Below are 55,850 nucleotides of genomic sequence, written 5' to 3'. Positions count from 1 at the left end.
AGACACCCGTCGACAGTATGATCCCCCCCGACACCAGTTGCATCCAGGGCTCAGCGGCTTCTGCGGTGAACTTCTGACTGATATACATGCCGCCCACGGCGATGAGCCAGACGATGGCGGTGTGAGACAGGGTGGCCGCCAGCCCCAGCATGACCGCCTGCCTGACGGTGCCTTTTACCGCCACAATGAACGCCGCCATCATGGTCTTGGAGTGGCCGGGCTCTAGCCCGTGTAAAGCCCCCAGCAATATCGCACTGGGAATAAAGAACCAGCCATTGCCCTGTTGCAGTAACGCTGCAAAGTCCATTCTCAACCTCTTGAATACCGTTTGAATCGGGTCGAACTATACTCCCCCCTAGTATAGGATGCTACCCCCCAGTATCAGCCGAATGGTACATTCTCCGGGTCGGATACAGTGGTTTTTATGACAGAAGAGGTATGCCATGTCTCATACCCTGCGAGAACAAAAGAAGCTCAATGCACGGGTCAGCAAAATCCAGGGCCAGGTGAATGGCCTGCAAAAAATGCTGCTAGAAGATCATGAATGTCAGCAGGTATTGCAGCAAATTGCCGCCATTCGTGGAGCGGTAAACGGCCTAATGCGGGAAGTGATTAAAGGCCATCTCGCCGAGCATCTGGTGCTTGAAGAAGACCTCAGCAAGCGCGAGGCGGATATGGATGTTGTTCTGAAAATACTTGATTCTTATATGAAATAGTTATTTTCTCAGCCCAGGGAGCAGTGCTGATGAAAAAAGGGGCGGAAGGAAAAGCACCTTGCCGCGTTCTTCCCGCCCCTGTGGTTCACATTACAATACGCGTTTCATCTGGCCGTACTCACCATCGGTGCGCAGCACCACGGTTACATCCGCACTGTTTCTGTTGCGAAAAAACCAGCCATGGTTGCCCTTGAAGGCGGCGGTCAGTTCACCTGTACCACTATGGGGCCTCCATGTGATTGATGATCTGTACACCCGCTGACCAAGGTAATACCGGTTGCCTCTACTGTTGCTCGGCTTCCTGTATTTGCTAACATCGCATTCCCTTTAGAAATCACGATTGGGTTCATTCAAACGGGCGGCATACCATGCGCAATCATCTTTCCCTTACCGCACGCCTGAGCTTGATGTTCAGCCTGACCATGCTGGCTATCTGGGGCTTGGTCAGCTTGGTGTTGATACAGGCGTTGGATCAGCACTTCGCCCGCCAGGACGAGGCCGATCTCAGGGGCAAAATGGTACTGGTGAAAAACCTGCTGGCTACCCAGTTGGACAATGGCCAACCGGACTGGACCAGGCTGGAGTCCAGGTTGCATAGCGCTCTGGCCGGCTATGGCGACCACAGGTTGCAAATCACCACTCCCCAGGGGCGACTGCTGGCGGGCAGTCAGCTATTCCGACCTCCGGCCACAGACGCCAATGCTGGGCCTGTGATTGAAAGCTGGGAAGAAAACGGCATTCACTACCGCAGCATATCTGCTCCTTTTGCTCTGCCGCCCCGGACATCCGTGTCGGAGATGCCGGATACGGTGATGATCCGCGTGGTATTCGACACCCGCTACCACCAGCATTTTATCAATGATATCAAAAACGGCCTGCTTTGGCTGACCGGCGGCATTGCCCTGATCTCAATTTTGCTGGGCTGGATGGCCTCGCGCGCCGGACTCAAGCCCCTGCGTTCTCTGGCCAGGCTGTCCACGCAAGTCACCGCCAACAAGCTGGATCACCGGCTGCCGGTAAGCGGTGCTCCGATCGAGCTGCATGGGCCCATTCACGCCTTTAACAACATGCTGGATCGGCTGGAAGAATCCTTTCAGCGGCTCACCACCTTTTCCTCCGACATTGCCCACGAATTGCGCACCCCGGTGAACGGCCTGCTACTGCAAACCCAGGTGGCACTCAGCCAGACCCGCTCGGACCACGACTACCGGGAAGCTCTCTATGCCAACCTGGAGGCCGCCGAACGATTGAACAGAATGATCAATGAAATGCTGTTTTTGGCCAAATCGGAGCAGGGACAATTAGCCATACAGTGCCAGTCGCTGGATCTGGCGGAAGAAGTGGATGAGTTGATCGAGTTTTTCGAGCCGCTGGCCAGTGAGCGACAGGTGCGGTTGCAACGCCTGGGCCATGCCCGGTTGTGGGGAGACAGGGCCATGCTGCAACGGGCCATCAGCAACCTGCTGACCAATGCCATTCGTTACACCCCGGCACACCAAGAAGTGAGTATTCGTGTAAACGGCGATGACAGCGCCGTGACTGTGGAGGTGGCCAACCCGGGCTCCCCCATTCCTCCCGAGGAATGGCCTCGGCTGTTTGACCGGTTTTACCGGGCGGATCACGCCCGCCAGCAGGTGACCGAAGGATCTGGACTGGGCTTGGCCATCGCCAAGGCCATTGTGACCAGCCACGGAGGCACCCTGTCGGTACACTCCGACGAGCAGGAAACCTGCTTTACCGCCCGTTTTCCTCTTTCCGGCACGGAATGAACGGTAAGCAAATGAGCCCATGCGAGCATATAACCGACAGCATGGGCTGATACATTATTTCAATGGCCAGGTGGGGCTTTATTACAACAATGCGGCTCATGCTTTGCATTATTTTTAATGTTCTCGTCGGTTTGCCGCTGCCAGCCAAGTTTTGTACGACTCCACCAACTATCTTTTAACGCCGCACCATGCTGCTCAATGATGTCGATAATATCATCGATGTTATGAGATGATGCCTCATAAGCAACCTTCAGCTTTTTCGTTTTACTATCCAGCGCCAGCGTGTCAACCCAGTGCTGCGCTTCAATCTCCGCCAGCATGGCATCCATATTGGCCCGACTCATTTCAGTCAGACTCAGGGTATGGGTTGTCAAAAACCCCGGGTTAATCCCTGCTCTATGATTCGCCATACCTAACCCTCCTTTCATTGAAACATGGCTAGAGTCCCTGCCCCCTTAGATCATTCATCCCTGTGCATTTGCTCACGCCGCTGTTCACTTTCATGCATTTGCATCTGGTCCATCATCATCTTCGTCATATCCATATTTTCGTTCATCATGTTCATGCGCTGCTGCAACATATCCATCATGTTGGGCATTGGGAGCTGGTCATCATTACCCTCATGCATCATGTCCATCATCTGCATGCCTTCCTGCATCTGTTCCAGGTGTTCCTGCATCAGAGCCTGACGTTTTTCGGGATCGGTTTCTCCCTGCAATTGCATCATGGTGTCAGCAGCCGATCGCATATGTTCACGCATCGTAATCATCTGCTCATGGTTCATCATCATATCCCCCTGAAAGGGCATATTCTGGCCTTGCTGATGATGGTTATCCTGTTCAGCCATTGCAGGCATTGCGAACAGGGAGGACAGGGTTAAAGCGAAAATTAACTTTTTCATGATATTTCTCCTGATATGAGTAACTGTGTTTCAGTACAAATAACATCGAAACTCTTGTAGCAGTGTAATTACTGTTACCCCTCCAACTACATGTTAATCCTCTGGTTTGTCTTTAGCTTCTCGACGCCCCTGCTCCAACCCCCGACGATAAGCTTCTTCCTTGGTCTCATCGGCACCAGGCTCATGATGGTGATGTTCGCCATGCTTGTGCCCTCTGTGCATAAACAGGTGCATTAATGGACACAGCAAAAAAATAAGATAGGGTAAAAAGATAAACAGGTGCTGTTTATGCTCGACCAACAAGAAGTAAGTGAGTGAAGCAACCACACCTAAAATGAGCCACCCTCTGGGCGTCGACAAGAATGACGGTTTTTTATTCATGGCATACCTCAGCTCAATCACATCGATAACGGCGTTTCAAACCGACAGGTTCGCACCTGACTCCATTGCAGATCTTTCTTTATCCCTCACACCACCAGAAGCCGGCCTCGGTACATTTGCATCTGGCAATGAAAGTCATATTCACCCTCCTGCATCGCCGGCAGTGTGATGTTCTTGACCTTGTTTAATGGCAAGGTCTCGCTGAGCTTCAACGCCGGGAACAAAACCGTCTCGGAGCAGGGGGACGAGTCTTTACGCAAAAAACTCAAGACCACGGATTGATTGGCCGGCACTTGGATGCGCGCCGGCTGATAGGTGCCATTTTCCACCACAATGGTCAGTTCGCTTGCACCCAGGTCGGTTGCCTGGGGTTGATATAGCCAAAACCACCAGACAATCAAGGCAATGAGCAAAACGCCAAGTACGTTAACTAAAATCATTCCCCCTCCTCCTTAGTGCTCCCGGGTTTTGAACAGTCTCAGGCGGTTGGCATTGGTGACCACCGTCAGCGAGGAAAACGCCATGGCGGCCCCCGCAATGACCGGGCTTAGCAGAAGCCCAAAGAAGGGGTACAGCAAACCGGCGGCAACGGGCACACCCGCAATATTGTAAATAAAGGCACCAAACAGGTTTTGTTTGATGTTACGCAATGTCGCCTTGCTCACGGCAATGGCATCGGCCAGACCATGCAGTGAACCACGCATCAGGGTAATGTCGGCACTCTCAATCGCCACATCGGTGCCGGTGCCGATGGCAAACCCCACATTGGCCATCGCCAATGCCGGCGCATCGTTGATGCCGTCACCGGTCATGCCGACCACCTCCCCTTGCATTTGCAGTTCCTGTACTTTTTTGGACTTGTCCTCCGGCAGAACCTCGGCAAAAAATTCCTTGATACCGGCCTTTTCCGCCACAGCCTTGGCCGTGGCACGGTTGTCACCAGTCAGCATGACCACACGAATACCGTTATGTTGCAGACGCTTGATAGCCGCAATGGAGTCTTCCTTGATAGGGTCGGCCACGGCAATGAGTGCCGCCAGCCTGCCATCCACGGCAAAATACATGGGGGTTTTAGCCTCGGCGGCCAGCTGCTGCGCCTTGTCAACGAAGTCATCAAGGGCAACACCCTGATCCTTCATTAACTTTTCGTTGCCAAACAACAGGTTTTTACCCTCGACAACCGCCTCGACACCGTGACCGGCAATGGCGTTGAATCCGGTAACGGCCAAGGGTTTAATACCACGCTCTTTGGCCGACTCGACCACAGCCAAGGCCAGGGGGTGTTCAGAGCCGGATTCCAGGCTGGCAACCTGTTGCAACACCCCGGCCTCGTCAACCCCGTCCACCGTTACAATGTCCGTCACCTTGGGGGCACCCAGGGTAATGGTGCCGGTTTTATCCAGGATCATGGCGGTGATTTTGGAGGAAGTTTGCAGAGCTTCGCCATTGCGGATCAGCACACCCGCCTCTGCGGCCTTGCCAACGCCCACCATCACCGACATGGGCGTGGCCAGACCCAGGGCGCACGGGCAGGCAATAATCAATACCGTGGTCGCCGATACCACCGCAAAGGCCACTGCCGGTTCAGGCCCAAAATTCAGCCAGGCCAACGCACTGACGATGGCAATCATCATGATCACAGGGACAAAATACGCAGCAATCACATCCGCCAGCCGGCCAATGGGCGGCTTGGAGTTCTGGGCCCGTTTTACCATACCGATAATTTGCGCCAGAGCCGTGTCCTTACCGACCCGGGTCGCCTTGAACACAATCGACCCCGTTTTATTGATGGTGCCCGCCACCACCTCATCCTGTTCCGCTTTTTCCACCGGCATGGGCTCTCCGGTCAGCATGGATTCATCAATGGCGGTATGACCTTCAATGACTTCACCGTCTACCGGCACCTTCTCTCCGGGGCGTACTCGAACCAGGTCATGCAACCTGACTTGCTCGATGGGAATATCCATGTCATTGCCATCGCGAATGACACGCGCCGTTTTGGGCTGAAGGCCAATCAAGCGCTTAATGGCTTCTGAAGTGCGCCCCCGCGCTTTCAGCTCCAGTGCCAGCCCCAGATCGATCAGGCCAATAATCATGGCGGTCGCTTCAAAATAAACATGGCGGGCCATGTCGGGTACGACCTGGGGGAAAAACACCACTACCATCGAATACAGCCAGGCTGTGCCCGTGCCCAGGGCAATCAGGGTATCCATGTTGGCAGAATGATTTTTACAGGACTGCCAGGCCCCTACATAAAAATGCTTTCCGGAAAAGAGCATCACTCCCAGTGTCAGCAGGCCAACCAGCAGCCAGGCAATGCGCTCGGTGGTTGTGGTGACGGTCATTTCACCGATAAGCAGCCCATAAATCATCAAGGGCACACCCAGGCCAAGAGCAATGGTCATCTCCAGCATCAGGCGTTTGTAGTAGGCACGGTCGGCTTTTTCTTTTTCCTCCAGGGCGTCGTCATCGCTGTCTGCAGACTGAGTTTGTGCGCCATAGCCGGCCTGCTCTATCGCCTTGATCAGGATGCTGGCGTCGACCGCCCCTTCAACACTGACAGTACGCTGAGCAAAATTCATTTCGGCATGGGTGACACCAGGCACGCTTTGCAAGGCCGCTTCAATTTTTTTGACACAGCCGGCACAGCTGGCTCCTTGAATCAACAGCTCCTGTTGCTGCTCCATGCCATCATGGCAACGTTGCTTTTCAGCATCCGCCTTGCCGTGTTTGTCCTGGTGTCGTACCGCTTTCGCCATGATCTGGTTTCCTTGAAAATGAAAAGGTAAAACCAAGGGTCCGTTTCTTTAGATGTGCAGACTGCTCCTGTGTTCAACATGCAAGGGCTGACGGCACATGGACCTTGCTGAGTGTTCGGCCTGAAATCACCGGCTCAGGCTGCCATCACACAGCCACCATCGGGGCCCTTTCCCGATCATCTAATGCCATTCTGCCGTTGCTGCTCACGCACATAGCCGATAATGTCGCTCACCTCATCGCGACCGATGCCTTCCACCGGCGGCATGTCGCCAAAGCGCCAGTGATGGGCACGCACACCGTTGGCGGCGGCCCGGTAAAAGGCTTCGTCACCATGGTGTGACGGCTCATATACCTTGTGAATAAAGGGTGGCCCCTTTGGGGTGCCTCTGAGGTCAGCACCATGGCAACTGGCGCAATATTCACCGTAAGCGGCCTGTCCCTGCGCCGAAAGTACCCGTTCGTGGGGCATGTCCCCCCACATTTGGCTGCCACCCATCAGAAAATGGCTGGCAATCATGGCCAGTAACACGAGGGCCACGGCCCCGGCCAGCCAGAGCACCCAGCGGGATGAATCCGATGACTTGCTCATTTTTTCCCCTTTTGTTCCAGAGTCTTCAGCCCAGCTTTGCCCATACAAGCAGGCCCGCCTGAAGGCGGGCCTGCTGGTTATTGTACGACCTGAACCTGACCTGTCATGCCGGCTTCCATGTGCCCCGGGATCAAGCAGGCAAAGTCCACGGTGCCGGCTTGATCAAAATGCCACACCAGTCCCCCTTTCTGACCGGGCTTGAGGCTCAGCATATTGGGTTCGGCGTGCTGCATGCCCGGCATTTCACGCATCATGTCGGCATGCTCCTTCAACATGGCCAGGTTGCCCAGCACCAGCTCGTGATTAAGCTTGCCGGCATTTTTTACAAAAAAGCGCACGGTTTCACCCGCCTTTACCTCAATGGCAGCCGGGGTGAAGCGCATGTCATCCCCCATGTCTACTGCTATGGTACGGCTGACCTCGGCCGGCTGACCGGGGCGACCCACCCCGTGCATGCTCTGTTGCATGGAGGCGGCATTATGGCCCTCATGGTGGCCGTGCTCACCGGCGGCCAGCGCCAAGCCGGGCAACAAGGAAAGCATTAAAACGGACAACGTGGTTTTCATTGGTATTGCTCCTGATAAATAAAAAAATGTCTGCAGCTTAAAACCAGAATCTGACCCCGGCTACCCAGCGATGTTCCTGAGTAGCCTCGTCTTCTTCTCTGAGTTGATCAGCGCGATCACCCAGGGCAGCCTGCCATTCCCAGCCCACATAGGGCGCGAACTGCCGAGTTATCTCATAGCGCAATCGGGCACCGGCCACCAGTTCCGACAGCCCCTGGCCCTGACCGCGCTCGGCATCGTTGCTGCCATAAGCGGTGAGTTCAATGGCCGGTTGCAACACCAGCCGCTGGGTCAATAACAGCTCGTATTCCGCCTCCAGTGCCAACGCGGTCTGGCCGTCGTCGCCCAGGTAGGCGGTGGCGTCCAGCTCCAGCCAGTAGGGTGCCAGCCCCGACACACCGGCGGCCAGCCAGCCCTGATCCGGGCCGTGCCCGGTGTCGTAACGTACCCCCAGATCGCTGTTCCAGAACCCGGTCAGGGCATGGCGCCACAGCAGCTCGGTGCTGGCTTCCGCCAGCCTGCCGTGTTCAATGTCGCCTTCCGCCCTCACCACGGCCCGGTCGTAGTCGCGGCCAGCCCAGGCGTTGACCTCGTAAGCCAGTGCCTGGTCATCACCGTTATCCACCCGCTCCAGCCGGTCGGCCAGCACCCCGTAAAACAGATGCTCGTCGGCCAGTTTAAGCTGGCGGGGGCCGGGCAGCGCATAAGGGCCTTCGTCCAGGCTGAAACCGCCGGAGTAAGCATGAGGATCCCGGGCATCGGCCGGCGGCTGCCCGCCCTGCATTTGCATATCGCCGTGGTCCATTTGAGCCAGGACAGGAAAAGCGGTCAGCGCCAACGCGCTCAATACATGTTTCATCATTGCTGCCTGTTTGCTCATGACACCACCACCATGCGGAACATGCCCGCGTCCATATGGAACATCAGATGACAATGCCAGGCCCAGCGGCCAAGGGCATCGGCGGTGACCAGAAAGCTGATGCGTTGGGCCGGCTGCACCGGGATGGTGTGACGGCGGCACAGAAACTCGCCGTCCGGGCTTTCCAGCTCGCTCCACATGCCGTGCAGGTGCATGGGGTGGGTCATCATGGTGTCGTTGTGCAAAATAACGCGTACCCGCTCACCGTAGTTCAGGTGAATGGGCGTGGAACCGCCAAACTCGACGCCGTCCAGCGACCAAGTGTAGCGCTCCATGTTGCCGGTCAGGTGCAGTTCGATTTCCCGCTCGGCCGGACGCGGGTCCATGGGGCCACCAGGAGTACGCAGATCCGCCAGGGTCAGTACCCGCCGGCCGTTATTGCGCAGGCCCACGCCGGGGTCATCGAGGTTGGTGCGCGGCATGTCTACTCGCATATCGACACTGGGGCCATATTCGGTACGGGCATGACGGACTGCCTTGCTGGCCGCCGCCAGACCGCCAGCCATGGCACTGTGGTCCATACCCGCCATGCCGTTCATGGCACTGTGGTCCATGCCCGCCATGCCGTTCATGGCACTGTGGTCCATGCCCGCCATGCCATTCATGGCACCGTGGTCCATGCCCGCCATGCCATTCATGGCACCGTGGTCCATGCCCGCCATGCCATTCATGGCACCGTGGTCCATACTGCCCATCATGTCGGCCATGGTCAGGGCTTGAGGTTCATCCAGTGGCGGCACCGCCGCACTCAGCCCTTCGCGGGTGGCCAGGGTGCCCCGGGCATAACCGGTTCTGTCCATGGCCTGGGCGAACAGGGTATAGGCCTCAGCGGTGGGCTCCACCAGCACATCGTAGGTTTCACCGGGGCCAAAGCGGAATTCATCCACCTCCACCGGCTCTACATTCACGCCGTCGGCCTGCACCACGGTGAGTTTCAGACCGGGAATACGCACATCGTAAAAGGTATTGCCGGCGCCGTTAACAAAGCGCAGCCGTACCCGCTCCCCGGGCTTGAACAGCCCGGTCCAGTTACCGGCAGGCGTGGTGCCATTCATCAGGTAAGTCAGGGTCTCGGAAGACAAGTCCGCCAGATCGCTGGGGCTCATGCGCATTTCATTCCACATTTGCCGCTTTTCCAGCGCAGCCCCCACACCGCCACTGGCCATATCGCGGAAAAAATCCGCCACCGTGGGCTGGTTGAAATTGTAGTAATCGCCCTGATTTTTCAGCTTGCCGAACACCCGCATGGGGTTTTCGTCGGTCCAGTCCGACAACACCACCACATGCTCCCGATCGGCCTTGATTGAATCGGCATCGGCCGGATCCACAATCAGCGCACCGTACATGCCGGTCAGCTCCTGCATGCCCGAGTGGGAGTGATACCAGTAGCTGCCGCTCTGCTCCAGAGTGTAACGGTAGGTAAAGGTTTCGCCGGGCGGAATGCCGGCAAAGCTGATGCCGGGCACGCCGTCCATCTCGAAGGGCAGAATGATGCCGTGCCAGTGAATGGAGGTAGGCTCCTTCAGGCGGTTGGTGACGCGAATGGTAACCGTATCTCCCTCGCGCATGCGTAGTGTGGGGCCTGGAATGGAACCGTTAATAGTGGTGGCCATGCGGGCCTTGCCGGTGAAATTGACCGGGGTTTCATCAATCACCAGATCAAACTCGGTGCCGGACAGCTCGGGTACATGGCCGGTCACGGTAGCCGGCACGGGTGAGCGAGCTGAGGCCAGCATGGGCGCCAACCCCAGCACCACGCCGCCTGCGGCCAGTCCCTGCACAAAGCGCCGCCGAGGCAGATTGAGCGTGTTTTTTGGCTGTGTCATCACATTCCCTAAATTGCCTATCGTCATAGAGACAGCATAGATAGGCGCACCTGAAGCCAACATGACGAGAAGATGACAAAACTGTCATCTTCTGGCGATAAAATCAGCAACCCGCTATAGCGGACTTGAGAACAGAGCGTAAAGTGCGCCATCATCGGGGTAACCAACCTCACGGAACTAACCATGAAACTGCTGCTCATCGAGGACGAAGAAAGCACCGGCAATTACCTGCAAAAGGGCCTGCGCGAGGCGGGCCTGGTTGTAGATCTGGTGCGCAACGGCCTCGATGGCCTGCACCAAGCCTGCGCCGAACCTTACGATCTGGTGGTAGTGGACATAATGCTGCCGGATTTGGACGGCTGGCACATCGTGGCGAGTCTGCGGGAGCAGGGCCGGCAGATGCCAGTACTGTTTTTGACCGCGCGGGACAGTGTGGAAGACAGAGTACGCGGCCTCGAGCTGGGCGCCGATGACTATCTGGTCAAGCCCTTTGCCTTTGCCGAGCTGCTGGCCCGGGTACGTAGCCTGTTGCGCCGGGGTACGCCCCGCCTGGAGGAGCACAGGCTGCAGGTGGCCGATCTGGTACTGGACTTGCCTCGCCGTCAGGTAAGCCGTGCCGAAACTCCGATTCACCTGACCAACAAGGAATTTGCGCTGCTGGAACTGCTGGTACGCCGGCAGGGAGAAGTGCTGCCACGCTCGCTGATTGCGTCCCTGGTGTGGGACATGAATTTTGACAGCGACACCAATGTGATTGATGTATCCATTCGCCGATTGCGAGCCAAAATTGACAACGGCTTTGAGCCCAGGCTGATCCACACGGTGCGGGGCATGGGCTATACCCTCGACACCCACAGGTAACCGATTTCGCCGTCGTAGATACTGGCCACTCTGCATTCAACGCAGGATAGATAAAATTACGTTGCCAGCCTGCCCCGGCTCCTAAGTAAGAGATTGTTTGACCGGCTTTTTTCCTGCTAACAACCCGCCATATACCAGCTCATCTATCAAATCCGCCCACTCCTGCATCATGACTTTACGTTCATCCAGATACTGAGCCTGGTTGTAGCTAGCTCTTATCTTATTACGCTCGGTATGTGCCAACTGGCGCTCTATTAAATCCGAGCGATATCCCATTTAGTTCAGCATGGTAGAGGCAGTGGCCCGAAAGCCGTGAGCCGAAAAGCCAATGCTCCCCTTGCCGCTGAACCCCATGTGCTCCAGGGCTCGGTTCAGGGTGGTTGGGGTCATGCAGGTATCCGGGTTGCGCAGGTTAGGAAACAGCAAAGGACGGCCACCAGTGAAGGTATGCAGCTCTCGCAGTAGCTCAACCGCCTGGCGAAAAAGCGGTATGATGTCGAGCTGACGCATCTTCATTTTTTCTGCCGGGATCCGCCATTCGGCCCGCTCCAGGTCAAACTCTTGCCATTCGGCTTTACGCAGCTCTACGGTGCGCACAAAGGTCAGCAGCATCAGCCGCAGCGCAATCACAGTGGTTCTGTAGCCACCATACTTATCCAGCGCCTTGATGAACTGAACAATTTGCTCTTGGGTAAGGAGTTTACGGTGCTCCACCTTGGGACGGTGAGTCGCGCCCTTCATAGCAGCGGCAGGATCATGGTCGGCTCGCAGGATGGCAACAGCAAAACGATAGATGGCAGAAGACAACTGCCAGGCAGCAGAGCTACAGTTGTACTCGGACGAAAGTCCATCATGTTGATTCGCGCTACATAAGGCTACCGAAGGCATGATGGTGTGATGTGCAAAATAGACCGGTGCTGTTACACTGCAAGGCATGGGGAAAAGCGCCGATTGAGTTCATTTTTCAGCCATTCAGCACAGCGCAAAAAAATAATTTTCAGGGCTTTTGGCAGCGGTAAACCCGGTTAAAAGTGACCATATTTTTAGCTACACCGATAGCTACACCCTGAAATTTAACATCCTGTAACATCAATAAAATCATGACGTTAAGCTCACCGTTAAGATGACGCCAGCTCCACCAATCGATTGGAAAGGCCCCGCAAGGGGCCTTTTTGTTTTTACAAACAAGCACGTAGCTATTTATTAGTACTTTCCGAATAACAACCCAAATCCTGGCTAACTGTCACACCCAGTGTCACACCGAAAGACACATCAGGCAGCAATCTCACTCTGCACCTCTGCTGAAACTCACCCCGCCTTTACATGCCAGTAAAACATGCCCGAGCGCTTTCCCAGTATGGTGGCGGAAACATGCTCGTCGCAGGCCTTGCCGGCCAGGCCATAACAGACATGCAGTGGCAGCAGATGCTCTTCCCGAGGATGGCAGAAACGGGCATGAGGCGCGCTTTCCCAATCAATCAAACGGCTTTGGCGTTCATTCTCATCCATATTCTGGCCAGCGCAGGTGTCTTCCAGCCAGTTTTCAAAGGCCAGGTTGGCGGCACGCATCTCCGGCGTTTGCGGGGCAAAAAACGCCCGCATGTTGTGAAATGAAAAGCCGGAGCCGATCACCAGCAGGTTGTCATAATCCAGCGAACGCAGGGTCCGGCCAATGGCGATGTGCAGTCCGGCGTCCAGGCTGTCAACCAGTGACAACTGCACACAGGGTATGTCCGCCTCCGGGTACATCAGCTGGAGTGGTACAAAAACGCCATGATCAAGCCCCCGCCGCTGATCCGTGCCCGCCGGGATCCCCGCCTTTTCCAGTGCCTGAACAACTTGCTGCGCCAGCCGGGGCTCACCCGGGCAGGGGTAACGCACGGAGTAAGCCTCAGGCGGAAAGCCGTAATAATCGTAAATCAGCTCAGGGCAGGCTCCGGAGGTCACGGTGGGCACCCGAGCCTCCCAGTGGGCGCTGATCACCAGCATGGCCGCTGGCCGAGCCAGCTTGCCGGCAAATACCTTGAGGGTATTTACCATGTCCCGGTGTTCCGGATCTCCCAGCAGTGGCAGCGGGCCGCCGCCATGGGAAATAAAGAGAATATCGGTGGTAGTGCTCATGCTGGCATGCTCCCGCTGGTTGCTGTCATGGTGGGTAATATGGCGGGCTTTCAAAGCTCGCCCGGACCGGCGGGTACAATGCCCCCCGGATTGAGCGCCTTGATGGAGTAATAGCCCGCCTTGATATGATCCAGATTAACGGTAGCGGCAATGTCGTCCAGAGCCAGGAGCCGGTGCATATAGGCATAAAGCTGTGGCATGGCCCGCAGGGTATTGCGGTTGCACTTGAACAGGCCATGGTAGGCCGCATCAAACCGTACCAGGGTCACAAAAAGCCGTATGTCGGCCTCGGTTAGCCGCTCTCCGAAGAGAAAGGCACGGCCGTCGGCCAGGCGGGACTCCAGCTCGTCGAGGGTGGCAAACACCTTGTGGTAGGCCTCTTCATAGGCCACCTGGGTGGTGGCAAAGCCGGCCTGGTAGACGCCGTTATTCAGGTTTCGGTAAAGGTGCTCGTTCAGGCTGTCGATGTCGGCGGCCAAATCCGCCGGATACAGATCCGGGCCCGGACGGCCAAATGCGCTGAAGGCGGTGTTGAACATGCGCAGAATATCCGCCGATTCGTTGTTGACCATGGTGCCGGTCTGCTTGTCCCACAGCACCGGCACGGTGGCGCGACCGCTGAAGTCTGAATCCGCCCGTGTATAGAGTTGATGCAGGTACTGAGCGCCGTTCACCCCATCGTCGCCCGCTCCCGTATGGCCGCCAAACCGCCAGCCCTGCTCGGTCAGACGTGGGTTAACCACGGTCACGTCGATCAGGTCGGTCAGCCGTTTCAGCCGGAGCGCCATCAGGGTACGGCATGCCCAGGGGCAGATATAGGCTACATACAGATGGTAACGCCCGGCCTCGGCCTTGAAACCGCCCTGCCCGGTCCTGCCCGGCGCGCCGTCCGGCGTGATCCAGTTGCGAAACGACGAGGTCTGGCGAATAAAGCGCCCCTGTCCGTCCTGCTTCTGCACCGGTTGCCAGTTTTCTTTCCATTCACCCTTTACCAGCATTGTCTGCTCCTCCTGTCGATGGGCGGGCCTTTCCCCCGCAGCTGCAGGAGGAAGGCCGGACTTTTATACCGATAAGTGCCGGGCCGCCGGCTCAGGCAGCAGACTTGCCCTGGCTCAGTAACGCCAGCACGCGATTGTCCAGCGCGACGTGTCCGGCTCCCTGAATGGCCAGGGCCAGAGTGGCGGCAAACAGTGTAAGTGCGTACTCGTAACCGTTGTTTGACATAAACAGGCCATTGCCAATATGAACGCTGAACGCGGCCACCAGCATGGTAAAGGCCGACACCAGCGCCGCCGGGCGGGTCAGCAGACCCAGTACCAGGGCCAGACCGCCAAAGAATTCGGCGCTGCCGGCCAGCAGGGCCATCAGGTAGCCCGGCGTCAGGCCGATGCTGGCCATCCACTGACCGGTGCCTTCCAGCCCGTAGCCACCAAACCAGCCGAACAGCTTCTGGGCGCCGTAAGCCGCCAGGATCACGCCCACCGGCACCCGCAGGGCCAGGGCCGCGTAACCACCGTTGGATTGAAACAGAGCGCGTACAGATGTTGTTGCCATGATGTTTTCCTCGTAATAACAGTAATGAGGTGGACCCGGTGCCGCTCACCGGAAACTGACGCCATGGTAATATCAAGCCAAAAACTTAAAAATAGCGGTTTTGTTGAACAATTATCATCGATTGGTTGATAATTTCAGTCAGCCCACCTCAACGCAGGAGTCCGGCCATGGATCGCATTGATGCCATGCGTGCCTTTATCGCCGTCACCACCGAAGGCGGATTTACCCATGCCGCCCGGCGGCTGAATACCTCCCCCCAGCAGATCAGCAAACAGGTATCCCAGCTGGAAGAACGGCTGGGGGTGCGCCTGCTCAACCGCACCACCCGCAAGGTGCATCTCACCGAAGCCGGCTCCCGCCTGGTGCTGCATGCCCGGCAGATCCTGGATGACATTGACGACATGGAAAACCAGCTGGGCAACCTGCAGCAAAGCGCGCGCGGGCAACTGCGCATCAGTGCGCCTGTATCCTTTGCCACCCTGCACCTGACGCCGCTGCTGCACGACTTTCAGCTCGCCTATCCGGCCGTGGACATCGATCTGCAACTGAACGATCGCAAGGTGGATATTGTGGAAGAAGGGTTTGACATCGCCCTGCGCATCGGCCGCCTGAAAAGCTCCTCGCTCATCGCCAGACGCATAGCCCCGGTCCGGCTGGTCATGTGCGCGTCACCGGCCTACCTGGCCCGCCACGGCACCCCCCGCCACCCTGAAGAGCTGCAGGGCCATCGCTATCTGCACTATCACTACATGGAAGAGGGCCTCGGGCATCCGCACCTGCAGGCGTGGCTGCGCACCGCCGAGCGGGCCCAGGGGGGCCAGTTGCGCAGCAATAACGGGGAAGTGCTGGTCCAGGCCGCCATGGCCGGCGCCGGCATCACCATTCAGCCCACCTTTATTGCCGGCCAGGCCATTCACGATGGCCGGCTGCAGGTGATCCTGCCCGACCACGAGCCCGCTCCCATGGGGCTGTATGCGGTTTACGCCCACCGCAAGCTGCAGGCGAGCAAGGTGACCTGTTTTCTCGACTTTCTTGACGGCTATTTCGGGGATCCACCGTTCTGGGATCGGTTCGACCACCGCGCCTCAGCCTGAGGCGGCGGCTCCGGCCGGCGTCATGCGGTGGTCATTGCGGCCAAATTTCATTAATATTCATAAACACTTAGCACCAGGCGCGCAAGGCGTCCGTTTCCAGGTTCCGTATTCATGCCCACCAGCCCGCTGCCCCGGCTCAATCTTCGCAACCTGATGCTGGCCATGGCCATCTTCAGCGTGGTGATCACCCTGTGCAACAGCTTTTACGCCACCTACGAGGTACAGCGTACCCTGTTGATCAACAACACCCTGGAAGCCAACCGGGTATACGCGGCCAAGCTGGCGGAAGTGACCGAAAGCTTTATTCAGTCCACCCGCCAGCAACTGGCCTACAGTGCCGGCCAACTGGTCACCAGCATGGAAGACGAGGCGGCGCTGATGGCGGAAGCCCGGCGCCTGCATCACCAAAGTGACAGCTTCAACTCCGTGGTGGTGGTCAATGCCGACGGGGTGATTGTGGCCACCTCTCCCGATACCCTGCAGGTCAAGGGGCTCAGGCTCAGCTCCGCCAGCGCCCGTCAGTCTCTCGAGGCGAAAAAGCCGCTGATCACCGATCCCTTTGTGTCGCCGTCCGGCAACTATATCGTCAGCCTGTCACACCCGGTGTTTGCCGCCAACGGCGACTACCTCGGCTATATCGCCGGCACCATCTACCTGCAACAGAACAATATTCTGAGCAGGCTGCTCGGCAGGCACTACTATCAGGATGGCTCCTACCTGTATGTGGTCGACCGCCACCGGACCCTGATCTATCACCCTGAGCCGTCCCGCATTGGCGAGCGCATCAGCGGCAACCCGGCGATCGATGAGGTATTGCAGGGCCGGGAATATGCCCACAAGGTGGTCAACTCCAGGGGCATAGATATGCTCGCCGGCTTTGCCCCGGTCAGCAGCACCGGCTGGGGCATAGTGGCACAGCGGCCCAAGGCCGCCACCCTGGCCGGCATTAACGAGCACCTGCTGCGGGTCATTCTCAAAAGCATTCCCGTCGGACTGCTGACCCTGGCGGGGATCTGGCTGTCGGCGCTGTTTATCTCCCGGCCGCTGTGGCAACTGGCCACCTCCGCCCGAGTCATGAACAGGCAAAGCGCCCAGGCCGACATTGCCGGCGTGCCGTCATGGTATTTTGAAGCGGCCCAGCTCAAACGCGCCATCGTGCGCGGCATTGGCCTGCTCAACGACCGCATCAACAAGCTGCATACCGACAGCCACACCGATGCCCTCACCGGCCTGTTCAACCGCCGCGGCATGCAGCAGGTGCTGGATAACCATGAGCAGGAGCAGATCCCTTTTTCGGTGATCGCGCTGGACATTGACCACTTCAAGCGGGTAAATGACAATTTTGGTCACGATATCGGTGATCAGGTCATTCAGACCCTGGCCAAGGTCATGCAGGCACAGGCACGCCGGGGCGACATTCTGTGCCGCAGCGGCGGAGAGGAGTTCATGATTTTTCTGCCCGGCACCTCCGCCGAACACGCCCGCGAGATGGCCGAACGGCTACGCCGGCGGGTGGCGGTCACCGCCATGGCCGAGGTGGGTCACATCACCGTCTCGCTGGGGGTGGCCCACTGGCCCGATACCGGTGCGACCATCGGCCAGGTATTGAAGCTGGCCGATCAGGCGCTGTACCAGGCCAAGGGTAACGGTCGCAACCTGGTGGTACTCGCCAGGCCGGACCAGGGAGCGGCTCACTAAGAGCACAGGCGCCGGCCGAGCTGGGCTTCCACCACCTCAGCGGGCTCGGGACGGGACAGCAAATAGCCCTGGTAATGCTGGCAACCATGCAGATGCAGCAGCTGGCGCTGAGCGTCGGTTTCCACCCCTTCCGCAATCACCTCCAGTTTCAGGCTGTGCGCCATGGCCACAATGGCCTTGATGATGCTCAGGCTGTTGTCATCTCCGGGCAGGGCGCGCACAAAGGACTGATCGATCTTGAGCTGATCCAGCGGCAGCTGTTGCAAATACAGCAAGGATGAATAGCCGGTGCCGAAATCGTCAATGGCAAAACGCACGCCGTGCCGCTTCAGGGCCTGCATGCGGGTAATGGCGGTGGCCATGTCGTCCAGCAGCATGGACTCGGTAATTTCCAGCTTGATGGCCGCCGGATTGACGCCGGTCTGCCTGAAAATGCCCAGCACGTCTTCAATAAATTCGGCCTGATACAGGCGGGCGGCGCTGATGTTGACCGACAGGGTAAAATCGCTGAAGGCCGGCTGCCGGGCCCAGGCCGCCATCTGCCGGCAGGACTGAGCCAGCACCATGCGGTCGATGCGGTTCATCAGCCCGGCTTCATCGGCCACCGCCATAAAGGCGCCGGGCGCCAGTATGCCCCGCTCGGGGTGATACCAGCGCACCAGCGCCTCGGCGCCGACCATGTTGCCCTGATAATCGAACTGGGGCTGAAAGTGCGCCCTGAACTCCCCGGCCTCCAGGCCACGCAAAATGTCTTCTTCCAGCCGCAGCCGCCGGGCCACCACTTCCTGCATTTGGGGATCAAAGAAACGGAGCTTGCCCTTGCCGCCGTTCTTGGCGTCATACATGGCCAGCTCCGCCTGTTGCACCAGCTCGTCGGGAGAAAGCCCGGTGTTTTGCAGCAACACCACCCCCAGGCTGGCGCTGCAGCGCAAAATATGATTCTCGTGCACATAGGGCTGCTCCAGCAGCGCCAGCAGGCGATGGCCGGTTTGCTCCAGCTGGGCGGCGGCGCGATGGCGATCCGCCGGCAAGCCGGCCAGCAACACCACAAATTCGTCGCCCCCCAGGCGCGCCACCATGTCCTGCTCCCGCAGCGCCTTGTTCAGGCGCTGGGCGGCCTGTTGCAGCAGCTGATCCCCGACACCGAGTCCCCAGAGATCGTTAATGTCCTTGAAGTTGTCGAGATCGATAAAAATCAGCCCGGTGCCATGGTCATCCTGCTGGTGCTGCCCGATGCGCTCGTTGAGAAAACGACGGTTGGGCAGGCCGGTCACCCCGTCGTAAAAAGCCAGATGGTTGATGCGTTCGGCATCCTTCTTGCGCTGGGTAATGTCGGTAATGGAGGCCACATAATGGCTGACGTCACCCTGCTCGTCGCGCACCGCACTGATCGACAGCCACTGGGGATAAACCTGCCCGGACTTGCGCTTGTTGCAGATTTCCCCCTGCCAGTGCCCCTGCTCATTAATGCATTGCCACATTTTCCGGTAAAATTCACCGTCGTGCTGACCGGAGCTGAACAGGGCCGGGGTGTGGCCAACGACCTCTTCGGCGGTATAACCGGTGATGTCGGTAAAGGCCCGGTTAACCCGCAAAATACGGTTTTGAGCATCGGTCACCAGCATGCCTTCGAAACTTTCAAAGGCCACCGCCGCAATGCGCAATTCGGTTTCGTTATGCACCCGTTGGGTGATATCGCGGGTCAGCACCACCACGGCGCGTTTTTGCCCAAGGGGGGCATCCATGGCCTGGGCCTGGCTTTCAAACATGCGCCGCCCTTCAAAGGTATCCAGCTCATAGACCAGCCGCCGGGTGCACGGATTGGCCAGGGTGTCGTGAATGAAATTCACGAACACGCTTGCCTGCTCGGGGGGAAACAGCTCATCCACCCGCTTGCCAATGACGCCGTCGTTTACCGGATAACGCAAGGACGGGTGGGACGCCATCACCTCCAGATAGCGACCGTCCTCATCCATCACAAACATCAGATCCGGCAGCGCGCCGGTAATGGCCCGCAGCCGGGACTCACTTTCCTTCAGCGTTGCCTGCTGCCGTTGTCGCTGCTCGGCATCGCGCAGGATCTGCGCCAGCATCAGGGTCAGAGGTACCATTACCGCCAGGAAGGGCCACAGATGCACAGGCAGCAACAGCCGGTTTTCCGGGCTCATCAGGGCGGCCACCATGCCAAGCGTGGAAACATGCAGCAGCAGTACCACCGGCAGCAGGTGGCTGATGCGCAGTTGCAGCCAGCCCCGTGCCACACAATGGCGAAATCCCAGCCCCAGCAACAGCGCCAGCCAGACGTTGAGGGTACCGGTCAGGGCGCCATCACCGCCCAGCCATAACCGGAACCCGCCGGCTACCAGCGCCGCCAGGGCACCGGAAACCGGGCCGGCAAACAGCCCGGCCACAAACATGACGCCGTTGCGGGCATCCAGCAGCACACCCGGCGCCACGGTCAGGGGCTGCAGCATGCAGACAATGGCCGCCAGGCCAAACCAGAAGCCGGACGTCACCACCAGCAGCCGGGGGCGGTGCCAGCCCCTGCGCACATTGAGCGACAGCGCCCAGCCCATGGCCAGCAAAATAATGGCCTGTTGAATTACGGTCGTAAGCATGGGTATCGAAATATGACAGCCGGGCGAACAAGATAGTATGAACTTACAAGCGGCACCAGACAGAAATCATTGTTTTGCTTATAAATGATCCAAAATACCGACAGTTTATCAGAGCGCGCTGTGTTCCCTGCGCAAGCCAGGGGCTTTGCCGTCAACGCCGCCGGAAAGCCCGGTGGTGAACATTAGCAAAAGCTCAACAACTGTGGTTTATACGTAGAAAAACTTGACGCAGGTCATGGCGTGACCAATAACTAATCAGAGGCGGAACGAGCTCCCTCGTTTCAACTCAAACCCGTTTTCAGCCAGCCGGCTGCGGAATATTTGGGGGAAAGAGCCATGCTTTTGAATCATATCTGGGGTCTGTATGCCCACCCCAAGGATGAGTGGCATACCATAGACGATCACCACGAAAGTCTCAGCTACAGCCTCACCCACCTGGCGTTTATCGCCCTGATACCCTCGGTCTGTACCTTTATTTCGGCCACCATGATCGGCTGGACCTTCGGTACCCAGAACACCATCATGATGACCACGGGCAGTGCGCTGGTGATGTCGGTGGGTATGTACTTCACCCTGATCGGCGGCGTCTTCGCCCTCGCCTACCTCACCTTCTGGATGGCCAAAACCTTTGGTGCCAGCCCCACCTTTACCCAGAGCATGGAGCTGGCCGCCTACACCGCCACGCCCCTGTTCATGACCGGACTGGCGGTGCTCTACCCGGACCCGGTATTCCTGATGCTGGTGGGCCTGGCGGGCCTGGCCTACTCGGTGTATCTGCTCTATTCCGGGGTGCCCATCATCATGCACATTCCCGAAGAGCGCGGCTTTATCTATGCCAGCTCGGTGGTAACCTGCGGCCTGATCCTGCTGGTGTGCATCATGGTCGGCTCGGTCATCGTATGGAGCTGGGGCATCGGCCCGGTTTACACCTACTGAGCCCACTCAACGGGCAATAAAAAGCCGGGAGTCTTCCCGGCTTTTTTGCATCGTTATGACTGACCTTCGTTGTACATTTCCAGGTGGCTGTTGTCGATGCTGTCTTTCTGCTTGGCGGTGTCGTTGCGCTGGGAGTTGAGCGCGTCCAGGTATTCCTGATTTACATCCTGGGTCACGTACTCGCCGGTGAACACCGAAGTTTCAAAGCGGCGCAGCTCGGGGTTGAAGTGGCGCACCGCATCTTCCAGATCTTCCAGCTCCTGAAAGATCAGGCCGTCGGCACCAATGAGCTTGCAGATCTCGTCGGATTCGCGGCCATAGGCGATCAGCTCGTTGGCCGACGGCATGTCGATGCCGTACACATTGGGAAAACGAATCTCCGGCGCGGCCGAGGCAAAATACACCTTTTTGGCACCCGCGTCCCGGGCCATCTGAATGATCTGCTCGGAGGTGGTGCCGCGCACAATGGAGTCGTCCACCAGCAGCACGTTCTTGCCGGCAAATTCCGACGGAATGGCATTGAGCTTGCGGCGCACCGACTGCCGGCGCTGCTGCTGGCCGGGCATGATGAAGGTACGGCCGATATAGCGGTTCTTCACAAAGCCCTGGCGGTAAGGCAACTGCAGGTTGTGGGCGATTTCCAGGGCGATGTCGCAGGAGGTTTCCGGAATCGGGATCACCACGTCAATATTGAGATCTTCCCATTCCCGGGCAATCTTGGCGCCCAGCTTCTGGCCCATGCGCACGCGGGCGGCGTACACAGACACCTTGTCGATAAAGGAGTCCGGACGGGCAAAATACACATACTCGAAAATGCAGGAGTGATGCTGGGGCTGATCTGCACACTGCTGGGTGAACAGCTCGCCCTGCTCGGTGATGTAAACCGCCTCGCCCGGAGCCACGTCGCGAATCAGCTCAAAACCCACCGCGTCCAGGGCCACGCTTTCCGACGCCACCATGTACTCGGTGCCGCCGTTTTCCGCATCACGCTTGCCCAGCACCAGCGGCCGAATGCCGTTGGGGTCGCGAAACGCCAGCATGCCGTGACCGATGATCACCGCCACCGCGGCATAGGCGCCGCGCACCTTTTCGTGCACCTTGCCGACGGCCGCAAACACGTGCTCCGGCTCCAGATGCAGCTTTTGGGTCTGCTGATCCAGCTCGTGGGCCAACACGTTGATCAGCACTTCCGAGTCGGAGGTGGTGTTGATATGGCGGCGGGCCACGCGGAACTGCTCTTCCTTCAGCTCGGCGGCATTGGTCAGGTTGCCGTTGTGGGCCAGGGCAATGCCAAAGGGCGAATTCACATAGAAGGGCTGGGCCTGGGCCACGCTGCTGCTGCCGGCGGTGGGATAACGGACATGACCGATGCCGACATTGCCGACAAGGCGCTCCATGTGGCGCTCTTCAAACACGTCCCGCACCAGGCCGTTGGCCTTGCGCTGGCGAAAGGTGTCACCGGAGATGGTAACGATGCCGGCGGCATCCTGTCCTCTGTGCTGAAGCACCGTAAGCGCGTCGTACAGCGCCTGGTTGACCGGGGTCGTACCTTGAATACCGACAATCCCACACATGTCCAAATTTCCTCGAATTACTATAGCTTGGGGGGTAAGAAGCTGGATGAATTCTGCAGCATATTAAAAAACCACTGGATCACGATACCAAACTCGGGAATGAGCACCGACTCTTTCCACCACGGGCTGTGGGAAAAGGCGGTCAGGGTATCGACAAACAGCAGCAGCGCGGCCACGATAAACACGCCACGCACGGCGCCAAAACAGACGCCCAGCACCCTATCGGTGCCCGACAGGCCGGTGCGGGTGACCAGCTCGCCGACAATGTAGTTGACCAGGGCGCCCAGGATAAGGGTAAGCACAAACAGAATGGCAATGGCGGCGCCATTGCGGAACAGCGGATCGGAAAGTTCGAGAAACACCGCCAGATCGGCGTAGAAACGGCTGGCGATGAAAAAGGCAACCACCCAGGTGGCGAGCGACATGGCTTCCTTGACGAAGCCGCGGACCAGGCTGATGAGGGCCGACAGGCCGATAATGCCGAGTATTACGTAGTCTATCCAAACCATCATGTTAGTGCCGAAGCCCTCCTGATTGCCGCGCATTCTACCAAAACCCCTCGGTAAAAGGCGACGAAAAAGCGGATAAACTTCATTCAATATGAAATTATCGGGGGCAAGCCGTCATTTCCGCGCAGGCGGAAAACCATCAACCCGGCGCCGATCTGCAGAGCCGTGCCGGGCCAAACATGGCCCCCCGCCTTCGCGGGGGCGACATATTCTGAAGGTCTTCGCGGGGAAGAGGTATTTTAATGAAACCAGTGCTCAGCCGATAAATTCCAGCCCGCCCATATAGGGCCTGAGCACCTCGGGCACGCGAATGCGGCCGTCTTCCTGCTGATAGTTTTCCAGCACCGCCACCAGGGTACGGCCCACCGCCAGGCCGGAGCCGTTGAGGGTATGCAGCAACTGGGGCTTTCCGTCGGCACCGCGCACCCGGGCCTGCATGCGGCGGGCCTGGAAGTCACCGCAGTTGGACACAGAAGAGATCTCCCGGTAGGTGTTCTGGGCCGGCAGCCACACTTCCAGATCGTAGGTCTTGGCGGCGCCAAAGCCCATGTCGCCAGTGCACAGGGCCATCACCCGGTAGGGCAGTTCCAGCCGCTGCAGCACCTTTTCGGCATGGCCGACCATTTCTTCCAGCGCATCCCAGGAGGTGTCGGGGTGCACCAGCTGCACCATTTCCACCTTGTCGAACTGGTGCATGCGGATAAGCCCCCGGGTGTCGCGACCGTAAGAGCCGGCCTCGGAGCGAAAGCAGGGGGTGTGGGCGGTGAGCTTGAGCGGCAGCTGGCCCGGCTCAAAGATCTCGTCCCGGCCGATGTTGGTCAGCGGCACTTCGGAAGTGGGGATCAGCGAGAAGCGGCGTACCTTGCCTTCTTCCTCACCCTCGCCGTCGATGGCGGTGTGAAACAGATCGGCGGAAAACTTGGGCAGCTGGCCGGTGCCGTACAGGCTGTCGCTGTTCACCAGATAGGGCACGTAGCACTCGGTGTAGCCGTGCTCGCTGGTGTGCAGGTCCAGCATGAACTGGGCCAGGGCCCGGTGCAGGCGGGCGATCTGGCCCTGCATGATCACAAAGCGGGAGCCGGACAGCTTGACCGCGCCTTCAAAGTCGAGGCCGGCCAGGGCTTCGCCCAGCGCCACGTGATCCTTCGGCTCAAAGCCAAGCTGAGTGGGCTCGCCCCAGCTGCGCACCAGCACGTTGTCGTGTTCGTCCTTGCCCACCGGCACCGACTCGTGGGGCAGGTTGGGAATGGCGGCGCAAAAAGCCTGAATGTCGTTCAGCAGCTGGTCCAGCTCCACCTTGCAGCCGTCCAGCTCGTCGTTGATGGCGGTCACCGCCGCCTTCAGCGGGGCAATGTCTTCGCCGTTGCGGGCGGCCTGGCCAATGGCCTTGGAGCGGGCGTTGCGCTCGGCCTGCAGCTCCTGGGTGCGGGCCTGCAGGGTCTTGCGGCGCTCTTCCAGACCATTGAACAGGGCGGTATCCAGGGTGAAGCCACGGCTTGCCAGCCGCGCGGCCGTGTCGTCGATGTCGCTGCGCAGGTATTTGGAGTCCAGCATGAGTTACCTTAAATTCGTGTGATGCGTTTGCACGCCAGGATTAAAGTCGGTTCGGGCCACAGTTTATCAGCATCCCCGCCGGCGGGCCAAGGCGAGCAGGGCCGGTTCGGCTACCGCTTGCTGCTTGCCTGCGCGTCCAGCTTGCTCAGGTAGTCGAGCTTGGCCTGAATTTTCTGCTCAAAGCCACGTTCGTTGGGCACATAGTAGCGGCGTCCGGCCATGGCCTCGGGCAGGTAGGTTTCACCGGCGGCATAGGCGCCGGGCTCGTTGTGGGCGTAGCGGTACTCGGCGCCGTGCCCCAGCTCCTGCATCAGTCTGGTGGGGGCGTTGCGCAGGTGTATGGGCACTTCGAAGTCGGGCTGCTCGCGGGCATCCTTCAGCGCCGCCTTCCAGGCGGTGTAGAGGGCATTGCTCTTGGGGGCACAGGCCAGATAGACAATGGCCTGGGCGATGGCCCGCTCCCCTTCCGCCGGCCCCACCCGAGTAAAGCAGTCCCAGGCCGCCAGCGCCACGTCCATGGCCCTGGGGTCGGCCAGGCCAATGTCTTCCGAGGCAATGGCCAGCAGCCGGCGGGCTATGTAGAGAGGATCGCAGCCGGCGGTGATCATGCGGGCATACCAGTACAGGCCGGCATCGGGGTTGGAGCCGCGAATGGACTTGTGAATGGCGGAGATTAAATCGTAATAGAGATCACCCTGGTTATCGAAGCGGGCCAGCCGCTCGCCGGTCACCTCCGCCAGCAGCGCCTTGTCGATGCGGCGCACGCCGTTGTGCTCCTCGGCCATGTCCGCCAGCAGCTCGAGGTAGTTGAGCGCCTTGCGGCCGTCGCCGTCCACCAGCTCGGCCAGCGCCCGCTGCACCCCCTCGGCCAGCTCAATGCCCTGCCCCGCCAGGCCGCGCTGGTCGTTGAGGGCCTGATTAATCATGGCTTCCACATCCGCGGTTTCGAGGCGCTTGAGCAGGTAGACCCGGGCCCGGGACAACAGGGCGTTGTTCAGTTCAAATGAAGGGTTTTCGGTAGTGGCGCCGATAAAAGTGACGGTGCCGTCCTCGATATGGGGCAGAAAGGCATCCTGCTGGGACTTGTTGAAGCGGTGCACCTCGTCCACAAACAGAATGGTGCGCCGCCCGGCCAGCTTGTGCTCCCAGGCCCGCTCGATGGCGGCACGAATGTCCTTGACTCCGGAGGTGACCGCCGATACCCGCTCCACCTGGGCATCGCAGTAATGGGCCGCCAGCTCCGCCAGGGTGGTTTTGCCGGTGCCCGGCGGCCCCCACAAAATCATGGAATGGCAGTGACCGCCTTCCAGCGCCCGGCGCAGCGGCTTGCCCGGCCCCAGAATATGCTGCTGGCCCAGATACTGCTCGATGCGCTCGGGGCGCATGCGCGCCGCCAGCGGGCGAAAGTCGTCCTGCTCGAAGTCCAGGCTCAGGGTACTCATGACCTTTCCTTACCGCTGATCGTCCACCATCACGCCGGGCGGCGGGGTGAAGCGAAAGGCACTGGCAGCAAGCGTGGGGCTGGTGTTGAACCGGCTCAGGGTAAACTCGCTGCGCTGGCCGCCCGACTCCACCACGGTAAAGCGCGACAGCCGGCCCTGATTGTCAAAGCGCAGGGTAAAGCGCTGTATCAGCTCCGCCGGATCCTTGCTGGTCACCACAAAACTGCTGCCCTGCTGGCTGACCTTGTAGCCCTGCCAGCGCGAGCGATCGGCCCCCGAAATCAGCAGAAACGGCGTATTCTTCACCGCCTGAGCCAGGGGCAGTATGCTCACCTGCTCCACAAAGGGGTCGTACATCCACACATCGGTGCCGTCGGACACGATCAGGCTCTCGTCGGGCGAGGTGGTGTGCCAGCGAAAGCGGTCGGGCCGGGCCAGCTGCATGCTGCCCTCGGCCCGTTGCATGGGGGCACCGCTTTCGTCATAGACCTGCTGGCTGAAGTCGGCGGAAAACCGCCCCAGGGCCGACAGCCTCTGCTGCAGATCGCTCGCCGCATCGGCCAGCACCTGGGTGCTGCTGGCCCACAACATCAGTCCTGCCGTGATCAGTTTTTTCATGGTTTATCCTCTCGCCGGCGGTGGCGCCAGCACTTCCCGTTGACCGTTGCTGCCCGCCGGGCTGACGATGCCCTGGGCTTCCATCTGATCGATGATACGGGCAGCCCTGTTGTAGCCTATCTTGAACTTGCGCTGCACACTGGAGGTAGAGCCACGGCGCGACTCTACGACAAAAGCCACCGCATGGTCGAACAGCTCGTCGAGCTCACCGTCGGCCCCTTCCGGCGCCTCGCCCGGCAACAGACCGTCGGTGCCGACGTCGCCGCTGAGAATGTCCTCGATGTAATCGGGCTCTCCCCGCTCCTTCCAGGCCGCCACCACCTTGTGCACCTCGTGATCGTCCACAAAGGCGCCATGCACCCGGGTGGGGTTGCTGTCGCCGGCGGGCAGGTAGAGCATGTCGCCCATGCCCAGCAGCGATTCGGCGCCCTGCTGGTCGAGAATGGTGCGGGAGTCGATTTTGCTCGACACCTGGAACGACATGCGGGTGGGGATGTTGGCCTTGATCAGGCCGGTGATCACGTCCACCGACGGCCGCTGGGTCGCCAGGATCAGGTGAATGCCGGCGGCCCGGGCCTTCTGGGCGATACGGGCGATCAGCTCTTCCACCTTCTTGCCGACGATCATCATCATGTCGGCGAATTCGTCGATTACCACCACGATATGGGGCAGCTTTTCCAGCGCCGGCGGACAGGTGTCCATCGACTGGGTGGGCTGCCACAGCGGATCCCGCAGCGGCTCGCCGGCGTCGATGGCCTCCTGCACCTTGGCGTTGAAGCCCTTGAGGTTGCGCACCCCCATGGCCGACATCAGCTTGTAACGGCGCTCCATCTCGCCCACGCACCAGCGCAGGGCGTTGGCCGCCTCCTTCATGTCGGTGACCACCTCGGTGAGCAGGTGGGGAATGCCCTCATACACCGACAACTCCAGCATTTTGGGATCGATCATGATAAAGCGCACCTCTTCCGGGGTGGCCTTGAACAGCATCGACAAAATCATCACATTGACCCCCACCGACTTGCCCGAGCCGGTGGTACCGGCCACCAGCACGTGGGGCATCTTGGCCAGGTTCACCACCACCGGATCGCCGGCAATGTCCTGACCCAACACCATGGTCAGCGGGTGCTGGCTGTGATGGAACAGCTCGGTGTCGATCACCTCGCGCAGGTACACGGTCTCGCGCCGGGTATTGGGCAGCTCCAGCCCCACGTAGGGCTTGCCGGGAATGACTTCCACCACCCGCACGCTGATGGCGGACAGGGAGCGGGCCAGATCCCGGGCCAGGTTGGTGATCTTGCTCACCTTGACCCCGGGCGCCAGATCCAGCTCGAAGCGGGTGATCACCGGGCCCGGATAGACCCCCACCACATTGGCCTGCACGTTGTAGTCGGCAAGCTTGGCTTCCACCAGTCGGGCAATGCGTTCCAGCTCGGCCTCACTCACCGCGTGCTGACGTGGCTTGGGCGGGTCCAGCAGGGTCACTTCCGGCACCGGGCTGAGCTGGCTGGCGGGGGCCTTGCGGGCCGGTGGCGCCGCCGGGCGCACAGGCTCGGCCGCCGCCGGCGCGTCGTCTTCGTCCTCGTTCAGCCAGGGCAGATCCAAGGCCTCACCCGGGTCTTCATCATCCTCGTCCAGGCTCCAGCCGTTGGCTTCGGCCAGCGTGGCCACCGGCGGCTCATCGTCGTCATCCAGAGCACTCATAACCGGCTCCTGCCTGCGCGGTGGCAGCTTTTTCTGCGGGGCCGGCCGGGGCTCCGCATGGTGTGACGCCGGTGCCAGCAGCGGATCCTCATCGTCCGGCTCAGAGCCGTCTTCCTGCTCGGACTGGCCAAGGCGATCGCGGAAACGACGCCAGCCGGCAAAGCCGGCTTCCCGGGCCGGCGGCTCGGCCACCGGAGCCGGCTTGCTGACGGCTACCGTGGCGGGCTCGCCGCCGCGACGGCGGCTCTGCCAATCGGCAATGCGCGCCGGCAGGCTCGACAGCCAGCTCGGCGCTTCCAGCACCATAGCGCCGAGGCGCTCCACGATCAGCAGCCAGGACCAGCCGGTAAAAAAGGTGACACCGGTGGAAAAACAGCACAGCAGCATCAGGGTGGTACCCAGGCTGCCAAACACCGGATTCAGGGCCCCGGCCAGCATGTCGCCAATCAGGCCGCCGGCAGAAAAGTAGTAAATGTCGCCAATGTTCATGCTGGCCAGCGCCAGCAGGCTCAGCAGCACCATCAGAAACCCGATGATGCGCAGGCTCAGGGTCAGGTAGCAGATATCGATCAGCCCCTTGGGCCGCCACAGCGTTACCCAGCCCACAAACACCATGAAGGGCGGCACCAGATAGGCAGAAAAACCGAACACGAACAGCAATATATCGGCCAGCCAGGCGCCCGCCGGGCCAGCGGCGTTACGGATGTCACCGCCCCAGGCGGTTTGCGACCAGCCCGGATCCGACGGATGGTAGGACACCAGCGACAGCATCATGAACACGGCCAGCAAAATGATGGCTATCAGCCCGGCCTCAAAGAGACGCTGCAAACCAGACATGGGAGTAAACAGCTTTTTCTCCGCCAAACGTCCGCTCCTCGTTATTATGATTGTGCTCAGGGTATCAGGGCTTTGCGACAGCCAAGGTCGCCACCACACCGTCGCCCCGTACAACGACAAACGAGCGGCCGGGGCCGCTCGCTGAAAGTGTGGTCTCAAGTCCCGCCGGCATAAAAATACCAGAGCCGGACACAATAGCACAGCTTAACGGGTGTTGATCACCAGCCGATTGCTCTGCTTGACCTCTTCCATCACCACATAGGTGCGGGTGTCGTTGACACCGGGCAGGCGCAACAGGGTCTCGCCCAGCAGCTTGCGGTAGGCCGACATGTCGGCCACCCGGGTTTTCAGCAGGTAGTCGAAATCACCGGATACCAGATGACACTCCTGAATTTCTTCCAGCTTCTGCACGGCGTCGTTGAACTCGTCAAAGACATCCGGGGTGCCCCGGTTGAGGGTGATTTCCACGAACACCAGCAGCGAGGCATCAAGAAACTGGGGATTGAGAATGGCGGTGTAGCCTTCAATATATCCCTGCCGCTCCAGCCGGCGCACCCGTTCCAGGCACGGCGTCGGACTCAGACCAACCCGCTTGGACAGCTCCACGTTGGAGATACGGCCGTCCTGCTGCAGTTCGTTGAGTATGTTGCGGTCGATGCGATCGAGCTCCTTGAGGGGCCGATTGTTCGCATCCAGCACTTCATCCATCCTTTGGCTCATTTTAGGTACATTCCACTTATTGATATTGGATTTGGTCGGCATCAGGCCATGCGCGCCGGCATTCCTTCCGCCTGCTCAGACATGCTCGCCGTCGCCGAAGCCGGGCTTCCAGTCACGACGGGCTGCGATAATAAAATAAAAATCTGAAATTATTGATTACATATACAATAAGATAACAAACAGGAGCTTAACATGATAAATGGCAAACCGGTAGCACAACTGTTTGTTGAAAACGGTAAAAAAGCGCCAAATTCCAATTTTGCGAAACTCCGGCAGGTATTTCCCCTGATACTCCCGTGAAAATCTTCACCTGAAGAAAGTCGGTGAATAGTGCTGCGCACTCTGCTCCTGCCGCGCCCGCCTCTGGATAAACCGCTCGGAGAGCCGGACACTGCAGCATTTTGTCTTGGCCATGGCCACATGGAAACCGCCTTTAAATATAATAGGGTTATATTGCATAACTATTCGTTATAACTCTTTTTTCACCATGGCACCGCAGCCGCCTCGCTAAACTCCGCCATGGTTCTTTATTCCATTTTCGCTATCCCCTACAATCTGGAGCCAAAATCGTCGCCCACTTTGCCAAGGTTGGAGAAATACATGAGTCAAGCCAAACACGCCAAACTGCTTATTCTGGGATCAGGCCCCGCGGGCTATACCGCCGCCGTGTATGCCGCCCGGGCCAACCTCAGCCCGGTGCTGGTGACCGGCATTCAGCAGGGCGGTCAGCTGACCACCACCACCGAGGTGGAAAACTGGCCCGGCGATGCGGAAGGCCTGACCGGCCCGGCGCTGATGGAGCGCATGAAAGAGCATGCCGAGCGCTTTGAAACCGAGATCGTGTTCGACCACATTCATACCGTGGAGCTGCGCCAGCGTCCCTTCCGCCTGAAGGGCGACACCGGTGAATACACCTGCGATGCCCTGATCATCGCCACCGGCGCTTCTGCCAAGTACCTGGGCCTGCCTTCGGAAGAAGCGTTCCAGGGGCGCGGCGTGTCCGCCTGCGCCACCTGCGACGGCTTTTTCTACCGCAACCAGAAGGTGGCCGTGGTCGGCGGTGGCAACACCGCCGTGGAAGAAGCGCTGTATCTGTCCAACATCGCCTCTGAAGTGCACCTCATTCACCGTCGCGACCAGTTCCGTTCCGAGAAAATCCTGATCGACCGGCTGATGGACAAGGTTGCAAACGGCAACATAGTGCTGCACACCGACCGCACCCTGGATGAAGTGCTGGGCGACGACATGGGCGTGACCGGCGTGCGCCTGAAGGACACCCGGTCCGACGCCACCGAGCAACTGGACGTGGCCGGGGTATTTATCGCCATCGGCCACCAACCCAACACCGGCATTTTTGAAGGCCAGCTGGACATGGAAAACGGCTACCTCAAGGTGCAGTCCGGCCTGCACGGCAATGCTACCCAGACCAGCATTGAGGGCGTGTTCGCCGCCGGCGACGTCATGGATCACGTGTACCGCCAGGCCATCACCTCCGCCGGCACCGGCTGCATGGCTGCCCTGGACGCCGAGCGCTACCTGGATGCCCAGGCCCAGCTGTAAACGCTGAAGCTGCCATACAAAAACGGCGCGGTTTTCACCGCGCCGTTTTTTATTGGGTTCATGCCGTTCGCACGGCTGGCGGCCGCTGCTGCGCCACGTAGTCCAGCGCCTGCTGCAGGGTGGCGTAAAACGACAGCCTGCCGGTCACCGGCGCCATGCCGGCCCGGGCCAGGGCCTTCAGCGGCTGAAACTGCAAATCCGCCACCACCACTTCCGTGCCGTTGCGCCCGCACTCGGCCACAAACCGGTTCAGCGCCGACAGGCCGCCGGCATCCAGCACCGGTACCGCATCCAGATACAGCACCACGCCCCGATATTCCTTCGCCCTCAGAGCCAGCTCGCTGAACACCCGGTCGGCCGCGGCAAAAAACAGCGGCCCGTTCACCTTGTACACGGCCCAGCCCGCCGGTACTCCCTGCGGCACCATGCGGTCGTGGCGGGAAATGTCGATCACCCGGGTCAGCTCGGCCATGTTTTTCACAAACAGCACGGTGGCCAGCAGCATGCCGGTGGTAATGGCGATCACCATGTCAAAGACGATGGTGAGCGAGAAACAGGTCAGGAACACCAACAGGTCACCCCGGGGTGCGGTTTTGAACAAGTGCACCGCCTTGGGGGCCTCGCTCATGTTCCAGGCCACCACCAGCAGCAACGCCGCCATGGCCGGCATGGGCAGAAAAGCCAGCAAGCGCGCCAGCAACACCAGGCCCGCCAGCACCACCAGGGCGTGCACCATGGCTGCCACCGGCGATACCGCGCCGGCGCGAACGTTGGCGGCCGAGCGGGCAATGGCGGCGGTAGCGGGAATGCCGCCAAAAAACGGCGCCACCAGGTTGCCGATGCCCTGCCCCAGCAGCTCGCTGTTGGCGCTGTGGCGCTGGCCGGTCATGCCATCCAGCACCACGGCGCACAGCAGTGATTCAATCGCCCCCAGCATGGCGATGGCAAAGGCCCCCGGCAGCAGCTCCCGCGCCAGCTGCCAGCTCAGGCCAATGGCTTCTCCCTGCGGCCCCGGTTGCAACCAGGGCCAGACAAAGGCCGGCAACACAGGCGGTATGCCCGCTCCTTGCGTGCCGTCGGGCAGCAAGTAACCGAAGCGGCTGCTGATGGTGTCGATACCGAGCCCCTGCTGATTCAGTAATACCGTCAGCAAACTCGCCAGCAGCACCGCCGGCAGATGGGGCGGCACCCCGCTTTTCAGCCGGGGCCAGAGCAGCATGACCACCAGAGTCAGGCCCGCCACCAGCAGGCTGGGCCCGTGCAGCGCCGGAAGGTGGCCGGCCAGGGCCACCAGCCGGGGCACAAAAGCCTCGGGCAGTTCACCGGGGGTAAGGCCGAAAAAGTCTTTCAGTTGCAGCCCGGCGATGACCACCGCAATACCGGCGGTAAAGCCCAGGGTCACCGGCTCGGGAATGTATTCCACCAGCCGCCCCAGCCGCAGCAGCGCCATCAGCACCAGCATGGCACCGGCCATCAGGGTGGCCAGCAACAGGCCGCCCAGGCCATGGCTCTGGGCGATGGGATAGAGGATCACCACAAAGGCCGCCGTGGGTCCGGAAATGCTCAGCCGGGAGCCGCCGGTCAGGGCGATGACAAAACCGCCGATGATGGCGGTGTAAAGCCCATACTGAGGCGCCACGCCACTGGCGATGGCCAGCGCCATGGCCAGCGGAATGGCGATAATGCCCACGGTGATTCCCGCCAGCACATCCCGAATCAACTGCGCCCGGCCATAGGGCTCACGCCGGCAGGCCTCCCGCAGGGCATGGCCGGGACGAAGGGAAAACAGGTGGGCACGATGGGACATGGCTGGCTCCGCTATGGGTTAAAGCATGAACAATCCCTGATTGTATTCTCATCAAGCACGCATTCAATGTTAATATGATTAACATGTGATATGCCTCCGGAGGAGTTATGGAGCAAAGAACCGCCCGCCTGACCCTGCTGATCGATCCGCGCAAGAAAGCGATGTTTGAACAGCTCTGTGCCGCAGAAGACGTGACCCCGTCCCAGAAGGTGCGTCAGTTCATTCGGGAGTACATAGAGCAGAAAACCGGCGAAGACTGGCAGCAGTCGTCACGCTGAGAACCCGCCATGTACCTGACCCAACTGGATGAACGGCTCTGGTTCCCCGAGCCGGACACGGCCCTCACCGACCCCGACGGCCTGCTGGCGGTCGGCGGCGACCTGCGCCCCGAGCGGCTGCTGCTGGCCTACCGTATGGGCATTTTTCCCTGGTATGACGCATCCCAGCCGCCGCTGTGGTGGTCACCCGACCCTCGCGCCGTGCTGGTGCCCGACGAGCTGCATGTCAGCCGCAGCCTGGCCAAGCTGGCGCGCCAGCAGCGCTACCGGCTGACCCTCAATCATGACTTTGAGGCAGTGATCCGCCATTGCCGGGAACTGCGCGAAGACGGCCCCGGCACCTGGATCACCCCCGATATCGAACACAATTATTGCCGGCTGCACCACCAGGGTCATGCCCACTCCATTGAAGTGTGGGAAGGACAACGGCTGGTGGCCGGACTCTACGGCATTGGCCTGGGCCGGCTGTTCTGCGGCGAGTCCATGTTCCACCTGGTAAGCAATGGCTCCAAGCTGGCCATGCTGGGATTGTGCCGGCATTTTGCCCGCCACGGCGGCGCCCTGGTGGACTGCCAGCTGCCCAACCCGCACCTGCAAAGCCTGGGGGTGGTGAGCTGGCCCCGCTCCCGCTTTCTGCATAAACTCAAAGAGCTGCAACACGCGCCCATGCCCGCCAGCTGCTGGCAACCCAATGAGCTGAGCCTATGAGGGAAGTGAACCTGAAAGTGGGGCTGACCCCCAAACACCCCTGCAGTTATTTGCCCGGCCGGCTGGAGCAACTGCTGGTATTGCTTGACCGCGAACTGCTCTGCCCGGAAGGCTATGAGCAGTTGCTGTCGGCTGGCTTTCGCCGCAGCGGCGCCGACATTTACCGGCCCCGCTGTCAGGCCTGCCAGGCCTGCGAGTCGCTGCGCATTGCGGTCCACGACTTTACCCCGGGGCGCAGCCAGAAGCGCATTCTGCGCAAAAACCGCGATGTGCGCCTGGTGCTGAGCGAGCAGGACAAGCCCGAGTATTTCACCCTTTACCAGCATTACATTCACCGGCGCCACCGGGACGGCACCATGTACCCGGCCAGCCGTCAGCAATATGAAGGCTTTTTATTGTGCCCGTGGCTGCCGCCGCTGTTTATGGAATTTCATCAGGGCGACCGGCTGATCGGCGTGGCCGTCACCGATCTGCTGAGCGAGGCGCTCAGCGCCATGTATACCTTCTACGATCCGGACGAAGAGCACCGCTCCCTCGGCACCTTTGCCATTCTCAGCCAGATCGATCTGGCCCGCCGCCTCAACAAGCACTGGCTGTATCTGGGTTACCAGGTCGACGGCTGTCGCAAAATGAATTACAAGCAGCATTTCCGGCCCCACCAGCGGTTGATTGACGGCCACTGGCAAACGATGAAAGACGGAGCCTAAACTTTACACTGAAAGCGAAATCCGGCATGATCCCAGCCGTTTTTATTGCCTGCGCTAACAAGAGGACTCAATGGCTAAAGAAGACAGTATTGAAATGCAGGGGACCATTCTGGAAACCCTGCCCAACACCATGTTTCGCGTTGAGCTGGAAAACGGCCATGTGGTCACCGCTCACATCTCCGGCAAAATGCGCAAGAACTACATTCGCATTCTCACCGGTGACAAGGTCACTGTCCAGCTGACTCCCTACGACCTGTCCAAGGGTCGCATCGTCTTCCGCTCTCGCTAATTCGCTCCCCGTTTCGGTTGAAGCAACAGGCTGCATAGCCCGGGGCGAGCCCTTCGCCCTTAACGCCAGACACGACTCCGTTTTCGCTGGAACAAAAATGCCCGGCGCCTTGTGGGCGCCGGGCATGATGTGTGCCGAACGGGCTCAACTCAGGCCATGGATGCTTCCGACTGAAACTCGAAGTGCAGCTCGTCGTCCGCCAGGGTGACCCGCACCGTGCCACCGCCCACCAACTCGCCAAACAGCAGCTCGTTGGCCAGCGGCTTCTTCAACTGCTCCTGAATGACCCGGCCCATGGGACGGGCGCCCATGGACTTGTCGTACCCCTTTTCCGCCAGCCAGTGACGGGCGGGCTCGCTGACCTCCAGCGACACGCCCTTGGCATCCAGCTGCGCCTGCAACTCCACGATGAACTTGTCCACCACCCGGTGAATAATGTCCATGTTGAGGTGGTTGAACCAGATGATGTGATCCAGCCGGTTGCGGAACTCGGGCGCAAAGGTGCGGTTGATTTCGGTCATGGCGTCATGGCTGTGATCCTGTTGCTGGAACCCGATGGACTTGCGCACGGTTTCCTGCACCCCGGCGTTGGTGGTCATCACCAGGATCACATTGCGAAAGTCCGCCTTGCGGCCGTTGTTGTCGGTCAGAGTGCCGTTGTCCATCACCTGCAGCAGAATGTTGAACACGTCCGGATGCGCCTTTTCAATCTCGTCGAGCAGCAGCACCGCGTGCGGGTGCTTGATCACCGCATCGGTCAGCAAGCCGCCCTGATCAAAGCCCACATAGCCCGGGGGCGCCCCTATCAGGCGCGACACCGTGTGCGCTTCCATGTATTCCGACATGTCAAAGCGAATAAGCTCAATGCCGAGAATACGCGCCAGCTGCTGGGTCACCTCGGTCTTGCCCACGCCGGTGGGGCCGGCAAACAGGAAGGAGCCGATGGGACGCTTCTCGTGGCCCAGGCCGGCCCGGCTCAGGCGAATGGCATCGGTCAGCACGGAAATGGCCTTGTCCTGGCCAAACACCACCATTTTCAGGTTGGGCTCCAGGTTTTTCAGGGCTTCCTTGTCGGAGCTGGACACGGACTTTTCCGGAATACGGGCAATCTTGGCCACAATGGCTTCTATGTCGCCCACACCGATGGTCTTCTTGCGCCGGGACGGCGGCAGCATGCGCACCTGGGCGCCGGCCTCGTCAATCACGTCAATGGCCTTGTCGGGCAGGTGGCGGTCGTTGATGTACTTGGCCGACAGCTCCGCCGCCGCCCGCAGCGCCTTGCTGGTGTAGCGCACATCGTGGTGGGATTCGTAGCGGCTCTTCAGCCCTTGCAAAATCTTGGCGGTGTCGTCCACCGACGGCTCGAGAATATCGATCTTCTGAAAACGCCGGGCCAGCGCCCGATCCTTTTCAAAAATCTGGCTGTATTCCTGATAGGTGGTGGAGCCCACGCAGCGGATCTGACCGCTGGACAGCAACGGCTTCAGCAGGTTGGCAGCATCGAGCTGGCCACCGGAGGCGGCACCGGCACCGATGATGGTGTGGATCTCGTCGATGAACAGGATGGCGCCCTTTTGCTTTTCAAACTGCTTGAGCACCGCCTTAAAGCGTTTTTCAAAGTCGCCCCGGTACTTGGTGCCCGCCAGCAACGAGCCCATGTCGAGGGAGTAAATGGTGCTGCCGGCGATAATCTCGGGCACATCGTTGTGCACAATGCGATAGGCCAGGCCTTCGGCGATGGCGGTTTTGCCTACCCCGGCTTCGCCCACCAGCAGCGGATTGTTCTTGCGCCGGCGGCACAGCACCTGAATGGTACGGTTGAGCTCCTGATCGCGACCGATCAGCGGATCGATACGCCCCTCCTTCACCCACTGGTTCAGGTTGACCACAAAGCCTTCGGTCTGGTTGCTGGCGGCCTCGTCGTTCTGCTCTTCCTGCTGGGACGAAGACGACTCTTCCGGCTCACCGTCCTTGCGAATGCCGTGAGACAGAAAGTTGACCACATCAAGCCGGCCCACACCGACCTTTTTCAGCAGATAGGCGGCCTGGGATTCCTGCTCACTGAAGATCGCCACCAGCACGTTGGCGCCGGTAACCTCGGCATTGCCCGAGGACTGCACGTGGAACACCGCCCGCTGCAACACCCGCTGAAAACCCAGGGTGGGCTGGGTTTCAATTTCGTCGTCACCCACCGGGATCAGTGGCGTGGTCTGTTCAATAAAGCTGTGGGTTTCGCGCCGCAACTGCTCCAGATCGGCCCCGCAGGCCAGCAACGCCTCCTTGGCAGACGGGTTGTCGAGCAGGGCCAGCAACAGGTGCTCCACCGTCATGAACTCGTGACGCGATCGGCGGGCTTCGTTGAAGGCGTCGTTCAACGTGCTCTCAAGATCTTTGTTCAACATAGGCACCTCCCCTAAGAAACTCCGGTCACCCCCATCGTTCGGGGGCTTTATGCTCGCTCCATGGTGCACAACAGCGGGTGTTCGTGCGTACGGGCAAACTTGTTCACTTGCGCTACCTTGGTCTCTGCAATTTCAGCGGTAAACAGTCCGCAGACCCCTTTGCCCTGATAGTGCACCGACAGCATGACCTCGGTGGCCTTGTCCATGTCCATGGCGAAGAATTTTTGCAGCACCTCCACAACAAAATCCATGGGGGTGTAATCGTCATTATTCAAGATGACCTTGTACATAGGAGGGGGTTGCAGCGCGGTTTCTTCCGCCTCCTTCAGTTTGTCATCCAGGGTATGCTGTGTTCTCCTGCCCATATAGTTACTCTAAATCACTGAATTGGATCCCGCTACACCGGCCATGTCAACATGCCCGTGGGTGTGACCCATGTCGCCATGGCGAACGCTGCGGCTCTGTTACCCTCACCCTACCGCCTGCACCGCTACTGTCAACAATCACCGTGATCATGGCGCTTTTTTACCCTGACAGGACGCCCGCAACGGGGCATGCAGCACTTGACTCCCTCACCGGTTTCACTAGAGTGGTTAACGGGTCGCCAGTAAAGTTTCATTCGAGACTTCACCGGCACCCGCATCCGGCGAAAAATCGCCTGAAGTTATAATTGGCTACGGCCAGTTTCTCAATGTTGTTTAGGATGTTTGAGTAAAAGGATGCACGAGTATGACAACCGGAACGGTTAAGTGGTTTAACAATGCCAAGGGATTTGGCTTTATCTGTCCGGCGGAAGGTGGCGAGGATGTCTTTGCCCACTTCTCCACCATTCAGATGGAAGGATACCGAACCCTGAAAGCGGGCCAGGTCGTTCGTTACGAAATAGAAAAAGGCCCTAAAGGTAATCATGCGGTCAGCATAATACCGGCAGGACAGCCTGCATAATAAAGCACGGGAAGACCATTCATTCCCAGTAAGCAAGAGGCGCCTCGGCGCCTCTTCTTCATAACGGCGCCCCCTCAGGCACCCAGCCACCGGCTGAGACCGTATCCCAGCACCCCCAGCCCGAGCAGCGCAAACCCGAGCGCCCGGGCATGACGGCGCCATAACGCCAGAGCCCGCTCTCCGGTCAGCCGCACCAGCCATGCCAGCCCGAAATAGCGGATACCGCGGCCAATCACAGTGGCCAGCATAAACAGCCCGAGGGAATAGCTCACGGCGCCGGCGGCCAGCATGGCCACCTGAAACGGCACCGGGGTTACCCCCACCATGATGATGGCCATAAAGCCGTCTTGCGATAATTCCTGACGAAAGTCGTCAAAGGCCTGCTGTCCATTCAGCGTCTGCAGCCACCTCTGCCCCAGGCTGTCGAACAACCATGCACCCAGGCCATACCCCAGCAGGGCGCCGGCCAGGCACCCCGCCAAGGCCGCAACGGCCAGCTGCCACAGCCGGCGCTGCTCGACCAGCATCAGTGGAATCAACAGCAATTCCAGGGGCACGGGCAGGATCACCGCCTCCAGCAGGGAAACCACAAACACCACCGGCAATAACCAGATCGAGCCGGTAAACCGGTTCAGCCAGGACGGCAGTTGTTTTTCGGCTTGCATCATGGAACTCCGTAACCGGGAAATGACTGTTGCCAGTATGCCGAATGCGGCCGCACTTTTCCCCGTTCACCGGCTTTGTTAAGTTAAAGACTGACCCTTACAAGGAAATGCCGCTCATGGATGCCAGCCTGCTCGCTCCCGCCCTGTTGTCTCCCGATAAGCTTACCCTGACCCGCTGCAAGGAAATCCTGGCTCACCTGCAGGGCTGGCTGGAGCAGCGATTCGATGCCGGCGACGACATCAACGAACTGGTGAGCACCCGCTCCCAGCACATGGATCAGCTGCTCACCGGGCTGTGGGCCCGCCATGGCCTGGCCCACAGCCCGGAGCTGGCGCTGGTGGCGGTGGGCGGCTATGGCCGGGGCGAGCTGCACCCCTGCTCCGACATCGACCTGTTGATCCTCTGCCGCCATGAGTTGAATGAACCCCTGAGCGAGCGCATCGGCAACTTTATTACCCAGCTGTGGGATCTGCACCTGGAGGTGGGCCACAGCGTGCGCTCGGTGGCCGAATGCGTGGAGCAGGGCAAGCAGGACATTACCGTGGCCACCAATCTGATCGAGGCGAGACTGATCACCGGCTGCTACGACACCTTTGCCGATCTGACCCGGGCCACGGCACCGGACCGGTTCTGGCCCAGCCAGGCCTTTTTCGAGGCCAAGCGCACCGAGCAGAGCGAACGCCACCGCCAGTTCCGCGACACCAGCTACAAGCTGGAGCCGGATATCAAGAACAGCCCCGGCGGCCTGCGCGACATTCAGACCATCAGCTGGGTGGCCCGTCGCCATTTCGGCGCCACCACCTTGGGGGAAATGGTCAGTCACGGCTTTCTCGATCAGGCCGAATACGACGAACTGCAGGATTGCCAGAATTTTCTGTGGAAACTGCGCTTTGCCCTGCACACCGTCATCAGGCGGCCCGACAACCGGCTGCTGTTCGACCGTCAGCGGGCGGTGGCCACCGCCCTGGGCTACGCCGGCGAGGGCAACGAGCCCATCGAACACATGATGAAACGCTACTACCAGACGGTACGGCGGGTGGCCGAGCTCAACGAAATGCTGCTGCAGCTGTTTGACGAGGCCATTCTGGGCCATATCGCCATGGACGTGAAAAGCCTGACCCCCGAGTTTCGCCTGCGCGGCCGGCTGATCGACGTGGTCGATCCCAGACTGTTCAGCCGGGAGCCCGCCGCCATGTTGCGGCTGTTCTACCAGATGGCCGCCTATCCCCAGATCGCCGGCATCTATTCCACCACCCTGCGCCAGCTGCGCGAGGCACGCCGCGGCCTGAGCGGCTTTCTGTGCGAGCGGGCCGACTGCCGCCGGCTGTTCATGATGCTGATCCGTCACCCCGGCAGCGGCCGGCTGGCGCTGACCCTGATGCACCGTTACGGCGTGCTGGCGGCCTACTTGCCCCAGTGGAACAAGATTGTCGGCCAGATGCAGTTCGACATGTTTCACGCCTACCCGGTAGACGAACACACTCACCGGGTTCTGAAAAACATCGCCCGGTTTCGTGATGAAAGCTGCCGGCGCAGCCATCCCCTGTGTTTTGACATCGCCGGCCGGCTGCGCAAGCCCGAGCTGCTGTTGCTGGCCGGACTGTTTCACGATATCGCCAAGGGCCGCGGAGGCGATCACTCCACCCTGGGCGCCGACGATGCCCTCGACTTCTGCCTGGCGCACGGCCTCGATCGTTCCGACGCTCGCCTGGTGTCCTGGCTGGTGCGCCGGCACCTGCTGATGTCGGTTACCGCCCAGCGCCGGGACATTCACGATCCGGAGGTGATCCGCGACTTCGCCACCCAGGTGCGGGACGAACTGCACCTCGACTTTCTCTACTGCCTGACCGTGGCCGACATCTGCGCCACCAACGACACCCTGTGGAACGACTGGAAGGGCAGCCTGCTGCGCGAGCTGTATTTCGCCACCCAGAAGGCGCTGCGCCGGGGTCTGGAAAACCCGCCGGATCTGCGCCTGCGCATTCGTGAAAACCAGCAACAGGCCCGCCGCCTGCTGGAGCACCTGGATACCCCGGAGCAAGGCATCAAGCCGCTGTGGGCCCGCTTTCCCGCCGACTATTTTCTGCGTCACACGCCCGAGCAAATCGCCTGGCACTGCCGGCACATTCTGGCCCATGACGATCCCCGCAAACCGCTGGTGCAGATCAGCCAGCAGCCGGGCCGGGGCGGCAGCGAGCTGTTTATCTACTGCCCCGACTCCCCCAATCTGTTTGGCCGGGTGGCGGCGGCGCTGGATCAGAAAAACCTCAACATTCACGACGCCCAAATCATGACTTCCAAGGACGGCTACGCCCTCGACACCTTTATTGTGCTGGAGCCCGACGGCCAGCCGGTGAGCGGCGATCGCCTCAGCGAGCTGTGCACCGACCTGGCCCTGGCGCTCGACAGCCACACGCCGCCGGTGGTGCGCATTCGCCCTCCTTCCCGCCGCCACCGGGAGTTTCATGTGCCCACCCGGGTGCTGTTTCTGGAGCCGGAGCGCAGCAGCAAACGCACCCTGATGGAGCTGGTCGCCCTCGACACCCCCGGCCTGCTGGCCCGCACCGGGGCCGTGTTCAGCCGGCTGGGGCTGAACCTGCACGCCGCCAAAATCACCACCATCGGCGAGCGGGTGGAAGATTTTTTCAGCCTGACCAACGGCGAGGATCGGCCATTAACTGAGCAGGAGCAGGCGCAATTGCGAGAAAAGTTGGTGGATGAACTCAACCACGAGAGCAAAATGTGATAAAAGGTGCATCAATTTTCAGGAACGCAACCATCTTAACGGAGTGAACACCATGGCAAACTTTGCTTTCGGTCTGGGCGTGGGCACCAAGTCCGCCAAGGGAGAATGGCTGGAGGTTTACTATAACCAGCCGCTGCTGAACGCCAGTGACGCACTGATCGACGCCGTGGCCGGCAACATTGGCTACCAGGGTGACAATGCCGCCATTGACATCACCACCGCGCAACTGGCCGGGCTGAAAGCGGCCTTCCTGTCCGCCGGCGCCACCGAGCAGGCCGAGATCGCCGACATTCTGGAAGGCAGCACTCAGCCGCTGGTGATCACCATTCTGGAAACCGACGCCGCCCCCGCCTCCACCGCCGAGGTGTACCTCAAGCTGGCGCTGCTGTCGCATCGCCTGGTCAAGCCTCACGGCCTGGACCTGTCCGGCATGTTCGGCCTGCTGCCCAACGTGGCCTGGACCAGCGAGGGCGCCATCGCCGTGGACGAGCTGGCCAAACGCCAGCTGCAGGCACGCGCCCAGGGCCGTACCATCAGCGTCAACTCCGTGGACAAGTTCCCCAAAATGACCGACTACGTGGTGCCCGCCGGCGTGCGCATCGGTGACGCGTCCCGCATTCGCCTGGGCGCCCACGTGGGCGAAGGCACCACCGTCATGCACGAAGGCTTTATCAACTTCAACGCCGGCACCCTGGGCGTGAGCATGGTCGAAGGCCGCATCTCCGCCGGTGTGGTGGTGGGCAACGGCTCCGACCTGGGCGGCGGCTGCTCCACCATGGGCACCCTGTCCGGTGGCGGCAACATCGTCATTTCCGTGGGTGAAGGCAGCCTGCTGGGCGCCAACTCGGGCCTGGGCATTCCCCTGGGCGATCGCTGCACCATCGAGTCCGGTTTGTATATCACCGCCGGTGCCAAGGTCACCGTACTGGATGACCAGAACCAGGAAGTACAGACCGTGAAGGCCGCCGATCTGGCCGGCAAACCGGATCTGCTGTTCCGTCGCAACTCCCAGACCGGCCGCATCGAGGTAAAGACCAACAAGTCTGCCATCGAGCTGAACGCCGAGCTGCACAAGCACAACTGATCCTCAGGTCATGCCGGCCACCGAGCCGGCATCTTCTGAGTACATGACGGTGCCGTTTGGAAGATACCGGGTCAAACCCGGTATGACGGCACACCGAGAATAGCAATGGCGCCGTTACTGACAGCGCCGTTTTTGTTTTAAGCGCGCAGAAAAACACCACCCCGAACACATTTCTGCTATGATGCGCCCCCCGCCGTTCCGGCTCCTTTCATTTCACTACAGCGAAGCCTTCCGTGACCAACACCGACTTTTCCGCCCTGCCGCTGGGCCCGACCCTGCTCGACAACCTGACCAGCCTGGGTTATACCCGCATGACCCCCATTCAGGCCCGGGGCCTGCCCCTGGTGCTGGCCGGCCGGGACGTGATTGCCCAGGCCAGCACCGGTAGCGGCAAGACCCTGACCTTTGGCCTGGGGCTGCTGTCGCGGCTCGATGTCAGCCGTAACGACGTGCAGGCCATGGTGCTGTGTCCCACCCGCGAGCTGGCGGATCAGGTGGCACGGGAGCTGCGCAAACTGGCCCGGGCCCTGGCCAACGTCAAGCTGGTATCCTTGTGTGGCGGCTCGCCCACCGCGGCCCAGACCGCCACCCTGCAATTCGGTGCCCATATCGTGGTGGGCACGCCGGGACGCATGCTCAAGCACCTGCAACAGGGCAGCCTGAGCCTGGATGCGCTCAATACCCTGGTGCTGGACGAGGCCGATCGCATGCTCGACATGGGCTTTGCCGACGACATTCGCAAGGTGGTGGCCTTTGCCCCCGCCGAACGCCAGACCCTGCTGTTTTCCGCCACCTATCCCGACGGCATCGCCGAGCTGAGCCGCGGCCTGCAACGCCAGCCGCAACAGATTGCGGTGGCCGACGAGCACCGGGGCGAGAACATTGTCGAGCTGCTGTTTGAAGTGGCGCCGGAGCGGCGCAAAACCGCGCTGGCGACGCTGCTGGCCCACTACGCCCCCGCCTCCACCGTGGTGTTCTGCAACACCAAGCGGGCCTGCCAGGAGGTGGCCGCTCACCTCAACGGCCTGGGTTTTGCCGCCCTGGCACTGAACGGCGATCTGGAGCAGCGGGAACGGGATCAGGTGCTGGTGCGCTTTGCCAACGGCAGCGCCAACATTCTGGTGGCCACCGACGTGGCCGCCCGGGGCCTCGACATCAAGGAGCTGGCGGCGGTGATCAACTACGACATCACCCAGGATCCCCAGGTGCATGTACACCGCATCGGCCGCACCGGCCGCGCCGGCGAGCAGGGCCTGGCGCTGAACCTGTACAGCCCGCAGGAAGCCTACCGGGTCAACATGATTGAAGAATACCAGCGCGCGCCCATGGCGCAGGGTTCGCTGGATGCCCTCAACGGTCAGGCGACTCCCCGCCAGCCGGAGATGGTCACCCTGAATATCGCCGGCGGCCGCAAAAGCAAAATCCGCGCCGGCGACATTCTCGGCGCCCTGACCCGGGATGCCGGCATCGCCGGTGCCCAGGTGGGCAAAATCGACATTACCGAAATGCAGTCGTACGTGGCGGTGCACAAGGACGTGGCCCGGCAGGCACTCAGGCACCTGCAACAGGGAAAAATCAAGGGCCGCAGCGTGCGTGCCAGCCGGCTGGGTTGACCGTCGCCGGATGAATAATACGCTCAGGCCGTCATCCTGACGAAAGTCATCGCGACCCGGTCAGGATCTTTCTGCAGCAAGATACCGGGTCAAGCCCGGTATGACGATGTTATATTTGCCGTTATGACTCGTTAAAGTGGCGGTGAATATAATCGACCTTGGCCATAAACTGCTCCTTCAGGCCGTTGGTGGCGTATTCGAAATGGTAGCTCTGGTGAAAATTGAGCTGCAGGGTCACGCCACTGCCTTCCAGCACCACGCTGTAACCGTCGAAATCACTCCTGGCCACGATGCCTTCCAGCATGTGGCCGTCCTCGTAGGGCTGGCCAAAGCGCCGGATCTTGTCAAATACTTCCAGAATAATGCGGTTGTCCAGTTCGTTTTGCATGGGCATTTCCTCGTGTTATCCGGCCTGAAGCGGCCAAATCCATAACAGCATGGGCAGGCTGAGCGCGATCACCAGCAGTTCCAGCGGCAACCCCAGTCGCCAGTAATCGCCAAAGCGAAAGCCCCCGGGCCCCAGGATCAGGGTATTGTTCTGGTGGCCGATGGGGGTGAGAAAGGCACAGGAGCCGCCAATGGCCACCGCCATCAGAAAGGCATCCGGGTTCACCGCCAGCTGATTGGCGGTGCCCAGGGCGATGGGGCACATCACCGCCGCCGTGGCCGCGTTGTTCATCACGTCCGACAGGGTCATGGTCACCACCAGGATCAGCGCCAGCGCCACCAGGGCACTGCCCTGGGCCACCCCGTCGAGCAGCCAGCCGGCCACCAGACGGGCGGTGCCGCTCGATTCCATTACGTCCGCCACCGGGATCAGCGCCCCCAGCAGCACCACCACCGGCCAGTCCACGGCATTGTAAACCGAGCGCGGCGGCACGGTACGAAACACCATGGACGCCAGCACGCCACTGGCAAAGGCCACCGCCGCCGGCAGCCAGCCAAGAGCCGCCACCGTGACCGAGGCGGCCATGATACCGGCCGCGGTCAGCGCCTTTTTCTTGTCGGGGATCCGCAGCTCCCGCTCCGCCAGGGGCACGCAGCCGGTGCTGGAGGCAAACTCGGCTATCAGCTCGGGCGAGCCCTGCATCAGCAGCAGATCGCCGGCGCGAAACGCCAGCGCCCGCAGCCGCTTGAAGGAGCGCTGGCCCTGGCGCGACACCGCCAGCAGATTAACACCGTAGCGGGTGCGCAGCTGAATGCCCCGGGCGGTACGCCCCAGCAGCTCGGAGCTGGGCAAAATCACCAGCTCCATCAGCACGATTTCATCGGAGCCGTCCTCGTTTTTTTCCTTCTTGTCCTTTTTCGCCTGCTCGTCCGTTTCCGGCTCGGCGGCGGTCTCCCGGGGCGGACCATTGTCCTTGCCGGCCTTTTCTTTTTCCTTTTGCCGCTCTTCCTTGGTGGCCCTGGCTTCTTCCAGCTTGAGCCCGAGGGACGACAGGGCATGGGACAGGGTCTCGGCCTCGGCTTCCAGCATCAGAATATCGCCGGCGCGGGTGCGCCGGCGCGGGCTGGGCGGCATCACCCGAACCGAGTTGCGCACCAGCCCCAGCACCTGGGCATCCGCCTCCACCAGTGCCAGCTCCAGCTCACGCAGGGTAAGCCCTTCGGCCTTGCTGCCTTCCGGTACCCGGGCTTCGGTGATGTAGGCGCCGGACTCAAACCCTTCCATGCCCGACTGCTTGCGCGCAGGCACCAGCCGCCAGCCGACGAGGGTCACAAATCCCACTCCCAGGGCGGCCACCGCCAGCCCCACCGGGGTGTAGTCGAACATGCCAAAGCCTTCGCCACCGCTGGCCTGGCGAAAACCGGAGACGATCAAATTGGGCGGAGTGCCGATCAGGGTGGTCATGCCCCCCAGTATGGTGCCAAAGGCCAGTGGCATCAGGATCTGGCCCGGCGGCAGTTGCTGGCGCCGGGCCATTTGCAGGGCCACCGGCATCAGCAGCGCCAGGGCGCCCACGTTGTTCATAAAGGCCGACAGCACGGCGCCCAGGGTGGTCAGCGCCACAATCGACAGCACAGGGCCGGACTGGCCCGGCAAAAAGGTGCGCGCCAGCACATCCACCGCTCCCGTGCTCTGCAGGCCCTTGCTCAGCACCAGCACGCAGGCCACGGTGATCACCGCCGGGTGGCCCAGACCGTCGAAGGCCACCTCGGCGGGCACCAGGCCGGTGAGAATGCAGGCGAGCAGGGCGCCGGCGGCCACCATGTCGTGGCGCCAGCGCCCCCACATGAACATCACCACGGTGGCGGCAAGAATAATAAGGATGGTGATCTGTGCCTGATCCATGCTTGCGTATTGCTCCTGAATATGGCGGGCCCGCTGAAAACGGGAACACAATCACCACAGTGTCGATCTTTTGCCCGAGTGTAGCAGCCTTTTGACCGACAGGGGCAACAGAAAAATGATAATTCATTGAATTTAAAGGTTTAAGTTTTAAGCTGCAACCGGACCCCGGGACCTTTTCAAAGATGGTTTTTACCCGTCCGGCAGGCTAAGATCATGGTTTTTGACAACGATGGAATCCTGATGATCAAGCTTGGCGACAACAACTCCCTGCCTTTGCTGCGGCTCGACGACAAGGGCGGCTGGCTGGACGGCGGCGACTGGGGCGAGCTGTTTCTGCCCAGAAGCCAGCTGCCCGCCGGCTGCCAGCCCGGCGACCGGATCGACGCCTTTATGTATCTGGATGCGGATCTGCAGCCGGTGATCACCACCAGCCGTCCCAAGGCCAGGGTCAACCAGTTCGCCTCGCTCAGGGTGGTGACGGTCAACCGCCTGGGGGCCTTTCTCGACTGGGGCATGAAAAAGGACATTTTCGTGCCCGCCCGCAATCAGGCCCAGCTCATGCAGGTGGGCCGCCATTATGTGGTGTACCTGTCGCTGGATCACGAGGGACGCATGGTGGCCACCAGCAAGCTGGAGCCCTTTCTCAGCAAGGACACGCCCCGCTACAGCGCCGGCGACGAGGTCAGCCTGCTGATCGTGGCCGGCACCCCCCTGGGGCTCAAGGCCATCGTCGACGGTCGCTTCTGGGGCCAGCTGTTCAAGTCGGAGCTGCCCGAGCGCCTGCCTATGGGCAAAAGCCTGCGTGGCTACATCAAGCAGGTGCGGGCCGACGGCAAGATTGACCTGACCCTGTTCAAGCCCGGCCCGGGCAAGACCGACGAGGCGGCGGACAAGGTACTGGCCCGGCTGCAGGCCGCCGGCGGCAGCCTGCCGGTGAGCGACAAAACGGATCCCGACACCATTTACCGCCTGTTCGGCATCAGCAAGGGCACCTTCAAGAAGGCCATCGGCGGGCTGTACAAGCAGGGCAAAATCCTGATTGAAGCGAACGGCATCCGGCTCAATCGTGAGCAGTGATACGCAAGGGGTGAGGCACAAGACAGCGCGCCCCCCGATACCGTCCCGGCATGCATGCCCACACAGCACGTGGAAACAAGATGCCCCCCTCTTTTAAATTTTGTCCATCCAGCCCTTGAGCCAGTCAAGGGCGGGCACCTCCGGCTCCAGGGTGTCGGTGGCGTCCACCTGCAGCCGCTCGGTGACCGCCTGGGCCTGTAGCTCCTGCAACTGTTCGTCCAGCCGGCGGCCGGCGCCACAGAAGTGCTCGTAGCTGCTGTCGCCCAGGGCCACCAGGGCGTAACGCACCCGAGGAATGGGCGGACAGCTTTCCCGCAGCTCTTCGAACAGCGGCACCAGGTTGGGGGGAATGTCGCCCTGACCGGTGGTGGAGGTCACAAACAACCAGAAATGGGATTGATCCAGCTCGGCCAGCTCCGCATCTTCATGCAGGGTCACGCTGTGGCCCGCCTTCACCAGTGCTTCCTCCAGGGCCTCCGCCACCAGCACGGCCGAGCCATACACGGTGCCGATAATAATCTCCACTGTCGCCATATTTCCTCCTGTCAGAAAAGTCGTAAGTCCAGAGCCCGGGACAACTCTTCCAGCGCCCAGATCCCCGCCACCGAATTGCCATAACAGTTCAGTTCCGGCGACCAGACGCACACCGTGAAACGTCCCGGTACCACCGCCACGATACCGCCCCCCACCCCGGACTTGGCTGGCATGCCTACCCGGTAGGCGAAATCCCCGGCCGCATCATAGAGTCCCGAGGTGAACAGCAGGGCGTTGAGCTGCTGCGTCTGCAGCCGGGACAGCCACTGCTCGCCGGTCACCACGCAGCAACCGCCATTGGCCAGGAAACTGAAGGCACGGGCCAGGTCCACACAGCTCATGGACAGGGCGCAATAGCTGAAATAAGCCCTCAGCACCTCGTCCACCTCATTGCGAAAGTTGCCAAAGCTCTTCATCAGGTTGGCCATGGCCGCATTGCGAAAGCGGTGTTCATACTCAGAGTCGGCGACCTTGTGGTCAATGCGTAATCCCGGATTACCGGACCGCAGCCGCATCGCCTCCAGAAAGGCGTGCACCGGAGCCGACAGGCGGGAGCTGAGCGCGTCCACCACCACCAGGGCGCCGGCATTGATAAAGGGATTACGCGGTATGCCCTGCTCGAACTCCAACTGCACCAGGGAATTGAAGGCATTGCCCGACGGCTCCTTGCCTACCCGCTGCCACAGCTCGTCACCATAGCGCTGCTGGGCCATTGCCAGGGCGAAGGCCTTGGAAATACTCTGAATGGAGAAGGGCTCCCGGGCGTCGCCACTGCAATACAGCTCGCCGTCCAGGGTACAGATGGCCATGCCAAAACGCTCGGCAGGCACCCGCGCCAACGCGGGGATATAGTCGGCCACCTTGCCCTGGCCAATATGCCGGCGGGCCTGTGAGTCAATACGATCGAGTAGAGGTTGCAGTATCACGATATACGCCTAAGCCACTGAAACTGTGGATTTTACCCGGCCAGCTCACTGGTCGCGAGCGTACTTTCCCAACCGAACTCACAGATCAGCGATCGCCAGGTTTCGTCCAGGGGAGCGTCAAGCCTCAGCGGCTCAGCGGTGACCGGGTGGGTCAGGCTCAGCCGGGCGGCGTGCAGCATCAGCCGGTTACACTGGTAGTGGTCGCGAAAGAACCGGTTATGGCGGCCATCACCGTGACTGGTGTCGCCGACGATGGGATGGCGCAGGTGGGCCATGTGCCGGCGCAACTGGTGCTTGCGGCCGGTTTCCGGGCTGAGCTGCACCAGGCTGTAGCGGCTGGTGGCGTGCTTTTTGGACACCGCCACCGGCAACTCCACCCGGTCCAGCCCCTGCCAGCGGGTAATGGCATCCTGGGCCGGCTTGTCGGCATCGGCAAACTTGTCGGCAATGTCATCCAGCTCCCGGCTCAGGGCATAGTCGAGCCGGCCTTCGCCCTCAAGGTAGCCCCGCACCAGCGCCAGGTAGGTTTTGTTCACTCGCCGCTCGCCAAAGTCCTCGGTCAGGGTGCGGGCCACCCCGGCATTCTTGGCAAACAGCAGCAGCCCGGAGGTGGGCCGGTCGAGCCGGTGCACCGGAAACACATGACAGCCCACCGCGTCCCGGGTCAGCTGCATGGCAAAGCGGGTTTCGTGGCGATCCAGCCAGCTGCGGTGCACCAGCAGCCCCGGCGCCTTGTTCACCGCCACCAGCCAGTCGTCTTCGTACACCAGCTCAATGCTCATGGCTCGCGCACCACCGGCTCACCACTCAGGGCCTCATCCAGCCGGGCAATGGCTTCCAGCAGCGCCCCTGCCTGCTCACGCACTTCCCTGAAGCTCTCCACCGCCATCGGGTACACGGCAATGCGGCTCGGCAGCGGGCTGCCGGCCGCCAGCATGGCCCGCAACCGCGGCAGCAATATGAATTGCAGCCACTGGGGCAGGCTCAGGGTATCAAGGCAAAACGGCTGGGTGCTGGCCAGCGCTGCGGCCGAAGGGGGTGACGTCTGCCACCAGCCCAGGGCTTTCAGCGCCCGTTCAATGTCGGTCAGCAGGGAAGGAATATCAGCAGACATGGGGCAAACTCCGGGTAAAACGGCCCGCTACTATACCATCCCGGCCAACGACTCCCTATAATTCGCCCTCAAGACAGGAGGAGCCGATGCAAATAGACACTCTCAGCGAATTTTTGACCCAGGCCGGAACCGACTTTCGCCTGTTCGATCTGGGCCGGCGCTTGCAGCCCCTTGAGCGGGATGACTTTGTCGCCATTGAGGCCGGCCGGCGCCCCTATCCCTGGCCGTTGCAGCGCCACGCCTGGCTGGCGGTATGCTACTGGCAGCAACATGGCGGCCAGCCCTATGTGTGGTTTCTCAAGATCCCCCTGGACGAACGCGGCCTGTTCAACAACGCCGCAGTCAAGCTCTTCCTGTCGGCGCTGGTGGAGCAGCTCGGCGGCGATATTCACGCTCCGCTTTCCGACGAGCAGCAACAGCAACTGGCAAACACGCCCTTTACCTTTCAGCCCGCCCAGGACAAGCTGGCCGCTTTTCACGCCCGCCTGAGCCTGACGCTGAACCATGCACCCTCCGCCTATTACCGGGGGGTGCTCGACTACCTGGAAAATCCCGCGGCCCATGACTGGCAACAGCTGGGCCTGCAGGGACTGGCGGACCTGGCCGCCCGGCTGCACACCGACGCCGGCCTGGCGAAACGGGTGCAGCAGCGGCTGTGGCAATTACCGGCGCCGGTGCAGCAGGCGCTGCTGACCCAGTGCGAGCACCATCCGTTGCCCGCACCGCTGGCCAAGGCCATGATCGAGGCCATTAACGGCGAGCTGGAGCGGGGTGAACCCGACGAAGAGCATATTGGCCTGCTGCTGCGCGCCACCGCCGGCTGCGCCCCCTTCAGGGAGCGCAGCGCCAAGCTGGCCACCCTGCTGGCGCTGAGCCCGGGCCCCGCCCTGCTGCTGACCCTGGCCGCCCGGCTGTGGCAGGAGCTGACCGACGAGGCCCTGCTGCTGCCCTACCTGGCGCTGCTGGCGGAACACCACGGCGAGCTGTTCAACGGCCTGTTTGCCGAGCTGGTGTCGGTGCCGGCGCTGCGACCGCTGATCCTGGCCAACCTGCACAACCCCGAACTGCCCGCCGCCCTGAAACAGGCCCTGGGCGGCCTGCTGGCCGCCACCCGTGGCTGAGCTGCTGGGGCTGCTGGCCCTGGCGTTGCTGGGGGCCGGGATCTGGCAACTGCGGCGCCAGAGCGAGTTCGCCAATCGCTGGCTGGTGCATTACTGCAAGCGCCAGCAGTTTCAGCTGCTGAGCGTGTACCGCTACCGTTTTTGCCTGCGCAAAGGCCGGTGGCTTGCCCATTTTCGCTTTGAGTTCAGTCACGACGGCATGCAGCGCAATGAGGGCGAGCTCTGGCTGGCCGGCCTGCGGGTGGTGGAAGTATCGGTACCGGTGCTGCGGGAGCCGCCATCACCTATGCTGTAACTCAGATCGGCACGTTCTTTTTCACTGCAAACGGAGGTCAACATGGAGCATATCGTTCACCCGTTCAGCGAACTGTTTGAACAACTGGGACTGGATGCCAGCCACGACGGCATAGAGCATTTTCTGCACAACCACCGGCTGCCGCCGGAAGTGGAGCTGGTTGAGGCGCCCTTCTGGAGCCCGGCCCAGGCCAGCTTTCTGAAGGAAGGGCTGCAGGAAGATTCGGACTGGGCCGAAGTCATCGACCAGCTCAACGCCAGCCTGAGATAACCCACGGAGACCCCATGTCCCGAGAGATCATCGAGATCATTCACCGCCTTGCCGATGAGGGCAAGGCCATTACCACCGCCACGGTACGGGCCCGGCTGTCGGGCCCGGTAAACATGGCCGAGCTGATAAGCCTGGTTAACCGCCACCGCCAGGATCCGGCTTCCCTGCCCGCCACGCCGGCGGCATCCGCACAGTCCGGGGAAGCGCAACCCCCGGACGACCGCCTGGCGGCGCTGGAAGAAAAAGTGCGCCAGCTGGAAGCCCGGCTGGCCCGCCTTGAGGAGCCCGGCGCCTGATGTGGGTTTGTGAACTGCAGTTTGACTGTTATCAGGACACCGCCCTGGCCGAGGCCGAATCGGCCATTCGCCAGCTGCTCGACGCCCTGCGCTATAACGGCCAGATCATTGGCCGGGAATTTCCCACCGTCATTCACCAGGGCTGGCTTACCAGCCGGGTGGTGTGCCCGGAAGCCGACAGCCTGCATCCGCGCCACTACAGCCGTCAGGTGGAGCTGGCGGTGGAACGGTTGCACCGGGCCGGGCTCACCAGCCCCAAGGTGAACCCGCGCGGTCCGGATCTCAACTCCGACACCACCGACGAGGCCCACCGCCCGGAGTGGCAGGTGCTCTACACCAGCTACCTGCACACCTGCTCACCGCTGCGCTGCGGTGAGCATTTCGCGCCCATTCCGCTGTACCGCATTCCGGCGGTGGCCAACGGCGACTTCAAACAGGTGCTGAAATGGCAGGAAGACTGGGAAGCCTGTGATCAACTGCAGATGAACGGCTCCATTCTGGAGCATGCGGCGGTCGAGGAAATTTCTGCCACCACCAGCCTGCTCAGCCGCCGGGGCCGGGATCTGGCCAAGCGCATCGAGTTTCTGACCAAAATCCCCACCTTCTACTACCTGTACCGGGTGGGCGGCGACAGCCTGGCCAGCGAGCAGGCCCGCCCCTGTCCCGGCTGCGGCGGCGAGTGGAAGCTGGACGCGCCGCTGCACGATATTTTCGACTTTTTCTGCGAGCCCTGCCGGCTGGTGTCCAACCTGTCCTGGGACTTCAAGAGCTGACCGGCTCGGCCCGGCGCAAAAAACCGGCCAGATCCGGCGCCAGGGTGCCGATGGCGCCCTGGCCGAGCCGCTCCAGCAGCACGGCGCCGCTGGCGTTGTCCAGGGTCACCAGCCGGTGCTCATCCCGGCAGGTGGCAATAAACCAGGTGGCCGGCAAACCCAGCTTGCGCTGCATCAGCTGATGGCCAATCTGATTTTGCTGCAACCGCTCGAAATCGGCCGAATTCCAGGGTTGCAGCAGGGTCACAAACAGCCCCTTGTAACACAGGGGTAAATTGCCGGCGTAATAATGACCGAACAGCGCCGTCAGCGACGGGTGCACCGGCATGGCCAGGGCCCGGGCCAGGTTGTCAAAGCTGCCCGGCTCGGCGCGCAGAAAGGGCCGCCAGCCCACCCGGCCCTGATGGGCCGGTGGCAGCTCGGCGGGCGAAGGCTGCCCGGGGTCCTGCTCGGCCAGCGGCTGGCCGTAGAGCCGCCGGTAACGGTCAAACAGGCCGGACAGGGCCGCGACCTCTTGATTCTGCATGGCAAAGTCTCACAATAAACGATAACAATGTGCACAGATGACTCGCACACCCAGGGATAACCGTCGGGCCATGGCGGCCCGCACACGCGCCATTCTAGCAACCGGAATTTCAAATGACACCAGAGCAGAAATACCAACAGAGCCATTCCCTTGCCGAGCTGCCACTGGGCAAACAAAGCAGCTACGTCAGCGAGTATGATCCCGGCCAGCTGCAACCGGTGCCCCGCAGTCTGAACCGGGACGATCTGGCACTCAAGGCCGATGCTCTGCCCTTTTCCGGTGAAGATCTGTGGAACCTCTACGAGCTGTCCTGGCTCAATGCCAAAGGCAAGCCCGTGGTGGCCATGGGCGAGGTGCGGGTGCCCGCCACCAGCCTCAACCTGATCGAGTCCAAGTCCTTCAAGCTGTATCTGAACAGCTTCAACCAGAGCCGGTTTGAAAGCCTGGCGGCGGTGGAGGAAACCCTGGCCCGGGATCTGTCTGCCTGCGCTCAGGGGGCGGTCACGGTCAAGCTCTACGAACTGCAGTACGCCCCCGCCCAGTTCGGCCGCCTGCCCGGCCACTGCATCGATCAGCTGGACATCGACATCGACCGCTACCAGCCCGATGCCACCCTGCTGGCCCACGCCACCGAGGCGGACATCGTCAATGAAACCCTGCACTCCCATCTGCTCAAGTCCAACTGCCTGGTCACCGGCCAGCCCGACTGGGGCAGCATCATGATCCGCTACCAGGGCCCGCGCATCCGCCAGGATGCGCTGCTGCGCTATCTGGTGAGCTTTCGCCAGCACAACGAGTTCCACGAGCAGTGCGTGGAGCGCATCTTTATGGATCTGATGCAGCACTGCCGGCCCGCAGAGCTGACCGTATATGCCCGCTACACCCGCCGCGGCGGCCTCGACATCAACCCCTACCGCAGCAATGTGGCCGGTAAGGCGGCCAATGTGCGCCTGCTACGCCAGTAACTCACATGAGCCCGCCGGGCTGGACGCAGACCGGCGGGCTTCGTAAACTGCGCCACTGGCCCGGTTTTTTCGGTATCGATTATTGTGATTCTGTCTGTCGCCGTTCTGGTGTCGCATCTGGCAGGGGCGCCGCCGCTGTCAACCTACTCACCGGAGCCCGCCGAACTGCAGCGGGCCCGCCAGCTTATGCTGAGCCGGCCCGACGAATGCGTGGCCCTGACCCACTATTTTCTGCAGCGCAAGGAAGCCAGACCCGCCTCCATGTTCAACTCCCGCCAGGAGCCGGACCAGCTGCAGCAGGCCAAGCGTTTTCGCACTCGAGGCCAGACCTTTACCGCCTGGCAGTTGCAGGCCCTGTGCCAGGCCAACGACGGCCTGCTGCTGCCGGCGGACGTCAGCATCAACCGGGCCATAGCCCTGGCCCGCCAGCACCGCCAGCATCACGCCCTGGCCATCGGCCTGCTGATCAAGGCCAAACTGGCCCTGGCCCGCCAGCAGCCGGCACTGGCCCAGGCCCAGCTCGATGAGGCGGCCGGCCTGACGCTGCCCCCCGACTCGGATCTGAAGGGGGACATTCAGCTGTTGCAGGCC

Annotated in this window: 57 protein-coding genes (2 of these 57 cut by a window edge); 23 read left to right on the top strand and 34 right to left on the bottom strand. The window is 60.9% G+C overall.

Going from position 1 to position 55,850, the window contains the following annotated elements:
• Positions 1 to 307: the 5' portion of a nickel/cobalt efflux protein RcnA gene (locus PU634_RS03730; RefSeq protein WP_306762722.1), read on the bottom strand. The gene continues 770 nt to the left of window position 1, outside the view; 307 of the gene's 1,077 nt are visible here — the first part of the coding sequence; it begins with the start codon at positions 305 to 307; the stop codon falls past the left edge of the window.
• A 136-nt stretch (positions 308 to 443) separates the two neighbouring features.
• Between PU634_RS03730 and rcnR the strand changes: the two genes are divergently transcribed.
• Both rcnR and PU634_RS03720 read left to right on the top strand, forming a co-directional pair.
• The gene (gene rcnR / locus PU634_RS03725; protein WP_306762721.1) at positions 444 to 716 is read left to right on the top strand and encodes a Ni(II)/Co(II)-binding transcriptional repressor RcnR; all 273 of its coding nucleotides are present in this window, start codon (positions 444 to 446) and stop codon (positions 714 to 716) included.
• A gap of 368 nt (positions 717 to 1,084) precedes the next feature.
• Complete coding sequence (locus PU634_RS03720) at positions 1,085 to 2,485, top strand: heavy metal sensor histidine kinase (RefSeq protein WP_306762720.1); 1,401 nt, start codon at positions 1,085 to 1,087, stop codon at positions 2,483 to 2,485.
• Positions 2,486 to 2,544: 59 nt separating this feature from the next.
• Here the strand turns inward: PU634_RS03720 and PU634_RS03715 are convergent, their stop codons facing one another.
• From PU634_RS03715 to PU634_RS03675, 9 genes are all read right to left on the bottom strand, one after another.
• Positions 2,545 to 2,895: a hypothetical protein gene (locus PU634_RS03715; RefSeq protein ID WP_106452767.1), complete on the bottom strand. Its 351-nt coding sequence runs from the start codon at positions 2,893 to 2,895 to the stop codon at positions 2,545 to 2,547.
• Between the two features lie 50 nt (positions 2,896 to 2,945).
• Complete coding sequence (locus tag PU634_RS03710) at positions 2,946 to 3,386, bottom strand: hypothetical protein (protein ID WP_306762719.1); 441 nt, start codon at positions 3,384 to 3,386, stop codon at positions 2,946 to 2,948.
• Positions 3,387 to 3,479: 93 nt separating this feature from the next.
• Positions 3,480 to 3,767, bottom strand: coding sequence for a DUF2933 domain-containing protein (locus PU634_RS03705; protein ID WP_306762718.1), 288 nt, complete (start codon positions 3,765 to 3,767; stop codon positions 3,480 to 3,482).
• An 86-nt stretch (positions 3,768 to 3,853) separates the two neighbouring features.
• Positions 3,854 to 4,207, bottom strand: a complete 354-nt coding sequence (locus PU634_RS03700) for a cupredoxin domain-containing protein (protein WP_106452765.1) — start codon at positions 4,205 to 4,207, stop codon at positions 3,854 to 3,856.
• A gap of 12 nt (positions 4,208 to 4,219) precedes the next feature.
• The gene (locus PU634_RS03695) at positions 4,220 to 6,526 is read right to left on the bottom strand and encodes a heavy metal translocating P-type ATPase (protein WP_306762717.1); all 2,307 of its coding nucleotides are present in this window, start codon (positions 6,524 to 6,526) and stop codon (positions 4,220 to 4,222) included.
• 176 nt (positions 6,527 to 6,702) lie between these two features.
• A complete protein-coding gene (locus PU634_RS03690) occupies positions 6,703 to 7,116 on the bottom strand; it encodes a c-type cytochrome (protein ID WP_306762716.1) in 414 nt (137 codons plus the stop codon).
• A 77-nt stretch (positions 7,117 to 7,193) separates the two neighbouring features.
• A complete protein-coding gene (locus PU634_RS03685; protein WP_306762715.1) occupies positions 7,194 to 7,682 on the bottom strand; it encodes a cupredoxin domain-containing protein in 489 nt (162 codons plus the stop codon).
• A 37-nt stretch (positions 7,683 to 7,719) separates the two neighbouring features.
• On the bottom strand, positions 7,720 to 8,541 hold the full coding sequence (locus tag PU634_RS03680) for a copper resistance protein B (protein ID WP_306762714.1): 822 nt from the start codon (positions 8,539 to 8,541) through the stop codon (positions 7,720 to 7,722).
• 17 nt (positions 8,542 to 8,558) lie between these two features.
• Positions 8,559 to 10,427 (bottom strand): copper resistance system multicopper oxidase, encoded by a 1,869-nt coding sequence (locus tag PU634_RS03675; RefSeq protein ID WP_306762712.1) that lies wholly within the window; start codon positions 10,425 to 10,427, stop codon positions 8,559 to 8,561.
• 183 nt (positions 10,428 to 10,610) lie between these two features.
• Between PU634_RS03675 and PU634_RS03670 the strand changes: the two genes are divergently transcribed.
• A complete protein-coding gene (locus PU634_RS03670) occupies positions 10,611 to 11,288 on the top strand; it encodes a heavy metal response regulator transcription factor (protein ID WP_306762711.1) in 678 nt (225 codons plus the stop codon).
• 81 nt (positions 11,289 to 11,369) lie between these two features.
• Here the strand turns inward: PU634_RS03670 and PU634_RS03665 are convergent, their stop codons facing one another.
• From PU634_RS03665 to PU634_RS03645, 5 genes are all read right to left on the bottom strand, one after another.
• Entirely contained in the window at positions 11,370 to 11,564 is a 195-nt protein-coding gene (locus PU634_RS03665; RefSeq protein ID WP_306762710.1) for a hypothetical protein, read from the bottom strand.
• A complete protein-coding gene (locus PU634_RS03660) occupies positions 11,565 to 12,095 on the bottom strand; it encodes a tyrosine-type recombinase/integrase (RefSeq protein WP_306762709.1) in 531 nt (176 codons plus the stop codon).
• 501 nt (positions 12,096 to 12,596) lie between these two features.
• Positions 12,597 to 13,409 carry a DODA-type extradiol aromatic ring-opening family dioxygenase gene (locus tag PU634_RS03655; protein WP_306762708.1) on the bottom strand — a complete coding sequence of 271 codons (813 nt, stop codon included), beginning with the start codon at positions 13,407 to 13,409 and terminating at the stop codon, positions 12,597 to 12,599.
• A 50-nt stretch (positions 13,410 to 13,459) separates the two neighbouring features.
• Positions 13,460 to 14,407 (bottom strand): glutathione S-transferase family protein, encoded by a 948-nt coding sequence (locus tag PU634_RS03650; RefSeq protein WP_306762707.1) that lies wholly within the window; start codon positions 14,405 to 14,407, stop codon positions 13,460 to 13,462.
• Between the two features lie 91 nt (positions 14,408 to 14,498).
• Positions 14,499 to 14,963 (bottom strand): DoxX family protein, encoded by a 465-nt coding sequence (locus tag PU634_RS03645; RefSeq protein WP_306762706.1) that lies wholly within the window; start codon positions 14,961 to 14,963, stop codon positions 14,499 to 14,501.
• 167 nt (positions 14,964 to 15,130) lie between these two features.
• On the opposite strand from PU634_RS03645, the gene PU634_RS03640 reads away from it, so the two are divergent.
• Together PU634_RS03640 and PU634_RS03635 are read left to right on the top strand one after the other, a co-directional pair.
• Positions 15,131 to 16,057, top strand: a complete 927-nt coding sequence (locus PU634_RS03640) for a LysR family transcriptional regulator (RefSeq protein ID WP_306762705.1) — start codon at positions 15,131 to 15,133, stop codon at positions 16,055 to 16,057.
• A gap of 111 nt (positions 16,058 to 16,168) precedes the next feature.
• Positions 16,169 to 17,755, top strand: coding sequence for a sensor domain-containing diguanylate cyclase (locus tag PU634_RS03635; protein ID WP_306762704.1), 1,587 nt, complete (start codon positions 16,169 to 16,171; stop codon positions 17,753 to 17,755).
• On the opposite strand, the gene PU634_RS03630 is transcribed toward PU634_RS03635, so the two are convergent.
• Positions 17,752 to 20,373, bottom strand: a complete 2,622-nt coding sequence (locus tag PU634_RS03630) for an EAL domain-containing protein (protein WP_306762703.1) — start codon at positions 20,371 to 20,373, stop codon at positions 17,752 to 17,754. The two genes, PU634_RS03635 and PU634_RS03630, sit on opposite strands and share 4 nt — an antisense overlap.
• A 336-nt stretch (positions 20,374 to 20,709) precedes the next feature.
• Between PU634_RS03630 and PU634_RS03625 the strand changes: the two genes are divergently transcribed.
• Positions 20,710 to 21,309 (top strand): Yip1 family protein, encoded by a 600-nt coding sequence (locus tag PU634_RS03625; RefSeq protein WP_306762702.1) that lies wholly within the window; start codon positions 20,710 to 20,712, stop codon positions 21,307 to 21,309.
• Between the two features lie 53 nt (positions 21,310 to 21,362).
• On the opposite strand, the gene purF is transcribed toward PU634_RS03625, so the two are convergent.
• The 7 genes from purF to lrp all read right to left on the bottom strand — a co-directional run bounded on the left by purF (position 21,363) and on the right by lrp (position 30,252).
• Positions 21,363 to 22,883: an amidophosphoribosyltransferase gene (gene purF, locus PU634_RS03620; RefSeq protein WP_306762701.1), complete on the bottom strand. Its 1,521-nt coding sequence runs from the start codon at positions 22,881 to 22,883 to the stop codon at positions 21,363 to 21,365.
• Positions 22,884 to 22,903: 20 nt separating this feature from the next.
• Complete coding sequence (locus PU634_RS03615; protein ID WP_306763656.1) at positions 22,904 to 23,392, bottom strand: CvpA family protein; 489 nt, start codon at positions 23,390 to 23,392, stop codon at positions 22,904 to 22,906.
• 255 nt (positions 23,393 to 23,647) lie between these two features.
• Positions 23,648 to 24,946 carry a serine--tRNA ligase gene (gene serS, locus PU634_RS03610; protein ID WP_306762700.1) on the bottom strand — a complete coding sequence of 433 codons (1,299 nt, stop codon included), beginning with the start codon at positions 24,944 to 24,946 and terminating at the stop codon, positions 23,648 to 23,650.
• A gap of 110 nt (positions 24,947 to 25,056) precedes the next feature.
• Positions 25,057 to 26,388, bottom strand: a complete 1,332-nt coding sequence (locus PU634_RS03605; protein WP_306762699.1) for a replication-associated recombination protein A — start codon at positions 26,386 to 26,388, stop codon at positions 25,057 to 25,059.
• Positions 26,389 to 26,397: 9 nt separating this feature from the next.
• Complete coding sequence (lolA, locus tag PU634_RS03600; RefSeq protein ID WP_094199856.1) at positions 26,398 to 27,006, bottom strand: outer membrane lipoprotein periplasmic chaperone LolA; 609 nt, start codon at positions 27,004 to 27,006, stop codon at positions 26,398 to 26,400.
• A 3-nt stretch (positions 27,007 to 27,009) separates the two neighbouring features.
• Positions 27,010 to 29,571: a DNA translocase FtsK 4TM domain-containing protein gene (locus tag PU634_RS03595; protein WP_306762698.1), complete on the bottom strand. Its 2,562-nt coding sequence runs from the start codon at positions 29,569 to 29,571 to the stop codon at positions 27,010 to 27,012.
• 177 nt (positions 29,572 to 29,748) lie between these two features.
• Positions 29,749 to 30,252, bottom strand: a complete 504-nt coding sequence (gene lrp / locus PU634_RS03590) for a leucine-responsive transcriptional regulator Lrp (RefSeq protein WP_019935522.1) — start codon at positions 30,250 to 30,252, stop codon at positions 29,749 to 29,751.
• Positions 30,253 to 30,864: 612 nt separating this feature from the next.
• Between lrp and trxB the strand changes: the two genes are divergently transcribed.
• The gene (gene trxB, locus PU634_RS03585) at positions 30,865 to 31,824 is read left to right on the top strand and encodes a thioredoxin-disulfide reductase (RefSeq protein ID WP_306762697.1); all 960 of its coding nucleotides are present in this window, start codon (positions 30,865 to 30,867) and stop codon (positions 31,822 to 31,824) included.
• A gap of 58 nt (positions 31,825 to 31,882) precedes the next feature.
• Here the strand turns inward: trxB and dauA are convergent, their stop codons facing one another.
• Positions 31,883 to 33,631, bottom strand: a complete 1,749-nt coding sequence (gene dauA / locus PU634_RS03580) for a C4-dicarboxylic acid transporter DauA (protein ID WP_306762696.1) — start codon at positions 33,629 to 33,631, stop codon at positions 31,883 to 31,885.
• 107 nt (positions 33,632 to 33,738) lie between these two features.
• Here dauA and PU634_RS03575 point away from each other — a divergent pair, with 107 nt between their 5' ends.
• The 4 genes from PU634_RS03575 to infA all read left to right on the top strand — a co-directional run bounded on the left by PU634_RS03575 (position 33,739) and on the right by infA (position 35,613).
• Complete coding sequence (locus PU634_RS03575; RefSeq protein ID WP_306762695.1) at positions 33,739 to 33,909, top strand: ribbon-helix-helix protein; 171 nt, start codon at positions 33,739 to 33,741, stop codon at positions 33,907 to 33,909.
• A gap of 9 nt (positions 33,910 to 33,918) precedes the next feature.
• Positions 33,919 to 34,617: a leucyl/phenylalanyl-tRNA--protein transferase gene (gene aat / locus PU634_RS03570; protein ID WP_306762694.1), complete on the top strand. Its 699-nt coding sequence runs from the start codon at positions 33,919 to 33,921 to the stop codon at positions 34,615 to 34,617.
• Positions 34,614 to 35,324, top strand: a complete 711-nt coding sequence (locus PU634_RS03565; RefSeq protein WP_306762693.1) for an arginyltransferase — start codon at positions 34,614 to 34,616, stop codon at positions 35,322 to 35,324. Before aat ends, PU634_RS03565 begins: the two co-directional genes overlap by 4 nt.
• 70 nt (positions 35,325 to 35,394) lie before the next feature.
• Positions 35,395 to 35,613, top strand: a complete 219-nt coding sequence (gene infA, locus PU634_RS03560) for a translation initiation factor IF-1 (protein WP_014291892.1) — start codon at positions 35,395 to 35,397, stop codon at positions 35,611 to 35,613.
• A gap of 149 nt (positions 35,614 to 35,762) precedes the next feature.
• Here infA and clpA read toward each other — a convergent pair whose 3' ends face one another.
• Both clpA and clpS read right to left on the bottom strand, forming a co-directional pair.
• Complete coding sequence (clpA, locus tag PU634_RS03555; protein ID WP_306762692.1) at positions 35,763 to 38,015, bottom strand: ATP-dependent Clp protease ATP-binding subunit ClpA; 2,253 nt, start codon at positions 38,013 to 38,015, stop codon at positions 35,763 to 35,765.
• Positions 38,016 to 38,062: 47 nt separating this feature from the next.
• Positions 38,063 to 38,380 carry an ATP-dependent Clp protease adapter ClpS gene (clpS, locus tag PU634_RS03550; protein WP_306762691.1) on the bottom strand — a complete coding sequence of 106 codons (318 nt, stop codon included), beginning with the start codon at positions 38,378 to 38,380 and terminating at the stop codon, positions 38,063 to 38,065.
• A 364-nt stretch (positions 38,381 to 38,744) separates the two neighbouring features.
• On the opposite strand from clpS, the gene cspD reads away from it, so the two are divergent.
• On the top strand, positions 38,745 to 38,960 hold the full coding sequence (gene cspD / locus PU634_RS03545; RefSeq protein WP_014291889.1) for a cold shock domain-containing protein CspD: 216 nt from the start codon (positions 38,745 to 38,747) through the stop codon (positions 38,958 to 38,960).
• Between the two features lie 74 nt (positions 38,961 to 39,034).
• On the opposite strand, the gene PU634_RS03540 is transcribed toward cspD, so the two are convergent.
• Entirely contained in the window at positions 39,035 to 39,628 is a 594-nt protein-coding gene (locus PU634_RS03540) for a YqaA family protein (protein ID WP_306762690.1), read from the bottom strand.
• Positions 39,629 to 39,741: 113 nt separating this feature from the next.
• Here PU634_RS03540 and glnD point away from each other — a divergent pair, with 113 nt between their 5' ends.
• The 3 genes from glnD (at position 39,742) to dbpA (ending at position 45,069) form a co-directional block, all read left to right on the top strand.
• The gene (glnD, locus tag PU634_RS03535) at positions 39,742 to 42,372 is read left to right on the top strand and encodes a bifunctional uridylyltransferase/uridylyl-removing protein GlnD (RefSeq protein WP_306762689.1); all 2,631 of its coding nucleotides are present in this window, start codon (positions 39,742 to 39,744) and stop codon (positions 42,370 to 42,372) included.
• A gap of 52 nt (positions 42,373 to 42,424) precedes the next feature.
• On the top strand, positions 42,425 to 43,456 hold the full coding sequence (gene dapD / locus PU634_RS03530) for a 2,3,4,5-tetrahydropyridine-2,6-dicarboxylate N-succinyltransferase (RefSeq protein ID WP_306762688.1): 1,032 nt from the start codon (positions 42,425 to 42,427) through the stop codon (positions 43,454 to 43,456).
• Between the two features lie 233 nt (positions 43,457 to 43,689).
• Entirely contained in the window at positions 43,690 to 45,069 is a 1,380-nt protein-coding gene (gene dbpA, locus PU634_RS03525) for an ATP-dependent RNA helicase DbpA (protein WP_306762687.1), read from the top strand.
• Positions 45,070 to 45,190: 121 nt separating this feature from the next.
• Here the strand turns inward: dbpA and PU634_RS03520 are convergent, their stop codons facing one another.
• Positions 45,191 to 45,457 (bottom strand): DUF3081 domain-containing protein, encoded by a 267-nt coding sequence (locus PU634_RS03520; protein WP_306762686.1) that lies wholly within the window; start codon positions 45,455 to 45,457, stop codon positions 45,191 to 45,193.
• A gap of 15 nt (positions 45,458 to 45,472) precedes the next feature.
• Positions 45,473 to 47,362, bottom strand: a complete 1,890-nt coding sequence (locus PU634_RS03515) for an SLC13 family permease (RefSeq protein WP_306762685.1) — start codon at positions 47,360 to 47,362, stop codon at positions 45,473 to 45,475.
• A 240-nt stretch (positions 47,363 to 47,602) separates the two neighbouring features.
• Between PU634_RS03515 and PU634_RS03510 the strand changes: the two genes are divergently transcribed.
• Positions 47,603 to 48,439: a CvfB family protein gene (locus PU634_RS03510; protein ID WP_306763655.1), complete on the top strand. Its 837-nt coding sequence runs from the start codon at positions 47,603 to 47,605 to the stop codon at positions 48,437 to 48,439.
• 93 nt (positions 48,440 to 48,532) lie between these two features.
• On the opposite strand, the gene PU634_RS03505 is transcribed toward PU634_RS03510, so the two are convergent.
• Genes PU634_RS03505 through PU634_RS03490 form a run of 4 tightly spaced genes read right to left on the bottom strand, consistent with a single transcriptional unit; the run spans position 48,533 to position 51,013 of the window.
• Positions 48,533 to 48,973: a flavodoxin gene (locus tag PU634_RS03505; protein ID WP_306762684.1), complete on the bottom strand. Its 441-nt coding sequence runs from the start codon at positions 48,971 to 48,973 to the stop codon at positions 48,533 to 48,535.
• Between the two features lie 11 nt (positions 48,974 to 48,984).
• The gene (gene glsB / locus PU634_RS03500) at positions 48,985 to 49,902 is read right to left on the bottom strand and encodes a glutaminase B (RefSeq protein ID WP_371319636.1); all 918 of its coding nucleotides are present in this window, start codon (positions 49,900 to 49,902) and stop codon (positions 48,985 to 48,987) included.
• A gap of 29 nt (positions 49,903 to 49,931) precedes the next feature.
• Positions 49,932 to 50,681 carry a tRNA pseudouridine(65) synthase TruC gene (gene truC / locus PU634_RS03495; protein WP_306762682.1) on the bottom strand — a complete coding sequence of 250 codons (750 nt, stop codon included), beginning with the start codon at positions 50,679 to 50,681 and terminating at the stop codon, positions 49,932 to 49,934.
• Positions 50,678 to 51,013, bottom strand: a complete 336-nt coding sequence (locus PU634_RS03490; protein ID WP_306762681.1) for a YqcC family protein — start codon at positions 51,011 to 51,013, stop codon at positions 50,678 to 50,680. The genes truC and PU634_RS03490 overlap by 4 nt, the downstream gene beginning before the upstream one ends.
• A gap of 86 nt (positions 51,014 to 51,099) precedes the next feature.
• Between PU634_RS03490 and PU634_RS03485 the strand changes: the two genes are divergently transcribed.
• Genes PU634_RS03485 through PU634_RS03465 form a run of 5 tightly spaced genes read left to right on the top strand, consistent with a single transcriptional unit; the run spans position 51,100 to position 53,768 of the window.
• Positions 51,100 to 52,134 carry a DUF3549 family protein gene (locus PU634_RS03485; protein ID WP_306762680.1) on the top strand — a complete coding sequence of 345 codons (1,035 nt, stop codon included), beginning with the start codon at positions 51,100 to 51,102 and terminating at the stop codon, positions 52,132 to 52,134.
• Positions 52,127 to 52,429 carry a DUF3301 domain-containing protein gene (locus tag PU634_RS03480; protein ID WP_306762679.1) on the top strand — a complete coding sequence of 101 codons (303 nt, stop codon included), beginning with the start codon at positions 52,127 to 52,129 and terminating at the stop codon, positions 52,427 to 52,429. The genes PU634_RS03485 and PU634_RS03480 overlap by 8 nt, the downstream gene beginning before the upstream one ends.
• 42 nt (positions 52,430 to 52,471) lie before the next feature.
• Positions 52,472 to 52,699: a DUF2789 domain-containing protein gene (locus PU634_RS03475; RefSeq protein ID WP_306762678.1), complete on the top strand. Its 228-nt coding sequence runs from the start codon at positions 52,472 to 52,474 to the stop codon at positions 52,697 to 52,699.
• A gap of 14 nt (positions 52,700 to 52,713) precedes the next feature.
• Positions 52,714 to 52,995, top strand: coding sequence for a hypothetical protein (locus tag PU634_RS03470; RefSeq protein ID WP_306762677.1), 282 nt, complete (start codon positions 52,714 to 52,716; stop codon positions 52,993 to 52,995).
• Positions 52,995 to 53,768, top strand: coding sequence for a Zn-ribbon-containing protein (locus tag PU634_RS03465; protein ID WP_306762676.1), 774 nt, complete (start codon positions 52,995 to 52,997; stop codon positions 53,766 to 53,768). Before PU634_RS03470 ends, PU634_RS03465 begins: the two co-directional genes overlap by 1 nt.
• Here the strand turns inward: PU634_RS03465 and PU634_RS03460 are convergent.
• Entirely contained in the window at positions 53,758 to 54,294 is a 537-nt protein-coding gene (locus PU634_RS03460) for a SecY-interacting protein Syd (protein WP_306762675.1), read from the bottom strand. The genes PU634_RS03465 and PU634_RS03460 overlap by 11 nt on opposite strands.
• A gap of 113 nt (positions 54,295 to 54,407) precedes the next feature.
• Between PU634_RS03460 and queF the strand changes: the two genes are divergently transcribed.
• A complete protein-coding gene (queF, locus tag PU634_RS03455; RefSeq protein ID WP_306762674.1) occupies positions 54,408 to 55,259 on the top strand; it encodes an NADPH-dependent 7-cyano-7-deazaguanine reductase QueF in 852 nt (283 codons plus the stop codon).
• Positions 55,260 to 55,343: 84 nt separating this feature from the next.
• A protein-coding gene (locus tag PU634_RS03450) for a tetratricopeptide repeat protein (RefSeq protein ID WP_306762673.1) crosses the window boundary here: on the top strand, positions 55,344 to 55,850 show its 5' portion. 1,734 nt of this gene lie beyond the right edge of the window; only the first 507 of its 2,241 coding nucleotides appear in the window; the start codon lies at positions 55,344 to 55,346; the stop codon falls past the right edge of the window.

The organism is Oceanimonas pelagia, from assembly GCF_030849025.1.
GTDB classification, from domain to species: domain Bacteria; phylum Pseudomonadota; class Gammaproteobacteria; order Enterobacterales; family Aeromonadaceae; genus Oceanimonas; species Oceanimonas pelagia.
The sequence above is the reverse complement of the archived record's forward strand: the minus strand, read 5'-3'. Positions and strand labels throughout refer to the sequence as shown.

Coding starts and splice junctions, on each gene's coding strand:
- PU634_RS03475 (WP_306762678.1), top strand. CDS start 52,472: ATGGAGCATATCGTTCACCCGTTCAGCGAACTGTTTGAACAACTGGGA.
- PU634_RS03685 (WP_306762715.1), bottom strand. CDS start 7,682: ATGAAAACCACGTTGTCCGTTTTAATGCTTTCCTTGTTGCCCGGCTTG.
- purF (WP_306762701.1), bottom strand. CDS start 22,883: ATGTGTGGGATTGTCGGTATTCAAGGTACGACCCCGGTCAACCAGGCG.
- PU634_RS03720 (WP_306762720.1), top strand. CDS start 1,085: ATGCGCAATCATCTTTCCCTTACCGCACGCCTGAGCTTGATGTTCAGC.
- PU634_RS03465 (WP_306762676.1), top strand. CDS start 52,995: ATGTGGGTTTGTGAACTGCAGTTTGACTGTTATCAGGACACCGCCCTG.
- PU634_RS03510 (WP_306763655.1), top strand. CDS start 47,603: ATGATCAAGCTTGGCGACAACAACTCCCTGCCTTTGCTGCGGCTCGAC.
- PU634_RS03575 (WP_306762695.1), top strand. CDS start 33,739: ATGGAGCAAAGAACCGCCCGCCTGACCCTGCTGATCGATCCGCGCAAG.
- PU634_RS03520 (WP_306762686.1), bottom strand. CDS start 45,457: ATGCAAAACGAACTGGACAACCGCATTATTCTGGAAGTATTTGACAAG.
- dapD (WP_306762688.1), top strand. CDS start 42,425: ATGGCAAACTTTGCTTTCGGTCTGGGCGTGGGCACCAAGTCCGCCAAG.
- PU634_RS03460 (WP_306762675.1), bottom strand. CDS start 54,294: ATGCAGAATCAAGAGGTCGCGGCCCTGTCCGGCCTGTTTGACCGTTAC.
- PU634_RS03490 (WP_306762681.1), bottom strand. CDS start 51,013: ATGTCTGCTGATATTCCTTCCCTGCTGACCGACATTGAACGGGCGCTG.
- PU634_RS03640 (WP_306762705.1), top strand. CDS start 15,131: ATGGATCGCATTGATGCCATGCGTGCCTTTATCGCCGTCACCACCGAA.
- queF (WP_306762674.1), top strand. CDS start 54,408: ATGACACCAGAGCAGAAATACCAACAGAGCCATTCCCTTGCCGAGCTG.
- PU634_RS03635 (WP_306762704.1), top strand. CDS start 16,169: ATGCCCACCAGCCCGCTGCCCCGGCTCAATCTTCGCAACCTGATGCTG.
- PU634_RS03630 (WP_306762703.1), bottom strand. CDS start 20,373: ATGCTTACGACCGTAATTCAACAGGCCATTATTTTGCTGGCCATGGGC.
- PU634_RS03670 (WP_306762711.1), top strand. CDS start 10,611: ATGAAACTGCTGCTCATCGAGGACGAAGAAAGCACCGGCAATTACCTG.
- dauA (WP_306762696.1), bottom strand. CDS start 33,631: ATGTCCCATCGTGCCCACCTGTTTTCCCTTCGTCCCGGCCATGCCCTG.
- PU634_RS03650 (WP_306762707.1), bottom strand. CDS start 14,407: ATGCTGGTAAAGGGTGAATGGAAAGAAAACTGGCAACCGGTGCAGAAG.
- aat (WP_306762694.1), top strand. CDS start 33,919: ATGTACCTGACCCAACTGGATGAACGGCTCTGGTTCCCCGAGCCGGAC.
- rcnR (WP_306762721.1), top strand. CDS start 444: ATGTCTCATACCCTGCGAGAACAAAAGAAGCTCAATGCACGGGTCAGC.
- clpA (WP_306762692.1), bottom strand. CDS start 38,015: ATGTTGAACAAAGATCTTGAGAGCACGTTGAACGACGCCTTCAACGAA.
- PU634_RS03605 (WP_306762699.1), bottom strand. CDS start 26,388: ATGAGTACCCTGAGCCTGGACTTCGAGCAGGACGACTTTCGCCCGCTG.
- trxB (WP_306762697.1), top strand. CDS start 30,865: ATGAGTCAAGCCAAACACGCCAAACTGCTTATTCTGGGATCAGGCCCC.
- truC (WP_306762682.1), bottom strand. CDS start 50,681: ATGAGCATTGAGCTGGTGTACGAAGACGACTGGCTGGTGGCGGTGAAC.
- PU634_RS03505 (WP_306762684.1), bottom strand. CDS start 48,973: ATGGCGACAGTGGAGATTATTATCGGCACCGTGTATGGCTCGGCCGTG.
- infA (WP_014291892.1), top strand. CDS start 35,395: ATGGCTAAAGAAGACAGTATTGAAATGCAGGGGACCATTCTGGAAACC.
- PU634_RS03645 (WP_306762706.1), bottom strand. CDS start 14,963: ATGGCAACAACATCTGTACGCGCTCTGTTTCAATCCAACGGTGGTTAC.
- PU634_RS03705 (WP_306762718.1), bottom strand. CDS start 3,767: ATGAATAAAAAACCGTCATTCTTGTCGACGCCCAGAGGGTGGCTCATT.
- PU634_RS03625 (WP_306762702.1), top strand. CDS start 20,710: ATGCTTTTGAATCATATCTGGGGTCTGTATGCCCACCCCAAGGATGAG.
- PU634_RS03515 (WP_306762685.1), bottom strand. CDS start 47,362: ATGGATCAGGCACAGATCACCATCCTTATTATTCTTGCCGCCACCGTG.
- PU634_RS03675 (WP_306762712.1), bottom strand. CDS start 10,427: ATGACACAGCCAAAAAACACGCTCAATCTGCCTCGGCGGCGCTTTGTG.
- PU634_RS03540 (WP_306762690.1), bottom strand. CDS start 39,628: ATGATGCAAGCCGAAAAACAACTGCCGTCCTGGCTGAACCGGTTTACC.
- PU634_RS03485 (WP_306762680.1), top strand. CDS start 51,100: ATGCAAATAGACACTCTCAGCGAATTTTTGACCCAGGCCGGAACCGAC.
- PU634_RS03695 (WP_306762717.1), bottom strand. CDS start 6,526: ATGGCGAAAGCGGTACGACACCAGGACAAACACGGCAAGGCGGATGCT.
- PU634_RS03565 (WP_306762693.1), top strand. CDS start 34,614: ATGAGGGAAGTGAACCTGAAAGTGGGGCTGACCCCCAAACACCCCTGC.
- glnD (WP_306762689.1), top strand. CDS start 39,742: ATGGATGCCAGCCTGCTCGCTCCCGCCCTGTTGTCTCCCGATAAGCTT.
- lrp (WP_019935522.1), bottom strand. CDS start 30,252: ATGGATGAAGTGCTGGATGCGAACAATCGGCCCCTCAAGGAGCTCGAT.
- PU634_RS03655 (WP_306762708.1), bottom strand. CDS start 13,409: ATGAGCACTACCACCGATATTCTCTTTATTTCCCATGGCGGCGGCCCG.
- PU634_RS03710 (WP_306762719.1), bottom strand. CDS start 3,386: ATGAAAAAGTTAATTTTCGCTTTAACCCTGTCCTCCCTGTTCGCAATG.
- PU634_RS03715 (WP_106452767.1), bottom strand. CDS start 2,895: ATGGCGAATCATAGAGCAGGGATTAACCCGGGGTTTTTGACAACCCAT.
- serS (WP_306762700.1), bottom strand. CDS start 24,946: ATGCTGGACTCCAAATACCTGCGCAGCGACATCGACGACACGGCCGCG.
- lolA (WP_094199856.1), bottom strand. CDS start 27,006: ATGAAAAAACTGATCACGGCAGGACTGATGTTGTGGGCCAGCAGCACC.
- PU634_RS03700 (WP_106452765.1), bottom strand. CDS start 4,207: ATGATTTTAGTTAACGTACTTGGCGTTTTGCTCATTGCCTTGATTGTC.
- cspD (WP_014291889.1), top strand. CDS start 38,745: ATGACAACCGGAACGGTTAAGTGGTTTAACAATGCCAAGGGATTTGGC.
- PU634_RS03615 (WP_306763656.1), bottom strand. CDS start 23,392: ATGGTTTGGATAGACTACGTAATACTCGGCATTATCGGCCTGTCGGCC.
- PU634_RS03470 (WP_306762677.1), top strand. CDS start 52,714: ATGTCCCGAGAGATCATCGAGATCATTCACCGCCTTGCCGATGAGGGC.
- PU634_RS03680 (WP_306762714.1), bottom strand. CDS start 8,541: ATGAAACATGTATTGAGCGCGTTGGCGCTGACCGCTTTTCCTGTCCTG.
- PU634_RS03665 (WP_306762710.1), bottom strand. CDS start 11,564: ATGGGATATCGCTCGGATTTAATAGAGCGCCAGTTGGCACATACCGAG.
- clpS (WP_306762691.1), bottom strand. CDS start 38,380: ATGGGCAGGAGAACACAGCATACCCTGGATGACAAACTGAAGGAGGCG.
- PU634_RS03690 (WP_306762716.1), bottom strand. CDS start 7,116: ATGAGCAAGTCATCGGATTCATCCCGCTGGGTGCTCTGGCTGGCCGGG.